The sequence below is a fragment of the Prevotella sp. P4-67 genome, from assembly GCF_002251325.1.
Lineage (GTDB): Bacteria > Bacteroidota > Bacteroidia > Bacteroidales > Bacteroidaceae > Prevotella.
The window spans coordinates 1-57671 of record NZ_NPJL01000025.1; the positions used below are offsets into that span (position 1 = coordinate 1).

A 57671-nucleotide genomic window follows, 5' to 3' on the forward strand; every position below is an offset into this window, starting at 1 on the left:
CGTTAGGGCAATGTGAGGGGGGGATGGACGGGATGAGATGCGTTAAGGGCTGGATTCGTTTGTGCCGAATCCAGCCCTTGATTGTGTTATGGCAACTGACCCGTATTGTTGACTTTACCTTCAGGTTCGGTGCCTTATTCCTCTGTTTGCGTGTCTGTATGGATGGGTGCGCTGTGGTCGCTGATGGCTATGTCGGCGGGCTGATGGGGAGTGACAGGAGTGCCGGGCCGTGAGGCAGAACGGACCTGCGGACTCTTAGACCTCGCGCATAGACAGCGAGATGCGGTGGCGCTGGTGGTCTATGCCTATCACCTTGACCGTGACGTGCTGTTGCAACTTTACCACTGTGTTCGGGTCAGAGACAAACTTGTTGGCCAGTTGGGAGATGTGGACGAGCCCATCCTGATGGATGCCAATGTCGACGAAGGCGCCAAACTGGGTGACGTTGGTCACTATTCCCGGCAGTATCATCCCTTCCTGCAAGTCGTCTATCGACTTAATCGAAGCATCAAACTCAAAGGTCTCCAACGCCATACGTGGGTCTCTTCCCGGCTTCTCGAGCTCTGCCAGAATGTCGTTCAGCGTGGGCAGTCCCACCGTGTCGCTCACATAGCGCTCAGGCTTTATCTGCTTCTGTATCTCCTTGTTCTTAATCAGTTCGGCAATGCTGCATTTGAGGTCTTTCGCCATCTGCTCCACGATGTGATAGCTCTCGGGATGCACCGCGCTATTGTCGAGCGGATTCTTGGCGCCGTTGATGCGTAGGAAACCGGCACATTGCTGATAGGCAACCGGTCCCAGGCGCGGTACCTTCTTCAATTGGCTGCGGCTTGTGAATGCTCCATGCTCGCTGCGATATGCTACGATATTCTGAGCGAGCGACATGCCCAAGCCACTCACATAGCTGAGCAGATAGGCACTTGCAGTATTGACATTGACGCCAACGTGGTTGACGCAACTCATCACTGTGTTGTCGAGAGCATGCTTGAGTTTGGTCTGGTCTACATCGTGCTGGTACTGACCCACGCCGATACTCTTCGGGTCTATCTTGACCAGCTCGGACAACGGGTCCATGAGCCTTCTGCCTATCGACACGGCGCCTCGCACTGTGACATCCTCGTCGGGGAACTCCTCGCGCGCTATCTTTGAAGCTGAATATATTGACGCCCCATCTTCGCTCACCACGTAGTAGGGGATGTCGCTGAGACTGCCGATTGAACGCAGCCATTCGGTAGTCTCCCTGCTTGCCGTGCCGTTGCCAATGGCGATGGCTTCAATCTTGTATTTGTCTGCCATGTGTTGCAATGCCGCGGCAGCCAGCGCACTCTTGCGCTGTGGCGGGTGCGGGTAGATTATCTCGTGGTGCAACAGCGTGCCCAGCTCGTCGAGACATACGGTCTTGCATCCATTGGCAAACCCCGGGTCTATGGCCAGCACGCGCTTCTGCCCCAATGGCGCAGCGAGCAACAGCTGGCGCAGCCCTTCGGCAAACACGGCTATGGCCTCTTCGTCGGCCTTGTCCTTGCTGCTGTGGGCATATTCGGTCTCTATCGACGGCGCCAGAAGTCGCTTGAGGGCGTCGTCCACAGCCTCACCCATCAGTCGCTGACATTCTCCTTGGCCTCTGACGTAGTGACGCTTGAGTCTGTCGGCACACTGGGCGCGGTCTATGTCGATGCTCACACGCAGCACGCCCTTGTCTTCGCCCCTTCGTATGGCGAGAAGCCTGTGGGACGAACACCGACTGAGCGGCTCGCTGAAGTCGAAGTAGTCGCTGAACTTGGCAGCCTCATCTTGGTCTTTCTGCGCCTTGTTGACTTTGGATGTAATGGTGGCAAAGCGTCTGAACTCTCCACGCACCGTATTGCGCGTGCCCTCGTCCTCGCTTATGATTTCGGCTATGATGTCCTTGGCTCCAGCCAGTGCTTCCTCTACGCTGATGCCCTTGGACTTCCAGCGGGCGGCGATGCCCTCTATGTTGCGCTCGCGCTGCATCATGATGATGTTGGCCAGCGGCTCCAGTCCCTTCTCGCGGGCTATCTGTGCCCTTGTGCGCCGCTTGGGACGATAGGGCAGATATATGTCTTCCAGCAGGGTGGCGTCCCAGCAGTCGTCTATGCGCCGCTGCAGTTCAGGCGTCATTGCGCCAGCCTCGGTGATGGTGCGCCCGATGGTCTCCTTGCGCTTGGCGAGTTCCTTCAGTCGGCTATACAGTTCGTCGATTTGTCCAATCTGCACCTCGTTCATTCCGCCCGTCTTCTCCTTGCGATAGCGGCTTATGAATGGAATCGTGGCGCCCTCGTCAATGAGCGCGAGGGTATTAAGCACGTAAGGCTCTCCGATGTGGAGAGCCTTAGCGATGATATTTGAAAAATTGTTCATATTCAATTGTTTGTCTTTAAGGCCTGCCCCAATATGCTGGGTCCCATTCGGCCTCCACCTTGGCTTCGATGTCGTCGGGCAGGTTGCAGAAGAAGTCGATGCCAGTGCGCTTCTCGAGTTCGTCGATGGAGATATATTCGGTCTTGCTTCCTGTAGCGTGGGGGGACCAGATGCCCAATGCGCAGTAGACGCCATTCTTGACACTCAGGATGGCTATATAGAAGTATTTGGGCACAATCAGTCCGCTGGAGGTATGCGTCATGATGTTCTGGTCGTCTATGGTGGCAGCCTTGACTACATAGAGCGTGTCGCGCATTTTGTCTGTGTTCCACTTGTCACGCAGGCGCACCTCCAATGTGTTCCATACTCCACCATTGTGTCCCTGTATCTGTGGCTGCATATTGGAGAGATAGAACGTCTGGCTGTTCTGCTCGCGCGAACATAGTCTGTCTGACGACGGACAGAGGTGGCCGCGGCTGTAACCGCTTCCCTTATAGTCGCCGAGGGTAGATTGGTATCTGGAAGGTATGTTGGGGTCTTCGCGGAAATCCTCACTTCGCTTCACGATCTTCTTGCTGTTGTCCTTGTGCATCTGGTAGCAGGTCCAGCGGTTGGCTCGCTTGTTGCAATCCCATTCCAGAGAGTAGGTGATGCCGTAGGCTGCGGTGCTGTGAGTAATCACGAGGTTCATGTCGTCGCCCTTGATTTTGGGGAACTCCAATCGCCATACCTCCTTGTTGGCAGACTTGGACACATTGTTGCGGTTCTTGTTGTTAGGGTCTTCGGTGCCGGGCTTTTCTTCACCTCCACCACCTCCGCCAGTGCTTCCACCGCCGGTAGAGGTAATCTCCTGGAGCTTCACCTTCATCAGCTCCCATGTCGACGAACTGTTGCCGCATGAGTGGTAGAAGGCGATGGTAACATTGCTCTCGCCGAGGAAGCGCGAGGGAATGTCGCAGTTTACAGTGATGGTCTTGTTGAATGTCATCGGGTTTTCGATGTCATCCTTGAGCGTGGTCCACTCTGTCGTGGCGGCGTCGCCGGTAAAGCAGTCGGTGATGAGCACCTTGACGGTCGAACCGGCGTAGTTCATCTTGTAGCTGAACTCCAGGGAAGCCTCAGTAGTGTTGGTGAAATCAAACTCGGATGAATAGAGATATGTCTCCGAGGGTGTGGTCTTGTTATCCTTGAATCCTGAGGCTAATGCGCACTTGTACTGCGTGCTGTAGTCCCATGATATACCTTTGGGCGTGGAAACCTCGAATACGCCCAAAGAGTTGGAGAAGTCCTCATTGATAAAGAATTTCTGGAAAGCAGGGTAGCCGATGTCCTCATAGTTGGCGGGACGTGTAAAGACAATGCTGTCAATGTTGGCTTTATCATAGATGTGCTCGTCGTCTCCGGTAAATATACGTACCTTGCCGTAGGTGCCGAGATCAACACGGTCAATCTTGCTGCGGTCGTATAGGTGGTAATTGGCAAGATTCTTATTCTGTGAACTGTGTTTGCACACGGCCATTTTCTCCTGTGCGCCTGCGGTGATGGCAAACGCAATCGAGAGGATTAAGAATAATGTTTTCTTCATGTCTGTTTATGCTATAGTAATACTTTGCAAAATTAATGGTTTTATCGCGCGCAACCAAGCAAAAACCTATAATTTTCTATCTCACTGCATAAATGACTTGAAAACAGATGGAGAAAAGCGCAACATCAGCATTTCTACTATGCCGCGCATGGCCAGATAGGCTATCAGCGCCAGCCATAGAGCGTGGTTGTGGAGTGTGGGGGCGAGGGTAAAATAGAGCGTGAAGAACACTATTGCCGCCAGTGCAGTGGACCACAGCATGGGGCGCGTGGCGGTGAGCCCGATGAACAGTCCGTCGAGCAGAAAAGCGGTTACACCGGCGATGGGTATGGCCACAGCCCAGGGCAGATAGGGTAGGGCTGTGCTGATGACAGCGTGCTCGGAGGTAAGTAGGTGGAGCAATGGATTTCCGCCGAAGGCGAAGACGAGGGTGAACACAATGGCGACAATGATGCCCCAGAGAAACAGACGGCGTGTCAAAGTACTGAAAGCCTTGCGGTCGGCGGCTCCGCAGTATTTGCCGCCCAAGGCTTCGGCGGCATAGGCCAGCCCGTCGAGGAAGAAGGAGGTCAGGGTAAACAGGGTGAGCAGCAGGGTGTTGGCAGAGAGCATCAGGGTGCCTTGGCGGGAACCGAAGGAGGTGAAAAACAGGTTGACCATCACCAGAAAGAGCGTGCGCAGGAATATGTCGCGGTTCACTGCAAAGAAGCGGAGCATCCCGTGGTGCCACTTCATGCCTAGCTTGTCGCTGTCGCAGACTTCCACCTTGGCGAGGCTCCTCTTGAGCCACATCAGCGCCATGCCGAAGCCTGTCCATTGGGCTATCATCGTGCCCAAGGCCACTCCCTCGATACGGAGTCCGAATCCGAAGACCAAGATGATGGAAACGAGTAGGTTGGTGATGTTTTGCGCGATGGAGACATACATGGGGATGCGCGTGTTCTGCATGCCGATGAACCATCCGGTAAGGCTGTAGAGTCCCATCACGGCTGGGGCTCCCCATACGCATATAGAAAAGTAGGTGTCGACGGTCGCGCTCACCGTGTCGTCGGGCTGCATGATGAGGGTTGTGGCATGGAAGATTGCCCGCTGGCAGACTATCATTAGCGTGGCTATGATGAGTGCGGCGGTGATGGACTGGCGTAGCAGATGGCGTACCTGCCGGTGGTCGTTTGCGCCCAATGCCTGCGCAGTGAGCCCGCTGGTACCCATGCGTAGAAATCCGAATATCCAGTAGATGACGTTGAACATCATCGAACCTACTGCCACGGCTCCGATATAGACAGCGTTGCCCATGTGTCCCACGATGGCAAGGTCGGCCATGCCCAGCAGGGGTACGGTGATGTTGGTCACCACAGCCGGAATGGCAAGGCCGAATATCTGCTTGTCTATATCTCTCATCGCGGGTTAGAAATTCAACTTGACATCAATGCCCATGTGGAACGGGTTGGCTTGTTGGGCGAAGACAAGTTGTCTGCCGGTTGCACTGCTTTCCACGACGAAGGTGTTGGGGCGGGAATTGGTGATGTTGCGCCCCCACAGACTTACAACGACATTGCCGCACAATGCGTCGCAATGGGCGCCAAGTGTAGCGTAGAATGGCTGGCTCAAGGTGTTGGCCTCGTTCCAATAGATGCTGCCTTGGGCGGCCATATTGGCACCGATAACCAGGGCATGTATACGTGGGTTGCGCGTGTCGATGCGGTAATCTATTGTCGAACCCAATGTGTGGCGAGGGATGAAGGGCACGTGGTGATGGCGGTAGTCTATCTGGGTGGTGGTGTTGCCTGTAGTTGCGGCGTCGCGATAGTCTCTGAATGTCGATTGGGTAAAGGCGTAACTGGCTGTCCATGTGAGGTGATTGTCAAGATGACTTCCTCGCAGAGAAAGTTCTCCACCCAGACTGCGGCTACGGCCTGCGTTGACCATCATTCGGCCGAAACCGTAGTTTCCGGCCATCACCGACAACTGCAGGTTGTTCACGGTGGTGAGATAGACGGCCATATCCATCTGGATCTTATTCCCGGGCAGATTGATGTGGGCTCCCAGTTCGTAGTTCCATGTCGTTTCGGGGGCGTAGGCTATGGTTTTCTCGATATCCTTGTAGTCCTCTTCGGTATGGGGTATCTCGTAGTCGCCACGCTGGCTGGAGTTGTTGCTGAGTTCGGTCTGTAGAATGTCTGAAAACATCTGATAATTGTAGCCACCGGCACGATAACCTTTGCTGATGGCACCATAGAGGTTGGAACCGTTATCGCCAAACTTGTAGCTCAATCCTAATTTGGGTAGAAGTTGGTGGAAATCATTGTGGTAACTGTTGCTGAGTTTGGATAAGAGGTGGCTCGAAGCTGCGCTGCCCATCATCATGACGTTGCAGTTCATCTCCGCCCGCGTGTCATAGTCGAGTCTTACCTTGGAGTAATTATAGCGGAGTCCCAAAGTCAGTGTCAGACGGCGCGTGAGGTCGATGTTTGATTCGTGGAATACCCCTTGGTTGAATGTAGGGAGTCGGAACGTGCCTGGGATGACGCCCAAATCGGTGGTAACTGTTATTCCGCCGCGCTGTTCTATCATCTGCTCAGCCATCTGCTTGGCTCTGTCGGGAGCCATGCCAGTTGCCTCGAAGCGTGCCGCCATTGTCTGTACTATAGCTTTATACATGGCGGTTTGGATGGTGGTTCCCAGCATGTTATCCATATCTCCAAAGAACGCAACTGGCGCTTCGGTCTTGTTCCATTGGTATGAGGTAAACGTACCTGTCGTCCACCGCCACGCACGGTTGGTCTCCGCCTCCTTCAAGCCCATCTGCCCCTTGACAACCATCTCGTGCGTAATCGAGTTTTGGTGTTGGCGTTCTTCCATTTGCATGAAGTCGGCAGCCATATAGTCGATATCCATCAGCATGTAGTCCTTGAGATATTGGAAGCTGGTGGTAGAACTGAAGGTGGTGTTTTCCCAACGCTTGGAGATGACTACGCCGGTGTTGAGCATGTTACGGCGATAGTTGGACTGACGGTTGGCGACAGTGGGTTGAGTTTCGCCGTTCCAGAGTCCGTAGGGGAACGCGTTCTGGCGGACGTATTGATAGTCGAGGATATAGTCGACGCTGAAGCCGTTACCTTGCTGATAGATTAGGCGCAGTTTGCCGCCGGCTTCATTGCTTTTATCAGCTCTCTCACCAGTTGTGTTGTTGGTAAAGAAACCTTTCTGACCCTTATAGAAACCGGCAAGCGACCAGGCAATGTGTTCGTTGGGCTTGGCATAGTGAGCCACCTCAGCATGACGAGTGAAGTGGGAGCCGAGGCCCAGTTTGATTCTCGTGCCTTGATAGTTCATCGGACTGAGGCTATAGGTACGTATCAGTCCGCCCTCAGTGTTGATGCCGTAGAGCGTTCCCTGTGGACCACGCAAGACATCGGCGCGAGCCAACTCATAGTTGTGATAGTTGTATGCGCTCTTGCTCATCAGTGGCAGCCCGTCGGCATAGACGCCCACAGCCGGACTGTTGATGCGTGAACCGATACCGCGGATATAGATAGAGCTGGTATAGCGCGAACCGTAGGAGGGCATCGTAAACGAGGGGACAAAGGCAGAGAGGTCACGTAAGTCGTTCATGGACATACGTTGCAGGTCGTGTGCATCGAACATCGAACTGCTCAATGGCTGCTGACGCAGATAGAATGCCTCTTTAGGTTGTGACACCACTACTACCTCGTCGATATTCACTACTTTTGATGTGTCGTTGGCTACCGGTGTGACGTAGCGCGATTCGCTTGCTGATGCAGCAACGGCCAGCATCAGCGAAATACATGTTGTTACAATTGTCTTGTTATAGTTCATCCTCTTGTATTGTTGTCTTGAACGGCTGCAAAGGTACTCATAATCCTCTGCAATCCCAATCCTCATTTATGAGGAATTGTGCCGCGATGGCGTCATACGTTGAAGGCGCCGCAGTGAGGACATTCGCCTTTTTTGCGTAGCAGTGCGCCACATTTTCCACAGACATAGGTCATGCGGCTATGGGTGCGGTATTGCCTGATGGCGTATATGAAATACAAGACGAGCAGAATATAACCTATAAAATATAAAGAGGTGATGCTGAAGACTATGTAGTCGATGGCGCAAACTGCAGCCAGTCCACTCAGATAGAGTATGGCTTCGCCCGTTGCCAACTGACCGCGCACGTCGTCCAGCACTGCGACACCTACAATCAGCATCGCCCAAACCAGAAGCAGAAATAGCGCCAGTATGGGTGGCACCGACAGCGGGTTGAGTGTCGGGTTGAAGTAGAAGTGCCGCCATACGTCTGGGGCAAATGTCTGGATGCTGGCATAGAGCGTCGCTGCCGACGCCACCAGTAGCGTGAGCATAGTGGGATAGAAGGAATGGATGTCGCGGAAGTGGACGATGGGTACATCCATACGCTTCAGCTTCCTGATGAGATAAGCGGCAGAGATGACGCATATCACGATAAGGAAAATAAGGAGGTGGGTGTCAGAGAAAGTGGATATGAACTCGGATATGGGATCATCGGGCACGACAGAGCGGAGCAGCTTTCCTTCATGTACCCATCCGAAATGGCGCGAGGCAGTTGCCACCTGTATCCATACAGAGTCTGCCGGGTCCTGTGGCAGTGTGCGATAGTCTGCCACAACCAGATGTTCGCCGTGCCGGACTGTAAATGAGTCGGTGGGCATGTTGCTCAGTACCTCTTCCGGTTGCTGCGCAACGAGCGTAAGCGAGTTTGAGCGTACGATGAAATTATAGTTGACCGTATAATGGTGCAGTGTGTAGAACGACATGGTATCTGTCTGTACGCCAGTGATTTCCCCGGTTACATTCGCGTAACGGTGCGGGCGGTGGTAGCACGACGCCAGCATCGTTATCATCAGCAATAGCAGCGCTGTGTATTTACTCGTTTTCATCATCATTATCCTATTCTTTAGCATAGATATTCATCTGACACTCGTCACAGACAAACTTGAGCTCGAAACTTCTTCCGTCGGCAAGGCGCAGACTCAGAGGCTCTTTCCATTCGGGTTGGCGACCGCCGCGACGCACACAGTAGCCCAGCGCATAGCGCAGACAGTGACGGCACTGCATGATGAGCGGATGTGAGGTCGGCGAGAGCTCGTAGGCAGGAGCCAGCTCATGACGGTGATGCTGTTGGTAGAAGGCGCGGGCTTCGCGGTTGGCTATATTATATAAATAGGTGTGCTGGATGTATTCGCGCTGCCATCCGTTGGGCATCATGGCATCGTCGGCCACCATCTGCTGATTGTCCTGGCTTGAGGTCTGCTCCACAGGAGCCTCTTCGAGTTGTGCCACAACCATTCTTCGCAACTCTGCCAGCAGACTCGACGGGATGAAGAGCATCTCTGCACCCTCGGCTATGCTCACGTCGGCCAGCGTATAGGGCGTGTTGCCCAACTTAGATAGCTGTCTTACGATGTTGTCATGCTGGTTGGTCCGCGCCGGTTGATGTTCAAAGGTCACAGTGGCCCTTGCATGAAGCGCTTCGAGTGCAAAGCCGTCGTCCGTTGTCGATAGGGTCATGTGCAGAGGCAACTTGCGCTCAGCCACAGTTGATGCGAGCAGCTTGGAGAACGCCACATCGTTGTTGCGGTATAGCGCTGCTCCAGGGCGGAGCGACTGCGGCATGCGCTGGGGGAAGAGACGGTTACCCTCGGCGCGGTTGACGCGGAAGCCCTCAAGCTCGTGATTGCTGTTGAAGAAGCAGAGCCCGTCGCCATTGGCAAACTCAGCCACGCCCGCCACGTTGAACGAGTTGCCGCGTATCTCCTTGACCTTGCCCACATACTCGCCCATGGCCTTGGGGGTGTCAAAACTGGCGATATCTGCCTGGCGGCCGTTGAGGAAGTAATGGGTATAACCTCTATTGAAAGTCTTGCGCAGATTGGGCTCGAAGTGATAGGTCACCTGACCCTTCGAGGCGCGGCAATAGTCGTTGGGACGCTTGCTTACCAGTCTGTCTATCTGCTGCGAGTATGCCGATACAACATTCTTCACATAGTCGGCGTCCTTGAGTCGGCCCTCTATCTTGAACGAACAGGCACCGGCGTCGGCCAGCTGTTCGATGGCATCTATCTGGCACATGTCTTTGAGCGACAGCAGATGGCGTTGGTGCTCTATCTCCCTGCCAGTGGCGTCGACGAGGTCAAACTTGAGTCGGCAGAACTGGGCACACTCGCCGCGGTTGGCGCTTCGGCCGAAGCAGTATTGCGAGGCGTAGCAGACGCCAGAGTAGCTCACGCACAGGGCACCATGGACAAAGACCTCGAGCTCCAGTTCGGGCGAAGCCTTGTGTATCTCGGCTATCTCGTCGAGCGACAACTCGCGAGCCAGCACTACTCTGGTGAAGCCCAGCGACTCCAGCCACAGAGCCTTCTCTGCCGTTCGCGTGTCGCATTGGGTCGAGGCGTGTATAGGCAGAGCCACCCGTCCCACCAGACCCATGTCTTGCAGCAGCAGGGCGTCCACTCCTGCCTCGCGCAGTTGCTCTGCGAGCGCCAGCGTGTCGTCCATCTCGCTGTCGTAGATGATGGTGTTGAGCGTGACATAGACCTTGGCGTCAAAGCGATGCGCATACTGGCACAGCTGGCCGATGTCGTCGACAGAGTTGCCGGCTGCAGCGCGGGCGCCGAAGCGTGCGGCACCGATATACACGGCATCGGCTCCGCAGTCGATGGCTGCGATGCCACATTCCAGGTTCTTGGCGGGAGCCAACAGTTCGAGTTTTCTCATACGTTTATGTTTTCATCTGCCTCTTGACGACAGACATAATGATTGATCCAGTTGTTGTAAAAGAGCGTAGCCGCTGCGCGCCAGTTGCAGTGGGGCTGGGCGCTGGGGTCGTCGTTGGGGTAGTAGTGCTGTGGCAGATTGACATCATCGCGCTTGCCCAGGTCGCGGCGGTACTCGTCGCCAAGTGTCCACACGGGATATTCGAAGTGGCCCAATACATAGAAGTCTCTATGCTGGCGCGAGGCGCAGATGCACAGACCGGCTTCGGCCGACTCGGCGAGGATGTCCACGCCCTCGGTATGCTCGATGTCCGGGCGCCTTATCTCGGTATGGCGGCTGTTGGGCATGCTGAAAGTGTCGTCGAAACCGCTGAATATGGGATGGTGCAGGTCGGCTGGCATTACCGTAAACACGCCGAACCTCTTGGCTGGCAAGAGATACTTGGGGATGCCGTAGAAATGGTAAAGCGCAGCCATTGCTCCCCAGCACAGATAGAGCGTGCTGCGCACGTGGCTGTGGGCCCAGTCCATGATGGCCGTGAGCTCGCGCCAATAGTCTACCTCTTCATAGGCGATGGTCTCTACCGGTGCGCCGGTGACTATCATGCCGTCGAAATGCTCATCTGCCAGTTCGTCGGCATACCGATAGAAGCGTTCCAGATGTTCTGCCGTTGTATTCTTTGAGGTATGCGAGCGCAGCTTCATGAAACTCAACTCTATCTTGTGTGAAGAGTAGGCCAGCACACGCGCCAGGTCGCACTCTGTTTCCTCCTTCTTGGGCATGAGGTTGAGGACCACGATGTGTAGGCGGTCCTCTCGGCGGGCGCAGTCGCGTCCATATCCTTCGATGCCGTCCACGTGTTCGTGGTTCAGGGTCTGGATGGCGGGAATACCTTCGGGTAAATATATGGGCATAACTGTTGTGGAATTACTACTTGTCAATAATGTGGGGCGTTTTACAGTTGCAAAAATAACAAAAACCGATGAAAAACAAGTAGGGCTGTCAAAGTATTTTCTGACAGCCCCCACTTTTATCTTGTCTTACGATGTGTTACCAGAGGTCCAGACGGTTGGCCTTGGGGATATAGAGCTTGTCGCCCTCCTTCACTCCGAAAGCCTCGTACCACGCATCTACATGGGGCAGAGCGCCGTTGACGCGCCATTTACCCAGTGAGTGCGGATCGCGCTTTACGCGGTTGCGTATTTCCTTCTCGGTGATGTTCTGGCCCCAAACTCCAGCGTAGGCGATGAAGAAGCGCTGGTCGGCGGTGAAGCCGTCCTTCTGCTTGAGTGGCTTCTCGGCAGTGGCGTTCTTGTAGGCAGTGAAAGCCAGTTGCAGACCACCGTGGTCGGCGAGGTTTTCGCCCAGCGTGAACTCACCATTGGCGTTGAGGTCGGGCAGTACCTTGATGTTGTTGAAGAAGTTGGCATACATATCGGCACGCTCCTTGAAACCCTCGGCATCCTTGGCGGTCCACCAGTCCTTGAGCATACCGTCGGCATCGTAGAGACGGCCCTTGTCGTCAAACCCGTGGGTCATCTCATGACCTATCACTACGCCGATGGCACCATAGTTGAATGCTTCGTCGGCCTTGGGGTCGAAGAAGGGGTACTGCAGGATGCCCGCAGGGAAGCATATCTCATTGGTGGTTGGGTTGTAATAGGCGTTGACGGTCTGTGGGTTCATAAACCACTCATCGCGGTCAACGGGTTTGCCGGCCTTCTCGGCGATATGCTTGTCGTGGGCGAAGGCGCGACATGCCATCACGTTGTCATAGTAGCTCTTTGATGGGTCTATTGTCAATGCGCTGAAGTCTGTCCACTTGTTGGGATAGCCTATCTTTACGTAGAACTTGTCCAGTTTGCGGTGTGCGTTGGCTTTGGTTTCGCTTCCCATCCACTTCTGGGCGTCGATGCGCTGACCCAAAGCTATCTGCAGGTTGGCCACCAGCTTCTCCATCATCTTCTTTGACGACTCGGGGAAGTAGCGCTGCGTGTAGATTTTGCCCAAAGCCTCGCCCATCTGTGCCTCGACTTGTGCGGTGGCGCGTTTCCATAATGGGTAGTCTTCCTTGCGGCCGCTCATGGTCTTGCCGAAGAAGTCGAAGTTGGCTTCTCTTATCTCGTCGCTGAGGTAGGATGCCGAGCTCATGATGATGTCCCACTCCATGAGCGCCTTGATTTCGTCGGCGGTCTGCAGAGCCACAATCTTGTCCAGGCCCTTCATAAACTCGGGCTGGCCCACGATGAGTGTCTGGATGTAGTCCTTGTTTACGCCCTCTGCCACGCACATTTGCTCGAGTGGGATGTTGGGATAGTGCTCGGCAAACGCCTTCATGGTCATCTTGTTGTAGTTGGCCTCGGGGTCGCGCAGCTCGGTCTCGCTCTTGGAGATAAGGGCTAGGATGGTCTCTTGGCGGAACACGGCGTCGCTCTTCTTCTGGGCCTGGGCGTCGTCAAAACCGTAGAGCCCGAACATGCGGGCGATGTGCTTGCGGAAAGCCTCGCGTATGGCCACCGTGGCAGCGTCGTTGTTGAGATAGTAGTCTTTCTGCTCCAGAGTGAGTCCGCTCTGAGAGATGTGCATGATGTTCATGCTCACATTCTTGGAGTCGGCGCCGAAGTATGAGGCATACTGTACGCCATAGCCCTGGGCGGCATACTTGAGCTGGAGCTCGCGCAGCTGGGCCACGGTAGAGGCGCTCTCTATCTCGTTGAGCAGAGCGGCAACGGGGGCTGTGCCCTCGGTATTGCGTCGCTCTACGTTGAGAGCCAGCTTGTAGAAGTCAGACAGTTTCTGCTCGATAGTGCCGGTGGCATATTTCTTCTTTTCCAGGTCGGAGAGGATGGTGTTGATGCGCTTGCTGTTGTTCTCCTGCAGCTGGTCGAAACTGCCGTAGCGGCTGTAGGCGGCAGGGAGAGGATTGTTCTTCTGCCATCCACCAGTGGCAAACTGATAAAAGTCATCGGCAGGCTTGACGGTTTTGTCAAGGTTTGACATTACCAGTCCCGACTTGTTCTGTCCCATGCCCATGATGGGCGCCGATATCATGAGGACTATCGGAATAATTGGTTTCAGTTTCATTGTATTGTTGTTTGGTTGTTGATTATTCGTTTTTGAGACTCTCGAGCTGTTCGGAGAGTTCCATCCACTGCTCGTTAGCCTGCTCGAGGGCCTGGTGGGTGGTGGTATACTCGGTCACGAGTTCCATGTCGGCTGCGTTCTCAGGCTGCATGAGCAGGGCGTCGAGTTCCTTGAGCCTCGTCTCCATCGTGGCAATCTTGCGTTCGCACTCTTCTACCGACTTCTGCGCCTTGCGTATGCGCTTCTGCTGTTCCTTGTGCTCGGCATAGGAAATTTTCTGCTGGCTATGGGGCTGTTCTACAGGCTTGGACTGGGTCACTACAGGCTGTGCAGCCAGTGCCTCGTGGATGCTGTCGGCATTGTGGGCACGCAGATAGTCGTAGATGCCACCGAGGTGCTCGCGCACATGGCCTTGGCCGAACTCATAGACCTTGGTGACCAGACCGTCGAGGAATTCGCGGTCGTGGCTCACGATGATGGCTGTGCCGTCGAAGGCGCGGATGGCCTCTTTGAGCACATCCTTGGACTGCATGTCCAGGTGGTTGGTGGGCTCGTCGAGGATGAGCAGATTGACGGGCTCCATGAGCAGACGTATCATGGCCAGACGGCTGCGCTCGCCGCCGCTGAGCACCTTGACCTTCTTCTCAGAGGTCTCTCCGCCAAACATGAATGCACCCAAGAGGTCGTTGATCTTCAGGCGCATGTCGCCAGTGGCTACGCGGTCTATGGTGTCGTAGATGGTGATGTCTTCGTCGAGCAGCTGGGCCTGGTTCTGGGCAAAATAGCCTATCTGCACGTTGTGGCCTATCTTTAGGGTGCCGTCGAAGGGGATTTCGCCCATGATACACTTGACGAGTGTAGACTTGCCCTCGCCGTTCTTGCCCACAAAGGCCACCTTCTCGCCCCGCTTGATGGTGAGCGTCACGCCCGAGAAGACGTTGTGGTCACCGTAGGTCTTGGCTACCTCGTCGCAGATGACGGGATAGTCGCCGCTGCGCAGACATGGGGGAAACTTGAGGTGCATGGCTGAATTGTCGACCTCGTCAATCTCGATGGGAACTATCTTTTCCAACTGCTTGAGGCGGCTCTGCACCTGCACGGCTTTGGTCGCTTTGTAGCGGAAACGCTCTACAAAGTCCTTGATGTCGGCTATCTCTTTCTGCTGGTTCTCGTAGGCGCGCAGCTGCTGCTCACGGCGCTCGGCGCGCAGCACCACATACTGGTCGTATTTGACCTTGTAGTCTTCGATGTGGCCGCAGGTTATCTCGATGGTGCGGTTGGTGACATTGTTGATGAAGGCGCGGTCGTGGCTCACCAGCACCACGGCTTTGGCAGACTGGGCGAGAAACTGCTCAAGCCACTGTATGCTCTCGATGTCGAGGTGGTTGGTGGGCTCGTCGAGCAAGAGCACGTCGGGCTGTTGCAAGAGAATCTTGGCGAGCTCGATGCGCATGCGCCAGCCACCGGAGAACTCGCGCGTGGGGCGGTCGAAGTCGCTGCGTTGGAAGCCCAAACCGGTGAGGGTGCGCTCGAGGGTGGCTTCGTAGTTGTCGCCGCCGAGCATCATGTAGCGGTCGTGCTCGAGAGTGAACTTCTCGACCAACTGGGCATAGCTCTCGCTCTCATAGTCGGTGCGGTCGGCCATCTCCTGCTGCAGCCGCTCGATGCGCTCCTTCATGCGGGTGGTGTGGATGAAGGCTTTGCGGGCCTCTTCGATGACGGTGGTGTCGTCGGCGAGTTTCATCACCTGGGGCAGATAGCCTATGGTGGTGTCGTTGGGGATGGCTACGGTGCCCGAGGTGGGCTTCTGCTGTCCGCAGAGTATCTTGAGCATGGTCGATTTGCCGGCGCCGTTCTTACCCACGAGCGCTATGCGGTCGCGGTCGTTGATGACAAAACTCACGTCATGGAAGAGCGGGCGGGCGCTGAACTCTACAGCGAGATTTTCTATAGAAATCATATTTCTGGTCTTCAATATGCTTGCACGGCTCTGTCTTGCTGGGGCGCAGACGGCAGACAGGGCGTGGCGGTATGTTTATATATTCGGTTTAACTATAGTTCGCGCAGCGGGCATGACGCGCAGACCCGTAGGGGCGACCTCTGTTAGTAAAGTGCAAAATTACGCTTTTTTTTTGTTAAAACCTAACTATCACCGCTTTTTCTCCCGACATCGGGGGAGATAAGGTTGTGGCTGTGGGGGATGGAGCTGGTGGAGGGGCTGTATGCCCGCCTATAGTGGAAATCATCAGCGGTCAGCCTCTGGTATGTGGCATCAATAGCGCCGTCGCGGCAAAGTTTAACGCAATGGCTTTCAAGTAGTTTCCAAACTACGATTTACTTGTTTCAAACTGCGAATTACACTTTTCGCGATGCGAAACAAACAAATCGCACCACGATTTCTCCATTTCCAACCCTGCAAATACTTTGTCGATGGTCAGCGCAGAAATGGAGATGGACTCTCTTCGTGCGAGCGGATGTCTGGTGCAATCGTGCTGGGTCGCGGCAACAAAAAACGGGAAGAGTCGCCCCTTCCCGTTGATAGTTTTTGTAGATAATATTTATCCGATGAGTCCGGCCTTACCGATGAAGTAGAGCACGGTGTAGCCGAGAACGATGCTGATGATACCCATGGTGATACCTGTCTTGAGCATATCGTTCTGCTTGACCAGACCGGTAGAGAAGGCGATAGCGTTAGGAGGAGTAGAGATGGGGAGACACATGGCGCTGGATGCAGCAAGGGCAATACCGATGATGATGGTAGAGGTGCCGCCAATGGCGCCCAGTTTGTCGCCCATACCTGTACAAACGACAGCAAGGATTGGAACCAGAAGAGCTGCGGTGGCAGTGTTGCTGATAAAGTTGCTGAGGAAGTAGCAGATAAGTCCAGAGATGAGCAATATGGCGATGGGAGAGAACTCGCCGAAAGGTATACTCTCGATAGCGCGGTCGGCAAGTCCGGTGCCGTTCATGCCCAGTCCGAGGGCGAAACCACCGGCAACCATCCAGATAACGCTCCAGTCAATCTTCTGCAAGTCTTTGCCATTGATGACTCCTGTAAGTGCGAATACACCCATAGGAATGATGGCTACAGTGTTGGCGTCGACACCAGTGACACGGTCGAGCAGCCACATGAGGATGGTGACGATGAAGGTGATGCATACCACCCACATACGCCAGCCGTGAGAAACATGACCCTCAATCTTGAGTTCGATGGTCTTCTGAGTGAAGGGGAAGAACTTGAGGATAAGGCGCCAGCTGATGAACAGGATGATGATGACCAGCGGGAACATGAATGACATCCACTGTCCGAAGCTGATGTTAAGATGCAGCTGCTCATTGAGGGCCTGCAGGGCGATGGCATTGGGAGGTGTACCGATAGGAGTGGCCATACCACCGATATTGGCGGCGATTGGGATGCTCATCGTCAGCGCGATGCGTCCCTTTCCGTTGGCGGGAAGGGCGGCGAAGACAGGGGTAAGGAAGGTGAGCATCATGGCGGCGGTAGCTGTATTGGACACGAACATCGAGAAGACGCCTGTGATGAGTAGGAAGCCCAACAGCACGTTCTCGCTCTTGTTGCCGAAGGGACGGATAAGGTTCTTGGCAAGCAGCACGTCGAGACCCGACTTGGTGGCTGCGATGGCAAGGATGAAACCGCCGAGGAAGAGCATGATGACGGGGTTGGCGAAGGTGGCCATGATGTCCTTGGACTTGAGAAGCTCGCCAAAGGATTCGCCCTCGCCCTTGAAGCAGGCGATGGAGTTGTCAGACAGAGTAAGACACATTACCGATATGATGGCCAGTGAGGTTGCCCAAGAGGGAATGGCCTCGAACAGCCATGAAAGGGTAGCGAAGACAAAGATGGCTATAACGCGCTGCTGGATAACGGTAAGGCCCTCAATGCCAAAACAGGTGATTGGGAGGTTCCAGATGATGGCGGTAACGGCAATGATGCCGAGCAGCTGCCATACCTTTTTCATCTCAATCTTGTTTGAAAGAACATTTTCTTCAGACATAATCTTTAAGTTTTTAGTTGTTATTATTAGTTATTATGATGTTTACGAATGTCAGGTTCAATTGGGTAGGTGTATTTCTGGTATATATATCCATGTGCGGCATCGGCGCAGGGCCGGTGACGCACATGGATGATATGGAGGTTTACTTGATGTTGGGCTCTTCAAGGTGCAGTCCCTTCTTCTTGTCAACAACCTTGAGGACAAGGCCGATGATGAGCGCGGCAACACCCAAGCCAGCCAGCATCACCAATGGGGCGGTGTAGTTGAGCTCGGTAGCATTGGTAACTCCCTTGTTGGTCATGGTGAGGACCTTGCCGATGAGCAGGGGGAACAGCCACAGGCCGATATTCTGTATCCAGAAGATAAGGGCGTAGGCAGAACCGATGATCTTGGCGTCTACCAGCTTGGGCACGCTTGGCCACAGAGAGGCGGGGACAAGAGAGAACGATGCGCCGAGAACGAGGATGGTCACGTAGGCCACGATGACTCCGCCTACCTGGTTGCCCTTGAACTCGGGAAGAATGAAGGCGAAGGTAAGGTGGCAGGCGATAAGCAGCAGTGAACCCAGAACGAGCATAGAGGCAGCCTTACCCTTATGGTCTACATAGTTGCCCAGGATGGGGGTAATGCCCACGGCAAGCAGTGGGAACACGGCAAAGATAGACTCGGCAGACTGACGCATGTAGCCCATGTAGCAGTAGGTGACAAGGGATACGATGGACAGGCAGAGCACACCGTACTTGAAACTCTTGTTCTTGAGGAAGTTGAACATGAACGCTGTGACAGCCACCACAAGCATGATGACATACTGGATGATGGTAACAGACGAGGATGCCCAGAAGGAGTCGGCGGGAACCTCTGTAAATGAGAGGTTGCACTGCAGCATGTTTACAGCGTACTTCTGGAAGGGGAAGATAGCTGAATAGTAGAGTACGCAGAGCAATGATACGAGCCAGAAACCACTGCTGGTGAGTATCTGTCCCAAGTCGCTGATTTTGAAAGGGTCGTCTTTCTCTTCGGCTTCGCCGGTCTGCGCGTCGAGTTTCTTGTCCATAAAGAAATAGACAACGAGCATAATCATGGCGATGCAAAGCAGCACAACGCCGAAAGCCACAGAGCGTGATACGCTAACGACTCCGCCGAGCTTGGCGAAGAAGGGCGAGAATATCATGCAGGTGGCTACGCCCAGGCGGGCCAATGCCATCTCAGATCCCATGGCCAATGCCATCTCGCGGCCCTTGAACCACTTGACGATACCACGCGATACGGTGATGCCGCCCATCTCGGCTCCGCAGCCGAAGAGCATAAATCCACAGGCTGCCAGCTTGGCAGATGCGGGCATACCCTCATAGAACGGCGATACGTTCAACTGCTCGAAGACGGGAATGTGGTTGAGGTTATTGGTAAACCAAGTCTCAAGGCCGCTGCCGATAAAGCTGTCGCTGATGGCATACCACTTGATGATGGCTCCCAAAAGCATCACGCCTCCAGAGAGGAGGGCTGTAAAGCGAACGCCCATCTTGTCGAGGATGATGCCTGCAAAAATCAGGAAGAAGACAAATACGTTGAGGAAAGTCTCCGAGCCCTGCATGGTACCGAAGGCGTCAGAGTCCCAGCCTCGCTGTGTCTGCATCAGGTCTTTAATGGGCGAAAGGATGTCCATAAAGATGTAGGCACAGAACATGGCCAAAGCCAAGAGCAACAGGGCCATCCAGCGGATGGCGGCCGAGTCGCGCAGTGTTTTTTGTGTTGTTGTCATTGCTTATATCTTTTTGTTGTTTATTTCTTTAACCAGCGGTCAAGCCATGAGAAAAAGGTGCGCTGCCACAGTACACCGTTCTGTGGTTTAAGAACCCAGTGGTTTTCATCAGGGAAAAGAAGCAGTTCTGCAGGAATACCTTTGAGGCGGGCTGCATTGAAGGCGCCGAAGCCCTGATTGGCATTGATACGATAGTCTTTCTCGCCATGGATGCAGAGGATGGGGGTGTCCCAATTGTCGACAGCCTTGTGGGGACTGTTGGCATAAGTGCGGCGTGCACGCTCGGTCTGGTCCTTGTTCCAGTAGGCGTCGTCGTATTCCCAGTTGGAGAACCAGGCTTCCTCCGTATCGGTGTACATGGACTCAAGGTTGAAGGCTCCGTCATGAGCGATGAAGCACTTGAAACGTTTGTCATGATGGCCGGCAAGGTAATAGACAGAGAAGCCACCGAAACTGGCGCCCACGGCACCCAGACGGTCTCTGTCAACATAGGGGAGATTGTTGGCGGCATCGTCGATGGCGCTGAGGTAATCTTTCATGCACTGGCCGGTCCAGTCGCCGCTGATATCTTCGTTCCACTTGCTGCCGAAGCCTGGCAGACCGCGGCGGTTGGGGGCTACGACGACATAGCCGTTGGCTGCCATAATCTGCATATTCCATCGGTAACTCCAGAACTGTGATACGGGACTTTGGGGACCGCCTTCACAGAAGAGGAGGGTAGGATATTTCTTGTTGGGGTCGAAGTGGGGAGGAAGGATTATCCATACCAGCATATCTTTGTTGTCAGTGGTTTTCACCCATCGAGGTTCAACCTTTCCGACTGCAAGTTGGTCAAAAATATGCTTGTTTTCATCTGTAATCTGTGTGATTTCAGTCTTCTTCTTGGGGTTGATGACAAAAATGTCATCGGGGTGGCTCATCGAATGACGGGTAACAAGCAACTTCTTGGTGTTACCTATCATCTGGAGGCTGCCGTAGTCGTATTGGCCTTCGGTAACCTGATGGACTTCTCCGCGAAGATTAGTCTGGTAGATGTTGGCACATCCATGCCATACGGAAATGAAATAGATACTCTTGTTGTCAGAGTTCCAGCAGAATGCATCGACATTGGTATCGAGCTTCTCGCTGACGTATTCTTTCTTGCCAGTAGCCAAATCATACACCAGGAGACGGTTGCGGTCGCTCTCATAGCCATTGTGTGCCATGCTGAGCCAAGCAACATACTTGCCGTCGGGTGAGAAACAAGGTGCAGTGTCATAGCCTACGTTCATATCACCATCCTGATGATTGACGGGCTGGTCCTTCATCGATTTGGTTGGATTAATGGCTGGTTCTTTATAGTCGGCAGGCTTGCAGAGATTGCGGGTGGTGTGGCTGTCGATATCATACAGGTAGATATCGGCGTCGGTAGAAATGGCGTAATGCAAGCCAGTACGCTTACGGGAAGAGTAAGCAATCTGCTTGGAGTCGGGGCTCCATGCAAGTTGCTCAATACCACCGAAAGGAGCAGAGGGACACTCGTAGGGTTCACCCTCCATAATGTCGATACCGTCGGTGATGGCATTGTCGTTGACAGCAGCCATGAAGGGATGGGCGATGGTCTCAACGTAATGGTCCCAATGACGGTAGTTCAGGTCTGTGATGACACGGCCGGTAGCCTTGGGCAAGTCAGAAGGATTCTTCTTGATGATGTCATTATAGGGAATTGACTTGATAAGAATTACCTTGTTTCCGTCGGGCGAGAAACTGAATCCCTCGATATCCAAAGCCGAGTGAGTGAGTTGCTTGCGGTCTGTGCCATCAGGATTCATTTTCCACAGCTGGCCACCAGAAAGGTAGGCAATCTTGCTTCCGCCTTCTATCCAGGCGGCGTCGCTCTCGCTCTTGGCGCCAGTGGTGAGCATACGCTTGGCAGTGCCGTCCACGTTCATTACATGCAAGGTCTGCTGCCCTTTGTTCTTTTCTACGCTGTAGTAACCTACCTGGTATACCACTTGCTTGCCATTGGGCGAAACCTGAGCTCCACCTATGCGTCCCATTGCCCATAAGGCTTCGGCAGTCATGAGGTCTGAACTGAGTTTGATGTCACTTTTACCAATCATGGTCTGTGCGTTTGCAAAATTGCCGCCCATCCACAGGGCGGCAACTAATGCTATAGTTTTGGCTATCATCATAGTTAATACTTTTTTCTTTTACGAGCCAGCTCTTCTCTCTGTTTCTGCAGCTCGGCCTGCTGTTCCTGCATAGCCTGCAGGCGTGCAGCCAGACCTTTCATCTTCTGAGGGTTGTTTTGGTTCTCCTTGTAGCTTGCTTCAAGGATAGCAAGCAGTTTCTCATCATTGGTGGTCTTGCGGAGGGTCCACATGATGGCAGCCGAGAAGAAGAGGCTGACAAAATAGTAGAAGTTAAGACCCGACGAGTAGTCGTTGAAGATGAAGAAGAACATGACAGGCATGAGGAACATCATCCACTGCATCACCTTCATCTGTTCGGCTTGCTGGCCTACCATCTGGTCGCGCTGCTGACGCATAGTCATCCACGAGTAGAGCAGGTTGGCTACGCAGAAAAGTATACAGGTGAGCGAGAGGTGGTCACCTATGATGGGCAGATTGGTGCCCCATTCGAAGATGGGGTCATAGGTTGAAAGGTCACTCATCCACAGGAAACTCTGACCACGCAGCTGAATGGCGTTGGGCACGAAGTTGAACATGGCAATCCAGATTGGCATCTGTATGAGCATAGGCAGACAGCCCGACAATGGACTTACGCCATATTTGGCATACTCTGCCATCATAGCTTGCTGCTTCTGCATCTGGTCTTCGGGCTTGTCAAATTTGGCGGTGGCAGCTTCGAGTTTCGGTTTGAGTACACGCATCTTGGCGCTGCTCATGTAGCTCTTTTTTACCATTGGGAAGGTGATTACCTTCAGTAACAGTGTGATGAGAATGAGTACCACTCCCATGGGGAAGAGCTTGGACAGCCAGTCGAAAACATAAATGGTGAACCAGCGGTTGATGATGCGGAAGAGAGGCCAGCCAAGGTAAACCAGACGCTGGAGCTCGAGGTCCTTGCCGAAGGTGCTTTGCTCCTCTACATTCTGCAAGAGACGGAAGTCATTCGGGCCATAATAGAACTCAAACTCTGATGGCTGCTTGCCTGTTGGGTCAAAGAACGACTTCATCTTGGCCTGATAGCTCTTCAGATAGCCATCGCCAGACTTTTTGTCATAAGGGATGGAGGTCATAAGAGCGTTGGGCTGGAAATCGTTTTTGGCAATCATCACAGCCGAGAAGAACTGGTTCTTGAAGGCAACCCAGTCTATACGTTCTTCAATGGGCTTGTCGATTTTTTCTGATGTCTCGCTCAGATAATCGGTGCCACCTTCGCTTTCGTGGTAGGTCAGGGTAGCGTATCTGTTTTCAAAGTTGAAGCCCTTCTCCTGCTGACGGCATTTCTCCTGCCAGTTGATATCCATTGTGGAGGTGTTGGGAGCGAAGAGTCCGGCCATGCCTTCTACGCTCAGACGCATGTGGAGCATATAGTCCTTGCCGAGCAGATAGCTCAGCACGATGTTCTTGCCGGCGGCAGCTTCGGCGGTGAACACGACGGTAGAGTCGGTGAGTGCCGATACGTTGAAATACAGGTCCTGGGTAGAGATGTTGGTCTCCTTGGCCACCAAGGTATAATTGAGTGACTGTTCGTTCTTGTCAAACAGCACCACGTCGTTCTTCTCCTTGATGTTGTCCTTGTAACCCTTAATCACGGCTTTTTCTACCGTTGCCCCCTTGGTGTTGAAGGTCAGTTCTACATGCTTGTTCTTAAGTACCACGTTTTGCGCAGTACCTTTGAGGGCGTTATGAAACAGTGCAGTACTGTCTTCGAGGGTCTGCTGCAACGCGCGTTCGCGTTGAGCTTTTACGGCATCTTTCTCGGCTTTGGCAGCCTTGTCCTTGGCGGCTTCCTGTTGGGCGAGCTGTTCCTGCTGAGCCTTAATCTCTTCTTCAGAGGGCTGGCTCCACCAGGTAAACCCGATAAACAGCAGCGCTATGAGCACAATGCCGGTAATTGTATTTTTGTCCATGTCTTATTTCTTGTTCTTTATTGCGTGTTTAACGAAATCTACGAAGAGTGGATGTGGCTTCAGCACTGTGCTTTGATACTCTGGGTGATACTGGGTACCAATGTACCACTTCAGTCCAGGTATCTCTACCACCTCTACAAGGTCGCTTTCGGGGTTGCGTCCTACACACATCATGCCAGCGCGTTCATATTCAGTAAGATACTGGTTGTTGAACTCGTAGCGGTGACGGTGGCGCTCGCGGATATTCTCCTTCTTATATATATCAAATGTACGCGAACCTTGTTTAAGTATACACTCATACAGACCCAGACGCATAGTACCTCCCATATTGGTGATGTTCTTCTGCTCTTCCATGATGTCTATCACGTTGTGGGTTGTCTTCTCGTCCATTTCGCGGCTGTTGGCGTCGGCATAGCCCAGCACGTTGCGGGCAAACTCGATAACCATCATCTGCATACCCAGACAGATACCAAAGGTGGGGATGTCATGGGTGCGGGTATAATGAGCGGCAATCAGTTTGCCCTCAATGCCACGCTGGCCGAAACCGGGACAAATCATGATACCGTCCTGGCCTTTCAGCAGGTCGGCCACGTTGTCTTCCGTAATCTTTTCGGAGTTGATGTAGTTGATGTTTACCTTGTAGTCGTTATAGGTGCCAGCCTGTGAGAGACTCTCGCGAATACTCTTGTAGGCGTCCTGCAGGTCATACTTGCCCACCAGACCGATGTTGACAGTCTCGGTAGCTTTGGCGCGACGCTCAAGGAACTGGCGCCAGGGACCCAGTGATGGCTTCTCGCCAATGGGCTCTTCCACCTTGCGCAGGATGGCGGTGTCCAGACCTTGGTCCTGCATATATACAGGAGCCTCGTAGATGCTTGAGAGGTCTTCGCTCTGGATGACACAGTCGAAGTCGACGTTACAGAAAGCGGCAACCTTCTTTCTTAAACCCTCGTCGAGATACTTTTCGGTGCGGAGGACGAGCACATCAGGCTGGATTCCCACGCTTTGCAGTTCCTTCACGCTATGCTGTGTGGGCTTGGTCTTCAGTTCGCCCGCAGCCTTGAGGTAGGGCACGTAGGTGAGATGCACATTGACAGCCTTCTTGCCCAATTCCCATTTCATCTGGCGGATAGCCTCCATGAAGGGCGCGCTTTCGATATCGCCGATTGTACCACCTATCTCAGTGATGACAAAGTCATAGTGGTAGCGCTGGCCAAGCATCTTGATGTTTCGCTTGATTTCGTCGGTGATGTGAGGCACCACCTGGATAGTCTTGCCCAGATAGTCGCCACGACGCTCTTTGTCTATTACACTTTTATATATACGTCCTGTGGTCATTGAGTTGGCTTTCGTGGTCTGGATGCCAGTGAAGCGCTCATAGTGTCCCAAGTCGAGGTCGGTCTCCATACCGTCGGCCGTCACATAGCACTCTCCGTGCTCATAAGGATTCAGTGTACCCGGGTCAATGTTGATGTAGGGGTCAAACTTCTGGATGGTGATGTTGTAGCCTCTGGCCTGCAACAATTTGCCGATAGACGATGAGATGATTCCTTTGCCTAATGAAGAAACCACACCGCCTGTTACAAAAATATACTTTGTGTCTGCCACGATTGTGATAATTTAATATTTGTTCAAGTTGCAAAATTACAATAATTTGGTGAACTCTGCAAAGAAAAGGTGTTATTTTGTTCCACGCTTTTTCCCTTTTGTTCACGACTTTTGCTTTCGCAGACTTCTAAAACAAAAATTCATTGAGATTTATTTTGTATTTTTCACAGCATGCAGTAACTTTGCAAGCACAAATAGCCACTATACAATTATGAGAATTAAGTTTATTGCCATTATCCTTTTAGGTTTGCTGTGTGATGTTACGTCCGTGTCGGCCCAGTCACGACATTCGCAATCGCTGTCGTCATCGCGCCGACATGCCGCACAAGCCCAGCCGGATATGGTGACTCTCTATATGGATTCGCTGTTGCATTTCCGCGTCCACCAGGACTCTGCCCATCTCGAAGAGTTTGTGCCAACCATGACTGTGCCGGCACTGCCCAAACTGGGGATCGAGTACAAGTTGCTCTTTATGCCGACCACGTTTTATAAAGGCGTGTCCCACAACTTCTTTGATATCGACCGCGATGCCAACCTTATCGACGAGAGTCTGCTGGCGCTCTATCTCGGGCGTCCCGACCTCGTGCGCTCTACGCAGAGCCAGTTGGAGCGTGCTGGAGACATACGTAAGGCCGAGGCAATACATGTCGACCATGCTCCTGAAATCGTTGAGAAGGTAGCCCCCAAGCCCCAGGAGACAGTTGTGGCTCCCTTGGATATTGTGGTGCTGAAACCCAACTTCTGGACATACTCCGGCGACTATTATCTCCAGTTCCTGCAGAATTACATTTCTTCCAACTGGTACAAAGGTGGTGAAAGCAACTACTCGATGGTAGGTTCGATAACCCTCAATGCCAATTACAACAACAAGCAGAAGGTGAGATGGGACAACAAACTTGAGATGAAGTTGGGATTCCAGACCTCCAGGCAGGATACGTTGCACACCATGCGAGTAAGCGAAAACTTGCTGCGTCTGACGAGCAAGTTGGGATTGCAGGCATCCAGAAGCTGGTATTATACCATCCAGATGATAGCCGCTACCCAGTTCGTCAGACAGTGGAACAGTAACTCCAATGTCGTTACCACCGACTTCTTGGGCCCGTTGAATGTCAACCTCTCTGTCGGTATGGACTACAACGTCAAGTGCTTGAAGGATAGGCTTACCGGTTCCATCCACTTGGCTCCTCTGGCTTACAATTTCCGTTATGTCAACCGTCTTGAGCTTGCCTCTCGTTATGGTTTGGACGAAGGCAAGCACCAGCTGCACAACTTTGGTTCGCAGTTTACGGTCGATTTGTTGTGGAAGTTTGCCGACAACATACGTTGGAAGACCCGTCTCTATGGTTATACCACCTACGAGCGTGCCGAGCTTGAGTGGGAGAATACGTTTACCTTCCAGTTCAACAAGTATATATCCAGCAACATATTCGTTTATCCCCGTTTTGACGACGGAACCAAGCGTAGTGACCGTCATGGCTATTATCAGTTGAAGGAGTACGCCTCTTTGGGCTTCGCCTATTCCTTCTGATGATGCTTTCTTCGGCGTGCTCAGCCCCTCTGCTACTGTTGCGGTGAGCCCGCGTGCCATATTCGCCTGCCATATCGGCAGGCGGTTACTATATATAATAGGTATTAAGACTAATGATGATGAAATCTATAGGTAGCATAATCAAAGGACATCCCACCATGACCGAGAGTACGGTCTATTCCATGTTGGTGATTTGTGGCATATCCCATTTCCTCAACGATATGATTCAGTCGATTATCCCGTCTATCTATCCCATCATCAAAGACAAGTTTGACTTCTCGTTTGCGCAGATAGGCATTATCACTCTGGTCTTTCAGATGACGTCTTCCATCCTGCAACCATTTACCGGACTCTATGCCGACAGGCATCCACGCCCCTATGCTTTGTCCGTGGGCATGTGCTTTACGTTGATAGGACTTCTGCTGTTGGCTTTTGCCGAGAATTATCTGCTCATTCTTTTGGCTGTGAGTGTGGTCGGCTTTGGTTCTTCAATCTTTCACCCCACGGCATCACGCGTAGCGCAGTTGGCATCGGGAGGAAAGAAAAGCCTGGCACAGTCTATATTCCAGGTTGGAGGCAACGGAGGTTCCGCCCTCGGCCCCTTGCTGGCTGCTGTCATCATCTTGCCTTTCGGCCAGTATGCCATATCCTGGTTCGCCCTTGCAGCACTGCTCGCCGCATTGATTATGATGCGTTTGGGAGCTTGGTATAAGGCGCGCCTGGTCTATGCCCAGCACCATCATCTGCCCACTCCGGCATTGAACGACCACATCTCCCGTGGAGCCAAGTACCGTGCCCTGGCGATACTCATTCTGCTTGTATTCTCCAAGTATTTCTATACGTCGTGTATCACGAGCTATTTCACCTTTTTTCTTATCGACAAGTTTGGTATCAGTGTACAGGCGTCGCAGATATGCTTGTTTGTATTCCTGTTGGCCTTTGCCATCGGCACCTTGGCAGGTGGCGTCTTTGGCGATAGGTATGGCCGCAAGTATGTGATATGGTTCTCCATCCTCGGAGCTGCTCCTTTCGCGATAGCCATGCCTTATGCCAGTCTACCTTGGACCATCGTCTGCACATTTCTCTCTGGCCTCATCATCGCGTCGGCTTTCTCGTCGATTGTGGTCTATGCCACAGACCTTATGCCCGATAAGGTGGGACTTATAGCCGGCATCTTCTTCGGACTTATGTTCGGTTTGGGCGGTCTCGGCTCCGCGTTCTTCGGTTGGCTTGCCGACAGGACCAGCATCGAGTTTATCTTCCAGGTCAGCGCGTTCCTTCCCTTGTTAGGAGTCATTGCCGGCTTCCTGCCGAATACGCAGAAGAAGTAATTCGTCCATATCTTTATCAGACGGCAGCAATCCTTAGTGTAGCCGCCAGACACCATTGCCTTGCCCGTGTTCCCTGGTAGTCAGCTGGACTTTCCCGACAATCTACTGCACTTCCAAATCAGTCAGCTGCTCGTCCCTATCAGTCAGCTGCTCGTCCCCGTCAGTCAACTGCTCGTCCCCGTCAGTCTGTTGCCCTTCCAAACCAGTCATCTCCACTTCCAGGACAGTCTGCTGCTCTTCCCCGATAGTCAAATGTTCTTCCCCGATAATAGGTTGTTCTTCCGCAACATTTTGCAGTTCTTCCCCGACAACCTAAAGGTGTTTAGCCCAAAGTTGATTTCAAACTGCGAATTTGTCAAATCAAACTCAGCAACGTATAACTCAAACTTTTAATTCCGCATTTCCCGCTCCGCCTTCATCCTTAACGCCATCTCCAGCGCTATCAGTAGATATCGTACCCTTTACGGCATCAAGGCTACTGCTTTGTCTATAGCGCAAAATGATGTGTTTACACATATACTTTCTTCATCATTGAGTCCGACTGTTACCAACCCCACTTTGCGTACATCGTCGAGGCGAATATGTGTTCCAATGGGGATTCTTGTGATGACAAGGGTACAAAAAAATCCCTGTGACATAGAAGTCACAGGGATAAACTTATGTTTGAAAAATGTGTCGCTCGTGAATTACTTCTTGTTGAGAGCCAGGTCGATAGCTACAGCGATAGCCACTGTTGCACCTACCATTGGGTTGTTACCAATACCCAAGAAGCCCATCATCTCTACGTGAGCAGGAACTGAAGAAGAACCTGCGAACTGAGCGTCAGAGTGCATACGGCCGAGAGTATCAGTCATACCGTAAGAAGCGGGACCTGCAGCCATGTTGTCTGGGTGCAGTGTACGGCCGGTACCACCACCTGAAGCTACAGAGAAGTAAGGCTTGCCAGCGAGCACGCGCTCCTTCTTGTAAGTTCCGGCTACGGGGTGCTGGAAGCGTGTGGGGTTGGTAGAGTTACCAGTGATTGAAACGTCTACATCCTCGCTCCAGTTGATAGCAACACCCTCGCGTACATCGTCAGCACCATAGCAGTTAACCTTGGCACGAGGACCGTCGCTGTAAGGAATGCGCTTTACAACCTCGAGCTTGCCACTGTAGTAGTCAAACTTGGTCTGTACGTATGTGAAACCGTTGATACGGCTGATAATCTGGGCAGCGTCTTTGCCAAGACCGTTGAGGATGACGCGGAGAGGATTCTTGCGAACCTTGTTGGCCATCTCGGCAATCTTGATCGCACCCTCGGCAGCAGCGAAAGACTCGTGGCCAGCCAAGAAAGCGAAGCACTGTGTCTCCTCACGGAGCAGACGGGCGGCGAGGTTGCCATGGCCGAGACCTACCTTGCGGTCATCAGCTACAGAACCGGGGATGCAGAAGCTCTGCAGACCGATACCGATGGCCTCGGCTGCATCAGCAGCTGTCTTAACACCCTTCTTGATGGCGATAGCGGCACCACAAACGTATGCCCACTTAGCATTCTCGAAGCAGATACGCTGAGTCTCTTCGCACATCAGATAAGGATCAACACCAGCCTCTTCGCAGATCTGATTAGCCTCTTCTACGCTACTGATACCATTTGCATTCAGAGCAGCCAGCACCTGCTTCTCGCGGCGCTCCTGGCTTTCATAACTTACTTTTCTAATCATAGTTGTGTATCTCCTTATTCTTTACGTGGATCAATTGATTTAACAACACCCTGCTCAGCAGTTGTACGACCGTAGCGGCCAGTGAACTTCTTCACAGCCTCGTTGGCGTCCATACCGTCCTTGATGGCTTCCATCATCTTGCCGAGGTGTACATATTCGTAACCGCATACCTGGCTGTCCTTGTCAAGGAACATCTTGGTGATGTAACCCTCGGTGAGCTCAAGATAGCGAGTACCCTTGGCAACGGTACCATAGAGAGTACCAGTCTGTGAGCGCAGACCCTTGCCCAGGTCCTCGAGACCGGCACCGATAACGAGACCACCCTCAGAGAAGGCGCTCTGGCTGCGGCCATAGACAATCTGGAGGAAGAGCTCACGCATAGCTGTGTTGATGGCATCACAAACGAGGTCAGTGTTCAGAGCCTCGAGGATGGTCTTGCCAGGCAGAATCTCAGAAGCCATAGCAGCTGAGTGGGTCATACCAGTACAGCCGATGGTCTCAACGAGACATTCCTGGATAACGCCTTCCTTGATGTTCAGAGACAGCTTGCAAGCACCCTGCTGAGGAGCACACCATCCCACACCGTGAGTGTAACCTGAGATATCCTTAATCTCTTTGGCTTGAATCCATTTTCCCTCTTCGGGGATTGGAGCTGGTCCGTGGTTCGGGCCTTTGGCGACAACGCACATGTTGTCAACTTCCTTTGAATAAATCATGTTGTTCAAAAATAAATATAAAGTACTGTTACTTATTCACGCTTGTCAAGGGCGATACGTTGGTCACGGGCATCCCCTTTTTCAAGCGCAAAGTTATAAAAAACTAAACAAACTACCTAATAATGATGAGGGTTTTTTGTTCTGCCTCATGATTTTTTAGATACCTCAATGGCAAATGCTGCCGTTTTGTCATTCTGAGTTGGCAAACATGACCGCCGCAAGTCAAATCTCAAGGGCAAACACTATTTTCTTGTACCTTACATATTCTTTTTCCGTTTTTTTTGTCTAATTTTGCATCATTATGATAGTAAAAGTCAAAGACGCCGCTCTGGCCAAAGCTGCCGGCGAAGGCATGGATGAGTTTGTGCAGGTAATAGTGGATGCCACCTATGAGGCTATCGGTGGAGAACTTACAGCCGAGACAATGGGGATGCTCAATGCCGACCAGATTACGCTGCTGGCATATATTGCCATGCGCGAAGAAATGATGGATGGTGGCTTTGTCCAGCTTATCCACAACGGTTGGGGACACTTTATCTTCCACAATCCGTTTGACAAGGCTGTGCGTGGTTGGGGGTTGCCTGAACTGTGCAGTCTTATACGCCGTGCGCACAAACTCTATTCCAAGTATCATGAAGAGATAGAGCGTGAGTGTGACGACGACGAGTTTATGGCCATGTTTGAGCGCTTCCCCGAGTTTGACGACCTTGATGACAAGTTTGTTGAGGGCGAAGAGGGATTCACTTCTGCCATAGCCCACTATGTGGATGAGCATCTGGACCGTTTCTGCGAGATAGAGGCTTGACAGATGGCGGTAACGAGTAAGAAAGGAGAATGAAAAAATGAACAAACAAGAACAGGATATACGCAAGAAGAGCCCTGTGCAGATACGCAACAAGAAAGCCTCGTTTGAGTATTTCTTCGTTGATACCTATACGGCAGGCATGGTACTCACCGGTACGGAGATTAAGTCTATACGTGCCGGCAAGGCTTCGCTTGTCGATAGCTACTGTGTGATAGACCGTGGGGAAATATGGGTCAAGGGTATGAACATCAGCCCTTATTTCTATGGCTCTTTTTCCAATCACGAGGCTAAGGGTGACCGCAAACTTCTGCTCAAGAAGCGCGAGATACGTCATCTCGAGGCCGCTGCCAAGGATGTGGGTTTTACCATCGTCCCTATTTTGATTTTCATCGACGAGCACGGTAGAGCCAAGATGGATATCGCCCTTGCCCGAGGTAAGAAAGAGTTTGACAAACGCCAGACTCTCAAGGAAAAGGAAGACCGTCGGGAGATGGACCGTGTAAGAAAACATTTCTAATTGATTTTATTTGAGACAGGAGTAGGCCGAGGCGTATTCCTGTCAGATTGTTTATGGATATAAGACAACTTGTCAAGCAACGCATACTGATACTCGATGGTGCCATCGGCACGATGATACAAGGCTACGGTCTCTCGGAAGGCGACTTCCGCGGAAGGTTGGACTTGCGCGATGATGTACTGTATGTAGGCAACAATGATATGCTGTGTCTTACCCGTCCAGATATCGTGCAGGATATTCACCGGCGCTATCTTGAGGCTGGTGCAGACATGATAGAAACCAATACGTTCTCTTCGCAGCGTATATCCCAGGCCGATTACCACTTGGAGCATCTGTCGGGTGAGATGGCGTTGGCCGGTGCCCGGCTTGCCCGTGAGATGGCCGACCGCTATGCAACGGCAGAGCACCCTCGGTTTGTACTGGGCTCGATAGGTCCCACCAACCGCACGTGCTCGATGTCGCCGGATGTGGCTGACCCTGCTGCACGTGACCTTGACTATGACACACTGCTTGACGCCTATATGGAGCAAGTCGATGCCTTGGCTGAGGGTGGGGTAGACGCGTTTCTGATAGAGACAATATTTGACACCCTCAATGCCAAGGCGGCCATGGATGCTGCGGTGAGCGTGATGGAGCGCCGTGGCATAGAACTGCCCATCATGCTGAGTGTGACGGTGAGCGACCTGGCTGGTCGCACGCTGAGCGGACAGACGCTCGATGCCTTCTTGGCGAGCATCAGTTCGTATCCGGTATTTTCAGTCGGACTGAACTGCTCGTTTGGTCCATCTCAAATGAAACCGTATCTGGAGGAGCTCGCCCGCAAGTCACCTTATTATATATCTGCTTACCCCAATGCTGGTTTGCCCAACTCTATGGGACTATACGACGAGACTGCCGACACTATGGCTCCCAAGATAGGCGCTTTGATAGATGAAGGCATACTCAATATCGTCGGTGGCTGCTGTGGTACTGATGACCATTTTATCGCCCGCTATGTGGAACTTGCTCGTGGCAAGCAGCCCTATGTCCCCTGCGATAGAAGTGAATATCTGCAACTGAGTGGCCTGGAGCCGCTGGAGGTTCGGCAGGGTATGTTTGTCAATGTCGGCGAACGCTGCAATGTGGCTGGCTCTCGCAAGTTTCTCAGACTTGTCAAGGAGAAGAACTACGAAGAGGCGCTCACGATAGCCCGCCACCAGGTAAGTGACGGTGCTATGGTGGTAGACGTCAATATGGATGATGCCCTCCTTGATGCTGAAGCCGAGATGAGCCATTTCCTGCGGCTATTGGCATCGGAACCCGACGTGGCACGCGTTCCGGTGATGATTGACTCGTCGAAATGGAATGTCATCCTTGCTGGCCTCAAGTGTTGTCAGGGAAAGTCGGTGGTCAATTCCATCTCGCTGAAGGAAGGAGAGGATGTGTTTGTCAGCCACGCCAAGGATGTCAAGCGCTTCGGTGCAGCCGTGGTAGTCATGTGCTTCGACGAAGAGGGCCAGGCTACTACCTATGAGCGACGTATCGAGATAGCTCAGCGCGCTTATCACATTCTGACGGAGCAGGTGGGCATGAATGCGTGTGATATCATCTTTGACCCCAACATACTCTCGATAGCTACGGGACTGGAAGAGCACGACCGATATGCTCTGGACTTCATCCGCGCTACCCGATGGATAAAGGAAAATCTGCCCGGAGCCCACGTAAGTGGCGGAGTGAGCAATCTGAGTTTCTCCTTTCGTGGCAACAACTATATCCGTGAAGCTATGCATGCCGTCTTCCTCTATCATGCCATTCAGGCTGGTATGGATTTTGGTATTGTCAATCCCTCTACGCGTGTCACTTATCAGGATATCCCCGAAGACCATCTGCGTATTATAGAAGATGTAGTGCTCTGCCGCCGCAAGGGAGCTGCGGAAGACCTCATTGAACTGGCTGCCCGTCTGAAGCAGGAGCAGGATGCTCTCAAGGCCGGTGGCGCTTTGCCGTCAGCCAATGTGCAGCAAGAGGCTTGGCGAAAGGAACAGCTGGAAGACCGTCTGCAATATGCACTGCGCAAGGGCATAGGCGATTATCTGGCTGAAGATTTGGCAGAAGCCCTTGAGAAATATCCACGGGCTGTGCAGATAATAGAGGGGCCGCTGATGGATGGAATGTCGGAGGTAGGCAGGTTGTTCGGTGAAGGCAAGATGTTTCTGCCACAGGTCGTGAAGACGGCACGTACAATGAAACAGGCTGTGTCTATACTCCAACCGCATATCGAGGCGGAACGTGACGAGAACCAGACATCGGCAGGGCGGGTAATCTTGGCTACTGTCAAGGGAGATGTACACGATATCGGCAAGAATATTGTTGGCGTGGTGATGGCGTGCAACAATTACGAAGTAATCGACCTCGGTGTGATGGTGCCTGCCGACCAGATAGTGAGCAAGGCTATCGAACTCAAGGCAGATATCATTGGCCTGTCGGGACTTATCACGCCGTCATTGGAAGAGATGGTCTGTGTGGCCCACGAGATGGAACGGGCGCACTTGGATATACCTATAATGATAGGCGGTGCTACCACCTCAGAGATGCATGTTGCCCTCAAGGTGGCTCCGGTCTATGACGGTCCGGTGGTGTGGATGAAGGATGCATCGCAAAACTCGCTCGCAGCTGCGCGTCTGCTTAATCGTGAAGAGCGTGAGGCGTATAAGGCGGAGCTGGACCATCGCTATGATGAACTTCGGAAGAGTTATCACGATGAGCAGCAGAAACTCTTGTCTATAGGCGATGCACGGCGGCAGAAGTTGTCATTGTTCGACAGTCACAGTGATAAAAAATAGCCTTATCTTTGGCAGTTTCTTGATTTTGAAGTAATTTTGCAGTGATTTAATAACATAGGATATGTTTCATAAGAAAAGACGTTGGCACTGTCTGTCTGGACAGGAGCCTACTGAACTTGATAAAAAGGTAATGTATTGGGAGCAGAAAGGAAAGCTGGTGCCAACCCGCGATTTGATTAAGACTCCCGAACAGATAGAGGGCATACGCCGTAGCGGTGTGGTCAATACGGGCTGTCTTGACGAAGTGGCCCGCCAGATACATGCAGGTATGAATACGCAGGAAATTGACGATATCTGTATGCAGTATTGCAAGGACCACAATGCCATCCCAGCCTGTCTGGGCTATGAGGGTTATCCCAAGAGCGTATGTACTTCAATCAATGAGGTTGTGTGTCATGGTATCCCTAAGGAAGAAGATGTCCTGGAAGAGGGTGATATTGTCAATGTCGATATGACAACTATTGTGGATGGCTATTATGCCGATGCTTCACGTATGTTTGTTATCGGTAAGACTACGCCTGAAAAGGAACGTCTCGTGCGTGTTGCCCGTGAGTGTCTCGAGGTAGGTATGGAGGCTGCCAAGCCTTATTGCTTTGTCGGGGATATAGGCCATGCAGTGCAGCGTCATGCCGAGAAAAATGGCTATAGCGTGGTGCGCGACTTGTGTGGACACGGTGTGGGCCTGAAGTTCCATGAGGAGCCCGAGGTAGTGCATTATGGCCATCGCGGTCAGGGTATGTTGATTGTGCCTGGCATGGTGTTTACCATCGAGCCCATGATAAATATGGGAACCTATGAGGTGTTTATAGATGCGGATGATCCTTATGAGTGGGAAGTTATTACTGGTGACGAACTGCCCTCTGCACAATGGGAGCATACATTCGTAATGACAGAGAATGGCGTCGAGATACTTACTTATTAAATCTGCATGATATGAGCGATATATATATATTAGGTATAGAGTCTTCGTGTGATGATACCTCGGCAGCTGTGTTGCGCAACGGAGTGTTGCTGAGCAATGTCACCGCTTCGCAAGAGGTGCATCGAGCTTATGGAGGCGTGGTTCCTGAGTTGGCTTCGCGTGCCCATCAACAGAATATAGTCCCGGTTGTGGACCAAGCTCTTCACCGTGCTGGTATTACCAAGGAACAACTGTCAGCCATCGCGTTTACCCGTGGCCCAGGATTGATGGGGTCATTGTTGGTAGGTGTCAACTTCGCAAAGGGATTGTCACGTGCTTTGGATATACCTCTGATAGATGTCAACCATCTCCAGGGACATGTTATGGCTCATTTTATCAAGGAGAGCGATGATGATACCTCCTGTCCGCCGCTGCCATTCCTTTGTCTGTTGGTGTCAGGTGGTAACTCTCAGATTGTACTTGTCCGTGCCTACAATGATATGGAGGTATTGGGGCAAACTATCGATGATGCTGCTGGAGAGGCCATAGACAAATGCTCAAAGGTTATGGGTCTGGGTTATCCTGGAGGGCCTATAATCGACCGTCTCGCACGCCAAGGCAATCCCAAGGCATATCAGTTCTCCGAACCTCATATCCCTGGGCTGGACTATAGTTTCTCAGGTCTGAAAACATCGTTCTTATATAATCTGCGTAAATGGATAGAAGATGAGCCCGACTTTGTGGAAAATCATAAAGAGGATATTGCCGCCAGTCTCGAAGCTACAATCGTAGATATACTGATGATCAAACTGCGCAAGGCTGTACGGCAGACAGGCATAACCCATGTGGCTGTTGCTGGCGGCGTTTCTGCCAATACCGGTCTTCGCAATGCTTTTGAGGAACATGCCCGTCGTTTTGGTTGGACCATCTATATTCCTCGGTTCAGTTATACCACCGACAATGCTGCTATGATTGCCTGTGTCGGCACCTTCAAATATCGTGACCATGATTTTGCCGATATATCTCTGCCGGCTTTCAGTAAAGTGACGTTTGAGTAAGTATTGATTATCAACCCATAAATATAATATATAGTGGAATTAGAAAGCAAAATACTCAGCAAGGAAATACTGCAGTATCTCTATGCTGGAGGAAAGACACTGGGAACCGCCGAGAGTTGTACAGGTGGTCGTATTGCCCAAGTGATTATAGCGGTACCTGGTGCCAGTAATTATTTCAAAGGTGGTATCGTTTCATACAGCAATGACGTCAAGGAACGTCTGCTTCATGTCGATTCCAAATTGATAGAAGAACAGACAGCTGTGTGTCAAGGAGTGGCAGAAGCTATGGTCAAAGGGGCTTGCGATGCCTTGGAGTGTGATTATGCTATCGCTGCTACTGGTATCGCTGGTCCTGGTGGCGGCACTTCACAGATACCTGTAGGTACAATTTGGATTGGATATGGTTCTAAAGACGATGTGCGTACGCTCAAGATAGAAGAGGATAATGGTCGTGACATTAATATAGCCAAGGCAACCAATATTGCTTTGCGTCTTTTCCTCGACTATTATAAGGAGAAGAACCCCATCGTTGATGATGCGGATGCCGAAGAGGTAAAGTAAGCCCATGTCTATGAGTATCACCATCGTGGATGCAAAAACAATAAAAAACCTTAATTTTGAAAAAGTTTAGGGATTTATTTTGTTTATTCCGAAAAAAATTGTAATTTTGCACCCTGTTTGGAATAAGTATCTAATTAAGAATCAAAAATTAAGGATAGAAATGTCTAAGATTTGTCAAATCACAGGTAAGAAGGCACAGTTAGGTTGCAATGTGTCTCACTCAAAGCATCGCACAAAGCGCAGCTTTGACGTTAACCTTTTCAGCAAGAAGTTCTTCTATGTAGAGGAGAATTGCTGGATTAGCCTGAAGATTAGTGCCGCTGGTCTGCGCCTTATCAATAAGGTTGGACTTGACGCCGCTCTTAAGATGGCTGTACAGAATGGTTACTGCGACTGGAAAGATATCAAGGTAATCGCCGAGGGTAACAATGTAGATTAATTTTAAGGTTAGGAGATATAACAAATGGCAAAGAAAGCTAAAGGTAACAGAGTTCAAGTCATTCTCGAATGCACCGAGATGAAGAACAGTGGTCTGCCAGGAACAAGCCGTTACGTGACTACCAAGAACCGTAAGAATACTCCTGAGCGCCTTGAGTTGAAGAAGTATAATCCCATCCTGAAGAAGATGACTCTTCATAAGGAGATTAAGTAATAGGAGATTTAAGCAATGGCAAAAAAAGCGGTAGCTACCTTGCACGAAGGTTCAACTGACGGACGTGCATATACCAAGGTAATCAAGATGGTTAAGAGCCCCAAGACTGGTGCTTACGTTTTTGATGAGCGCATGGTTCCTAATGAGGATGTTAAAGCTTACTTCAAGGACTAATATCGGATAATTACGATAACAATATGGATAGAGCTGTAAGACAAGTTGCTTACAGCTCTTTTTTTGTCCCTAAGTTTCAGACGGATTGTTAGCGTATTCTTGTTATGCGTGGTGAATATAGTTGGTCGGTTTGGGGTTGCTAATCCGTTTTTTCGTTGATTGTTGGGTTATAGAGTGAAGGCTTTATGAATATGCTAATGATTGAAGATGTTGTAGACCATTCATGAGCAAACATGCTATCCGGAGGTAGATTGTGTATGTTTCCTCTTATACCGACTGTTGTTGTCGTTATTATAGGTACTTTTGGAGGCGCGCTGGTTGTTAGTTGCCTTCTTGTCTTTTGTGACATGCTCACGTAGTGTTTGATACGTGTCTACGTGATGTTTGATGCTTGCCTACGTGTCATTTGATACGGGCTTGCAATGTGGCTCAAGACAGCTCTGTGGCATAGTTGTGTTTATTGGTATGTGTCGTTGTGAGTCGTAGCAAGAGTGTGGTTAATCAATTTATTGGCTATTTAGCTGTCGCTTAGTGGCAATAAAAAAGGAGAATAATGTGACTTAATCTCCTTGATTGGGTTATATTTCAAATCGTCTTTTATCTTATTCTGTCTGCCGAACGCACAAGCCTTTCGTCATCCAAAATTCCTTTTCTTGCCAAAAGGTAGCAACCTATAGCGAGAGCGGGAAGCAGCGCAGTGATGTTGATATGGAATGTGCCCATTTTGCTGAATGTGGTTAGGATGGACATAGCATAATAGGCATACCATATTATATTAATGATCACAGCAACCATACACATCTTAGCCTGCTTCTTGCGTGTCTTGTACATGGCGATAGCCATAATTGCCACGGGATATGTGCATAGCATAATGGCGAACAAGGGCCATGAACAGTAGCTGATATTATCTCCTTTTACGAATAATGAATATATACTCATTTCTGTTCCCATACCTTGGGGCTCGATAGTGCCAAGGGGAAAGGTAGAGCAGATGACGGAGACAATAATGGCGAGAAGCAGAAATAATGTTTGTTTGCGTTGTAGCATTATTCGTCTTCCTTTTCTTGTGATGGATCACGCCAGTAGATATTGCCGTCAACAAACTCTTGTGTGGCGAGAAGTGTCGGCTTGGGTAATTTTTCATAGTAGCGTGATATTTCTATCTGCTCTCTGTTTTCAAACACCTCTTCCAGTGTGTCTGTATATGAAGCAAATTCTTGAAGCTTTTTATTCAAATCTTGTTTGATTTCTGCAGCAATCTGATTTGAACGCTTTGAGATGATAGCAACGCTCTCGTAGATGTTGCCAGTCTCTTCGCAAAGATCCATAATGTTGCGAGTTACGGTGTTAACCGGGGCTTTTGATTTCTTGTAATCCATTTCTAATTATTAAAAATATTAATAAGTCATTGTTTTTTATCTGTCGAACGTTGGGATGTTTTCGTCGTTGATATGTGCCTTGATGTATTCCTTGCACTTTGCAATGTATTTCTCCGCAGTGGCACGCTCTTTTGAATCTGGGTATTCATTGATGAAACCATAGCATTCGTCTTCTGCATCTTGATAACGCTCAAGTTGCTTTGATGCCACGCTCTGCTGAGCCAACTCATATTTGCTTTTCATGAGCAAAGTGGCAAATTCTTCTCTGAGCTTGCTATAGGGATAATCTTTTAGTGCGTTTTGCGCCGTAATAATGCAAGCCTCGTAGTTGTTCTCACCAGGACCGCAATTTCCGAAATATGGACCGAGGTCATAATAAAGCTGGGCGTTATACAATTCTTTGCGAACCAGTTTGTCCTGCAATTCAAAGAGGCGCTGCTGGGCGCTGGCTTTGTGCTTGGCGTCTGGATACAGGTCGAGGTATTCCTGGAAAGAAGATATAGCTGAAACTGTTGCCGACTGGTCGAGTCGTGGTTCAGGTGTGCTTTCGTATAGGCTTTGACCTATATAAAACTCGGCATTCTCTGCAAAATCACCTTTGGGGTATGACGAGTAATAACGCTTGAAAGTGGCAGCCGCTCCTTCATAGTCTTTACTGTTGTATTGGGCCATCGCAAGCATATAAAGGCTTTCTTGCGCATTCTCAGTTCCTTTGAGTACTACTATCAAGTCGGTCAGCAAAGTTGTAGTGCGTGTCCACTTGCCTTTAGCAAAGCATTCTTTGGCATATTCGTACTTATATGGAACATTGTTGGTCGTGTAGACCTTGTTGAATTCGTTGGCGCATCCTGTAAAAAGGAGTGCTGCGATTATAGCAGCAAAATGTATTTTGTTCATAATCAAAAAATTGTCATGCAAAATTACAATTATTTCCTCTATGGGCAAAGTAAAAAATACAATTTTTAGGAAAAAAACTCTATTATTAGAGATAGTGGTGACATTTTTTATTTAATTTTGCAATTATGAATTATGATTTGGTATCAGATTATGCTCCTACGGGCGATCAGCCCCATGCGATAGAGCAACTTACTGAAGGTATAGTCCGCGGTGACAAAGCCCAGGTTTTATTGGGGGTGACGGGATCGGGAAAGACCTTCACGATAGCCAATGTTATCAATAATGTGAACAAGCCGACCCTGATATTAAGCCATAACAAGACACTTGCTGCTCAATTGTATCAAGAGATGAAGGGTTTCTTTCCTCATAATGCCGTTGAATATTATGTCTCTTATTATGATTATTATCAGCCCGAAGCCTATCTTCCCTCCATTGATACTTATATCGAGAAAGACTTGGCTATCAACGAAGATATTGACAAACTTCGGCTGAGTGCAGTTAGTGCATTGCTCTCAGGAAGGCGCGACGTGGTGGTGGTGTCTTCCGTGTCGTGTATCTATGGTATGGGCGGACCTGCTTCCATGACCAACAGCATTGTTTCGGTGAAGCGCGGCGAGGTTAAGGACCGCAATGTCTTTTTGCGGCAGTTGGTGGATGCACTATATATTAGAAATGATGTTGATTTGGCGCGAGGTTCCTTTAGGGTAAAGGGTGATACGGTTGATGTGGCTATTGCCTATAGTGACAATATACTTCGCATCAGTTGGTGGGGAGATGAAATTGACAGCATCGAAGAACTCGACAGTGTAGACCTTCATCGGCTGGCTGACTTTGATGATTATCAGATATATCCAGCCAATATATTCGTTACATCCAAAGAGCAGGTGGATGGCGCTGTAAGGGCTATTCAGGACGATTTGGTCAAACAGATTGATTTCTTCACCCAAATTGGAGATGATATCAAAGCGCAGCGTATCAAAGAACGTGTCGAGTATGATATGGAAATGATCAAGGAACTGGGTCATTGCAGTGGAATTGAGAACTATTCCCGCTATTTTGATGGTCGTCAACCTGGCGACAAACCTTATTGCTTGCTTGACTTCTTTCCTTCAGACTATCTGATGGTTATCGATGAAAGTCATGTGACAGTTCCTCAAATCAATGCAATGTATGGAGGCGACAGAGCGCGCAAACAAAATCTGGTTGAATATGGCTTCCGCCTTCCTGCAGCTTTCGACAATCGTCCGTTGCGTTTTGAGGAGTTCCAAGAGATGACCAACCAGGTCATTTATGTCTCTGCTACCCCTGCTGATTATGAACTCATGGAGTCGGAGGGTGTTGTGGTCGAGCAGATAATACGTCCCACGGGGCTGTTGGACCCTGAAATTGAGGTCCGGCCGAGTGAGAACCAGATAGACGACCTGTTGGATGAAATCCTTACGCGCACCAATCGTCATGAGCGTGTACTCATCACTACCCTTACCAAGCGTATGGCAGAAGAACTTACCGAATATCTTCTGAATCATGATGTGCGTGCCAACTACATTCATAGCGACGTAGCTACTCTCGATCGTGTGCAGATCATGAACGACTTGCGTGCCGGTGTCTATGACGTGCTTGTTGGCGTCAATCTGCTGCGTGAAGGTCTGGATTTGCCAGAAGTCTCACTTGTTGCCATACTTGATGCCGACAAGGAGGGATTTCTGCGTAGCCACCGCTCCCTTACCCAGACGGCAGGGCGTGCCGCTCGTAATGTCAATGGCAAAGTGATAATGTATGCTGACCATATCACCGAGAGTATGCAGCGCACGATAGATGAAACTTCAAGACGGCGCTCTATACAGATGAAATATAATGAGGACCATAATATTAAACCACAACAGATAAAGAAAGAAATCAAGCAGACATTGTCCAAGGAAAAGGCTCAGACAACGCGGCCGACAATCACCTACAAACCATACGTGGAATCGGAAGAGCCAGCATTTGCGGCGGACCCAATTATCATAAAGATGACCAAGGAGCAGTTGGAAAAATGTATAGAACGCACAACTTCACTCATGAAAGAGGCTGCAGAACAGCTTGATTTCATTCAAGCCGCCCAGTATCGTGACGAGGTCATCCGCTTGCAGAAGGAATTGGAAGAAAAATGATATAGCAGTAGGTATAGAACTGTCAAAAAGCGTCATGTGGGCTTTTACTGTCGATGTTCCCCATACTGTCCTTTTTATGTTGAAGATGTAAAAAATATAGTTAAATACATACATTTGTTTCACGGAAACATATCTTTTTTGTACTTTTGTCTTACAAAAATATGTAAATCTTAAGATTATGAAGAAAATACTGATTGCGATTATCGCTCTTTTCCCCTTGCTGTGCCCTGCGCAGAATGTTAAGCCCTTGACGCCTGAACAGCAGTTGGAGCGGGCTCAAAAGCAACTTGAAGAAGCTCAAAAGGCAGTAGAGGCAGCTAAAGCCAATGCTCAAAAAGCCAAGCAGGCAGCTGAGCAAGCCAAGGCCAAGGCTGATGCAGAAAAGGCCAAGGCCGATGCAGAGAAAAAACGCAAAGAAAAGGAGATAGCTGAGAAGCAAGCAGCGATTCAAGCTCAGATAAAAAAGGCTCAGGAAGAGGCGGCTCGGCTCAATGAAGAAGCTGAGAAACTGAATGCCGAAGCCAAGAAGATGAATGCAGAGTCATCTTCTTCAGCTCCACAGCAGAAAGTGGTGGTAACATCTGACCAGACTAAAACTGTAAAGAAGGAAAGTGTGACTCCCGCACCCAAGCAGGAAAAGCCTGCTCAGTATGGCAGTGTCAATGGATGGTCGGCGATCTCTGCTCCTACTCCAACGGTTCGTCAGGAAGTCAAGCCCGAAGTCGATGTAAATACTGAGGTGAAATATCTTGCGGGCGCGGTGCCATTGGTGGATGGCAAGGTCGTTTTTGAATTAAACCTCGATGTTCCTGGTCAGACCGCGAGTGAAATCTATGATAAGGCTTTCGAATATGTCAACAATCTTACCGTAGACGAGAATCAGAAAGATGATTCCCAGTTGCGCAGCAAGATAGCTATTGTCAATACAAACACTCACTCCATTGCCGCAAAGATGTATGAGTGGTTGGTGTTTGCCAATACCATATTGATGAGTGACAAGGCGGAGTTTTCTTATACATTGATTGTAAATTGTGCCGACACCCATCTTAATGTGAGATTGGAGCGAATCTCTTACACCTATGAGCCCAACCGCTCGACAGGATTTACCGAATCGGCCCATAACATCATAGCCGATAAATACGCACTTAACAAGAAGCAGACAAAGGTCGTGCGTCCTTACGGCAAATTCAGAATCAAAACGATTGATCGCAAGGATGAAATCTTCAACGGATTTGTCAACCTGTTTAATTAATCCGATACATTTATGATCATTAATGATAATATCGATCACAATAACCATTTGAAGACTAAACGCCAGTTGCGACTTTTCAAGATACGTAACGTGCTGAATATCCTTTTTATGGTTATTGCGATTGTTGGTGTAGCAATCTACTTTTTGTCAAGTCACAATGTCGGCATTTATGTAATACTGGCAGCTTGTGTATTTAAGTTCGTTGAATGTAGTCTCAGACTTATTCGCTAAGAGATGAAGAAAAAGCTCGTTTTAGCTCTTTTTTGCGCAGTCAGCATATCACTGTCTGCGCAAATAGATAATAATCAATTTGATCAGATTAATCGTGATGTAATGTTGGATAATTCCAACCCGCGTAAGGTCAATCCCGATAGCCTTGGCTCTGATAAGGAAATTCCTAAGGGTATAAAAGTATGGACGGTTGACAAGCGTTTTGGTGATATTGTCCATACTACGCCCGATACGCTGTCTCATATGTTTATGAACAGTATTTTTACTACAGGATTGAGAGGCGAGTTCAATACTACCGGCACTCTTGGAGCACCGCGTATCAACCGCATATTCATTGACCGCAGTCTGGATGGTAACTTCATCTTTACCAATCCATACGATTTCTTCGTCACGGATGTGAGCAATTTTCATTTCACCAATACCTTATCGCCGTTTACCAACCTGACCTTCAATACCTGTGGTGACCGACTTACAGGCGAGGACCATTTTACGGCTAAGTTTGGTGTCAATGCTGGTAAGCGCCTTGGTTTCGGCTTCAATTTTGATTATATTTATGGCCGTGGTTATTATTCCAGCCAAAGTACGTCACATTTCAACTATACGATGTATGGTTCTTATCTTGGCGACCAATATCAGGCGCATCTTCTGATGTCGACCAATCACCAGAAAGTGACCGAAAATGGTGGTATCACCAATGACGACTACATCGTTCACCCTGAGTTGTTCCCCGAGAGCTTCGCCACACCAGATATTCCTACTGTGCTCAATCGAAATTGGAACCGTAATGACAATCAGCATCTGTTCTTTACCCATCGTTACAGCCTTGGCTTCCATCGTACCGTCAAAATGACGGAAGATGAGATTGCGGCCAAGAAGTTTGCCATGGCAGCCAAGAAAGACCAGGAGGCACGTGAAGCCCGTGAGAAGGCTGAGCGCGACGACGAAGACTTTGATGAAGAGGAGTTTGATAAAAACCGTAAGCAAGGGCAGAAGTTTGCCGGTCGTCCTGACAATGCCCGCATTGCAGGCAACGAGCCGACAGATACGCTGAAGACCCAAACCCAAGAGCGGCTTCAGATTACAAGTAAAGCTCAGGCAGACAGCCTGCTCGCAGCGCAGCAACAGTTGGCTGAAGATACTTTGTGGACCAAGAAAGAGTATGTTCCAGTGACCAGTTTCATCCATACAGTTGAGCTTAACAATTACAGCCGTATTTATCAAGCCTATGAGACCCCCGAGTCTTATTATGCCAATGATTATGAGATGGATGAAAAGTATACAGGAGATTCCATCTATGACAAGACTCGCCATCTTGCATTGCGTAATACCTTCGCCCTGTCGCTACTTGAGGGTTTCAACAAGTGGGCCAAGGCAGGCGTGAAGTTGTTTGCCGCCCACGAAATGCGCCGTTATGTCCTGCCTGAAAAAGTTGGAACCTCTTCTTGGAGTGAGAACAATATATATATAGGTGGACAGTTGAGTAAATTCCAGGGTAGGACATTGCATTATTGTGCATTGGCTGAATTTGGTATGACAGGAGAGGATGCCGGAAATCTGAAGGTGGATGCTTCGGCTGATTTGAACTTCAACCTCTTTGGAGATACTGTGACTCTTCAGGCTAATGGCTTCTTCCATCGCAACACACCTTCATTCTATTATCGCCATTACCATAGCCGTCATTATTTATGGGATAATGATGGCTTGTCCAAGGTCATCCATTCTCGCATTCAGGGTATGCTCAGTTGGGAAAAGACCAAAACCAAACTGCGTGTTGCCTTCGACGAGATTTCCAATTACACATACTTCGGATTGAGTTATCAGATAGGGGAAAATTATAACCGTTTGAACAATGATGTTCATGTGCGTCAGAGCGGTGATGCCATAAGTTTGCTTACCCTTCAGTTGTATCAGGACTTCAAGTTCGGTCCCTTCAACTGGGAGAATGTCCTTACTTATCAGAAGTCGAGTGCCGAAGATGTATTGCCCGTTCCTCAGCTTAATGTGTACTCCAATCTCTATCTTCGCTTCAAAATCGCCAAAGTCTTGAAGTGCGACTTCGGCGCTGATGTAAGATATTTTACCAAGTACTACGCACCTGACTATGCTCCTGGTCTGGGCCAGTATGCTGTTCAGGAAGGGCCCAATCGTGTTGAGGTCGGCAATTATCCCATCCTCAATGTCTATGCCAACTTCCATCTTAAGCAGACGCGCTTCTTTGTGATGATGAGTCATGTCAATGCCGGTAGTGGCAATAAGATGTATTTTCTCACCCCTCATTATCCTCTCAATGACAGCATCCTGAGATTTGGACTTAGTTGGAATTTCTATAATTAACCATACAAGTCCAGTAGTTAGCATAGGTATTGTCACACCAGATACGATATCAAACTTGCACCTCGATAGTGGGTTTGATATCGTATCTATCAACCAATAAACAATCTATTTTGTAACCATCATGCAGCAGTTGAACCTCGACATCATGGAATATGTAGAGAATCATATTCTCCCGCGTTATGCTGATTTCGGCAAAAGCCATGGCTTGAGCCACGTTATGCGTGTTATCAAAAACAGTATGGAACTGGCTCGGTTCACCGGTGCTGATATAGATATGGCTTATGTGGTTGCCGCTTACCATGATTTAGGCATGAATGGGCCTCGTGCCATACATCATTTAACTGGCGGTAAAATACTCGCCAGTGATGCGCGGCTCAAAAAGTGGTTCAGTCCAGAACGTATTGTTATCATGAAGGAGGCTGTGGAGGACCACCGCGCGTCAGCCAGTCGCCAGCCTCGCTCCATTTATGGTAAGATTGTTGCCGAAGCCGACCGCGACCTTGATACCGAGGTGGTCTTCAGGCGGGCAATACAGTTTGGACTTGAGAAATATCCCGATATCACCCCAGAGCAACAATGGGAGCGTTTTGTCATGCATATGACCGAAAAGTATTCCGTCAACGGATATATTAAGCTGTGGATACCCAATTCTCCCAATCGAAACAAGTTGAAGCAGATACAGACCATCATTGAAAGCAAGTCCATGCTCCGTGAGTGGTTTGACATGATTTATCAGCAGGAAGTGTCCAAAACCTAAACCGTTCTTGGGAGTAGATACGCCCGGCACAACGGACATCCACATTCTTCTACATGCTGCTACATCTACTTAAAAAGCGAATAGCGAAAGCAAAAAAACAGACAATTATTTTGTATTATCTATGGTTTACATTACCTTTGTATTAAACTAAAAATTTAAGATCGATGAAAGTGCGTTTATCTTTGATGAACTTCTTGGAGTTCGCGGTGTGGGGTTCATACCTCACCTGTATGGGAATCTACCTCGGTAATATTGGCATGGCCGGACATATTGGCGCCTTTTATGCCATGCAGGGTATCGTTTCTATTTTCATGCCCGCTTTGATGGGAATTATTGCTGACCGTTGGATTCCGGCACAACGCCTTTTGGGTATTTGTCATCTTCTGGCAGCCCTCTTTATGTTTGCGGCAGGATGGTATGGTATGGTTAATGGTGAAGGGGCAAGTTTTGCCATTCTCTTTACATTCTATTCATTGAGCGTTGGCTTCTATATGCCCACCTTGGCGCTCACCAATTCCGTTGCCTATTATTGTCTTGAACTCAAGGGCATGGACACCGTCAAGGAGTTCCCGCCTATTCGTGTCTTCGGAACCGTAGGCTTTATCGTTGCCATGTGGTTTGTCGACATCATGGGCTTCAAGAGTACATACGAACAGTTCTTCGTGTCTGGTGCTTTCAGTCTGATTCTCTTCCTTTATACCTTCAGCATGCCTACCTGTCCGCTGAGTGATGATGATAACAAGCAAAGTCTGGTAGACGCTTTCGGATTGCGTGCCTTTGCTCTTTTCAAGCAGAAGCGCATGGCTATCTTCTTTGTTTTCTCCATGCTCTTGGGCGTCAGTCTGCAGATTACCAACGGCTTTGCCACCCCATTTATCGAGAGCTTCAAGTCGCTGCCCGAATATGCCGGTACCTTTGGCGTGAAGTATCCCGTCATTCTCTACTCTTTGTCCCAGATTAGCGAGACCCTCTGCATCTTGATGATTCCATTCTTCATGAAGCGTTATGGCATCAAGAACGTTATGCTTATTGCCATGTTTGCTTGGGTAGCCCGTTTCGCTCTTCTTGGCGCCGGCAATCCAGGTGCGGGTGTCTGGATGTTCATCCTTTCGATGATTGTTTATGGTGTGGCTTTCGACTTTTTCAATATCTCTGGTTCGTTGTTTGTCAACGACAATACCGATTCGAAGATTCGTTCAAGTGCGCAGGGCGTGTTTATGCTTATGACCAATGGTATCGGTGCAACCCTCGGCTCTTTTGCTGCCCAGGCTGTAGTCACTGCCTATACAGACGCCAATGGCGCAACCCAGTGGGCCACCTGCTGGTACATCTTTGCAGCCTACGCTTTGGTAGTTGGTGTGGCATTCGCCTTTATGTTCAGACCACGTAAAACAGGAGTTAAGGCATAATGGACAAAACCCGCCTATACATAAAGGGAGTGACGCAGTTGAGACAATTCGGCAATATAGGGTTGATTGTCCTCACCGACGCCGACCAGACAAAGCATCTTAGCATGCCTTGCAATATGGATAGACTTTATGATTTGGAGGGTTTCTTCAAGAAGCGACATACGTCTGTAGATGCGTTGATATCCGTCTTATGGACCATTATCAGAGACCACACAGGCGCCCCTTACGAGGTGCATGTTACCGATGTGAGTAGTGGCAAATACAGAATGGAATTACAAGATGTCGAAAAATCAATTGCATACAAGTTGGAACCTACGGCTGCCATCACATTGGCAGCCGTAGCCGATTTGCCTATATACATAAGCCCGCAGCTGTTTGACATACAGGGCGTGGATTACAATCCCGACAACGAGAAAATGTCTTTGCCACTCAATGTGCTTAGTTACGAGTTGTTGGAGAATGCACTTCGTCGGGCAGTCAAGGACGAAGATTACAGGATGGCGATGGCCATCAAACAAGAGATGGATAACAGAAAAAAATAAGAAATTATGAAAGAAGCACGGTATTTTTATGTACCCCAGGCGTCTGCTCAGAACGAACTGCCTGCCGAAGAGGCAGTACATGCCTTGCGTGTGTTAAGATTGGCTTCAGGTGACGAGATGTTTCTCATGGATGGAGATGGTGGCATTTACAGAGCCAAGGTCACTATGACTTCGTCCAAGCATTGCTTTTATGAGATTGTCGAGACGCTGCATCCCGGCAAGGCTTGGCTCGGAAACATCCATTTGGCCATTGCCCCAACCAAGATGATGGAACGTATCGAGTGGATGGCCGAGAAGGCCACCGAGATTGGTTTTGACGAACTTTCCCTACTCAAGTGCGCTTTTTCCGAACGCAAAGTTGTCAACACCGCGCGTTTGGACAAGATAGTCGTTTCGGCCATGAAGCAGAGCCGAAAGCCATTCAAGCCAGTCGTACACGAAATGGTTGACTTCAACACCTTTATCCAGCAACCACGAACCGGCCGCAAGTTTATAGCGCATTGCTATAATGAGGTGCCACGACTCGATTTGTTTACCCTGCTTACAGCCGACGGGGCGGCTGAAGACTGTACGGTTCTTGTTGGCCCCGAAGGCGATTTCTCTATCGATGAGGTTCGCGCCGCCATCGCCAACGGTTATCAGTCTATATCTCTTGGCGATTTCCGCTTGCGCACAGAAACGGCTGGTCTCATGGCCGTAACCATGGCTCAGTTGTCTCTTAGGAAATAGACACCTTATTAATATATAACAATGAAGAAGCTCGCATTTTTATTCATTTTGCTGAGCACGTTGATTGTTTCGTGTTCAGACAGCGATGATTATATGGATGCCGTTCCCAAGAAAAGTCCCTTGGTGGTATCCGTTGATTTGATGAAATACAAGGGTATGGATAGCAATGTCTTTATGCGTTCTCTTTTCCATATCCACAATATGACTACCCGCGGCATAGACCTTGCCCAAAAGGTTTATGCCTTTGAGTCTCCCGAAGGTTTTTATGGCCTTTGTTGCTGTGTGTCCGATGAGGACAACCTCAAGGAGCTTATGGGCAAAAACGGTTTCAAACTCACCGATTTCCGCGAATGTACATTCTCTGTTTTGGGCAATTCCTGGGTAGTGGGTTTCAATGCCAAGTCTCTGCTTGTGATGGGGCCCGTCACTGCGGGCGAGCAGCGCAATCTTATGGTTAAAATGGCCAGCTATCTCAAGCAGGATGCCGACAAAGGTTTGCGTGCCTCCGACTTGGTTCATCAACTCGACTCCATTCACGAGCCTATGGCTATGGTTGCTGCCATGACTTCCCTTCCCGAACTGATGCGCTCGTCACTTATGCTTTGTGCGCCCAAGGATATGGATGCCAACCAACTGTATTATCGTGCAGGCATTTCTGTCAGCAGCGATTATGTTCAGGTCGATGGAGCCATATTTGCAAAGAACCACAAGGATGATGAGACCATCAGAGATTACCAGCTCCGCCAGATGGATATTCTTCGTGGCAAATATGCGTCATATATAGACGAGCATAACTTTGTGTCAATCCTCTTGAACAGCAAGACAACGATGACGGAGCTTACCCAGGGGAAAAACGATTTTGACAAACTCTTCTCCGCCTTGAACGTCGGTTCTGATATCAATTACAGGAAGATTTTTGACACCTCATCGGGAGAGATGCTGGTCAGTGTTCCTACTCATTCCAGCCAACTTCATCTGCTTGTTTCACGGCTGACAGCCGACTGGCATCAGTTTGTACCTGCCGATATGAGCGAGATGCCTATCGGTGTAACCGAAGATGGAACCTTCTTCATGGGCATTCCATATAAGAAAGTTGCGCAAAATGGGAAATGGGATGCTGTGGTACAGGGGAAAAGGGCAGCCATGCTCGTGAACCTTGCCGAATTGCAGCGCGTAGCACCGCTGCCATTGCTTCAGAGTGTCCACACGGCATTGGGCAACAGACAGTTGATGGTCTTAACAGTAAAATGATGAAACAGATTCGGTTAAAAAGCGTCGTTCCTCATGTCTTTTCCAGTTGCGCTGACCTGAAATCCGATGTGTGGAACCAGGATGTGACCTTGGAAAAGGGCAAGACTTATTTGGTGGAAGCCCATAGTGGCAGAGGCAAGAGCACCTTCTGCAGTTATCTTATCGGTTATCGCCAGGATTATACCGGCGAATTGCTGTTCGACGATACACCCACGACCACCTTCAGTATGCAGCAGTGGGTTGATGTGCGCCGTTCCGGCATCAGCCATTTGTTTCAGGAACTCCGGTTGTTCCCCGAATTGTCTGCCCATGACAATGTGATGATTAAAAACTCTCTTACCCATCATGTTACGGCCTCTCAGGTAAACCAGTGGTTCGAGATGTTAGGCATATCAGACAAGGTGGATACCCCTATCGCCAATATGTCCTTTGGGCAACAGCAGCGTGTGGCTCTTATGCGAGCCTTGGCCCAACCGTTTGATTTCCTTGTCGCCGACGAACCCATCAGCCATCTTGACGACGAAAATGCTGCGGTTATGGCATCGCTCATGATGGAGGAAGCACACCGCCAGGGGGCTGGCGTCATCGTTACCAGTATTGGCAAGCACATGGATTTGGATTATGACAAGGTATTCTGTTTGTAGATTTCTAAAGATTGCTGAAAATGAATTTGATTTGGAAGTTACTGAGCAAACATATAAGTAAAGGCCAACTGTTGGGATTCTTCTTTGCCAATCTCGTTGGCTTGACCATCATTCTTTTGGGATTCCAGTTCTATATTGATGTGCTTCCCTGTTTCACAGGCGAAGACAGTTTCATGAACGATGACCAGGTGGTATTGACCAAGGCCGTCCGCTCGTCAAGTGTCGTTTCTGGCCAGACCAATCTATTTTCTCCAGATGACGTCGAAGACCTGCGAAGCCAGCCGTTTGTAGAATCTTTGGGCGTGTTTTCATCCAACGAGTATCATGCCAATGCGACCATGTCGATTGATGGCAACACAATTTTCAATTCCGAAGTATATTTCGAAAGCGTACCCGATGAATTTGTTGATATCGACAAGAGTCAGTGGAATTATGCTGAGGGCGATAGGGTAGTGCCCGTACTTCTGCCGAGGTCATATATAACAATGTATAATTTCGGCTTTGCCAAGTCCCATTCGCTGCCTACGCTCTCCGATGGCGTTCTTGGTATGGTCGACATCTCTCTCTTTGTTCAGGGAGATGGCAAGAAAGAGGTGTTCACGGGCAAACTGATTGGTTTCTCTAATAAGATCAGTTCCATACTTGTGCCTCAGTCGTTTATGGATTGGACTAACCGCAACTTCAGTTCTCAATCCCACTCCCAGCCATCACGTATTCTTGTCCATTTTGACAATCCTGCCAGCAAGGAGGTTACCTCATATCTCGAAGACCACGGCTATGAGGTCGACAGCGACCAGATGAACAATGAGAAGACTGCATATTTTCTCAAGTTGGTTGTAGCTCTCGTTATGGTTGTCGGCGCTCTCATCTCTGCATTGAGCTTCTACATCCTCTTGTTGAGCATCTTCTTGCTCGTCCAGAAGAATGAGGACAAGCTGGAGAACCTGCTGTTGATAGGATATACCACGCGCTCCGTAGCATGGCCCTATCAGATGCTTACCCTGGTGCTCAATGTCGGCATCCTTCTCGTTTCCATCTGCGCAGTGCTCATATTGAGGGGGTATTATTATGATTATTTGTTGGCATTGTCTCCCTCGTTGGACAAGTCGTCACCGATGCTTATGATTGCATTAGGTGCAGGTGTCGTTTTGGTGCTTTCAATGCTCAATTTTATCGTCATTCATAACCGTATCCAACAGATCTGGTATAGTAAAAGGCGAAATAACGGCGTTGTATCATAATTTTAACGCGCTCTTTATGATTAATTAAAAAAAAATACCTATATTTGCACCAAATATTAACAATAGTTACTACGCTGAGTAGTATTTTAACTTAACTTTTATAATATGTTGAGACGTTTAACCATTATTGCTTTAATGATGTTGGCCTTTACAACATCGATTATGGCACAAATTACGACTTCAGGTATTAATGGTAAGGTTACCTCTCAGGGTGATGAGGTTATCGGTGCTTCAGTGACCGCAACCCACCAGCCATCTGGTACCGTGTATCGTGCCGTTACTAATGTTCACGGAAGATTTAACATTCCGGGTATGCGTCCTGGCGGACCCTATAAGGTAGAGATATCTTATATTGGCCATCAGACCAAGACTTTCAACAAGGTTAGCTTGTTGTTGGGTGAATCACAGAACCTTTCTTGTTCGTTGGAAGAAGATGCCAAGATGCTTGACGAGGTTGTCGTTGCTGGCAAGGCAGGTCTTAATGCCACCAAGACAGGTGCGGCACAGAGCATCAATGCTACACAGATAGCCAATATGCCTACTATTACCCACAGCATCGCCGACATTGCGCGCCTTAATCCCCAAATCAATTCAAATGAGCAGGTGGGTTCTATGTCTTTTGCCGGTACAAATACCCGTTACAACGCTTTCCAGATTGACGGTGTAATGAATAATGACGCTTTCGGTCTTACCTACAATGGTAGTAACGGTGGTCAGGCTAATACACAGCCTGTTTCGATGGAAAGCATTGAGCAGATTCAGATCAACATCGCTCCCTTTGACGTTCGTCAGAGCGGTTTCACCGGTGGTGCCATCAATGCCATTACCAAGAGTGGTACCAATACCTTCCATGGTAGTGCTTATATCTATGGCAACAACGAAAAACTCGTAGGTCGTCACTTCCTGAACCATGATGGAACTTACGCTGCACCTTATTCTAAAGAGAGCGAGTCATTGTTCGGTTTCACTTTGGGCGGTCCCATTATCAAGGACAAGCTGTTCTTCTTCGCTAACTTCGAGAGCTCAGACAAGTCATATCCTAATGACTATGGACTGGGTACCGGTGGCTCTAAGGTAGATGCCGACCTGGCTGTGAAGATTCTTGACGCTGTCAAGGATATGGCACAACGACAGGGTTATGACTACAATGGTATTTATGCCAACCCCGATATGCGCACTTGGAGCAACAAGGCAAGTGTCAAGTTGGACTGGAACATCAACGACTTCAATAAGTTGTCTGTTCGCTGGAGCTATGTCAACGCCCGTTCTATGAAGGGTGGTGGCGGTATCGCTACTCTGAACACTGGCGACCACATCTATGAGTACAAGTCCAATACCAATACCATCATGGCCGAGCTCCAGTCTCGTCTCAGCCCTGTGTTGAGCAATGAGCTTCGTGCTTCTTATGTAATGGTTCGTGATGCCCGTACTTCTGGTACTCCATTCCCAGCCATCCAGATTTCAAAGGTAGGTAATAACAATGGTTCTGTAAACATCGGTAATGAGTACAACTCAATGGCCAATGGTCTTGACCAGGACGTATTTACCTTCGAGGACAACCTGACATGGTATAAGGGCAACCATACCATCACTATGGGTACACACAATGAGGTGTATAGCTTCTCAAACCTCTTTATCCCAAATCTCTTTGGCTCATATTATTTCCAGAATCCCGATGATTTCTTCAGCTATTATGAAGGTTTCAAGGCTGGTACTCCCGGTATCGGTAAATATATCAACCAGTATTACTTCCAGCAGGCCAATGTAGACGTTACAGGCAATGCCCGTTGGAGAGCCAAGTTCGGTTCTGCCCAGTTAGGTTTCTACATCCAGGACAAGTGGGATATCTCTAACTCTCTGCAGCTCACCTATGGTCTGCGTATGGACCTCCCCTTGTTCTTTGATACTCCTTCAGAGAATGCTCCATTCAACGCGTGGGCTGCCCAGAACGGCTATGGATACAGAACCAATAACAAGCTCAACTCTACACCTATGTGGAGCCCCCGCGTAGGCTTCCGTTGGGATAAGGACAACAAGCACAAGCTCATCGTACGTGGTGGTGTGGGTATCTTCACCGGTCGTGTACCTTTCGTATGGCTGAGCAACAGCTTCTCCAATACCGGTATCCAGATGTCTTCTTACAATGTAAAGCGCAACGATAAGATTACGTTGATTCTGGACCCCAACAAGCAGGCTGAGAACGGTCAGCTGCTCAACGCCAGCAGCGGTAACCAGACCATCAACGTCTTTGATAAGGACTTCAAGTTTGCCCAGAACCTTCGTGCCAACCTCGGTGTAGATTTCAAGGCTCTTGGCATCGACTGGACTGCGGAGGCAATCTACAGCAAGACACTGAACGATGTATATTATCAGAACATTGCTTATGCTGAGACCGGCAAGACATTTGGCGACGTGACAGGTATGTATTGGGACAATCGTCCTATGTACGAGCGCGTGACCAAGGGTCTTCCTTTCTCTAACATCTATGCTCTTAAGAACAGCAACAAGGGTTATTCTTACAGCCTCTCACTGAAGGCAGAGAAGAGTTTCGACTTCGGTCTTGACCTTGCTGCTTCTTACACCTTCACACAGTCTAAGAGCCTTTGTCCTGCCACTTCTTCTCAGGCTGCCAGCAACTGGAACAACACCTCTACATATCGTTTCTCCAATGCTCCTGAGTTGGGTTACAGTGCCTACAATCTGCCCCACATGATCAAGGCATCTGCTTTCTACCGTTTCCACATTGCCAACAATAAGAACTTCACCACTACTATCGGTGTTATCTACCAGGGCAGAAGCGGTTCACCTTATTCTATGTTGTATAGCGGAGACCTCAATGGCGACAACGGTCGTGGCAATGACCTGATGTTCATTCCTACTGACGAGCAGATCGACCTGATGCCCTTCAAGGCTCAGGGCAACTATACCGAGGAACTGCAGCGTCAGAACCTGAAGGCATGGTTGGCCAAGACTCCTTATCTCAAGGATCATCGTGGCGAATACTTCAAGCGCAACGCAGACAACCTGCCTTTCGAGAACCACTTCGACTTCCACGTAGCTGAGAAGATGAGCGTGAAGGTGGGCAAGCAGGTACACTCTCTCGAGTTGTCTCTTGACATCCTCAATGTGGGCAACCTCCTCAACAAGGATTGGGGCCGTACCTACGGAACAACTTATTCTAACGAGTTGATTTCTCCTCTGACCTACGATGGTGGCAAGTTCCAGTTCCTCAGCACTCCAGACTATGTCATCAAGTATCCTCAGTCTTACTACAGCCGTTGGCGTGGTCAGCTTGGTCTGAAGTACACATTCTAACGCATAAGACTAACTTCATTATAAATAAGCCTTTCGGGAGCCAGTTTCCTGAAAGGCTTATTTTATTCTTTCATTGTCGAATAAGCGTCGCGCTTTGCCCCTATCTTCTTCGCTTCTCGTGACAATAATGCCTCGATGGCAATAATCTTGTTTTCAGGGTTTGAAATTGTTGTTGCCAATCGCGCAACATGTGATGCTAACCTTGATTTCCTGATTTCATGCTTTGCGTTTACTTTATAACTGTCCACGGCATACTTTGATGTCTTTACGGTCATTGGCTTGCAGGTTTGCATGGTGTCGGCTATAGCCATATCCAGTCCGGTGGCAGCGGAAAAGCAAGCGAAGTCGGTCTTGCGCCGTCCACTATTTAGCATTTTAGTTGATACGTTTGAATATTAATTAGTTTTTTGTTTTGTTGTTATCTTCAAATATAGTAATTTTGCATGAAGAATTAATATATATCTTTATGTATAGAACAAAAACATGTGGCGAACTTCGTCTTGCCGATAATGGCGTCGAAGTTACCTTGGCTGGTTGGGTGCAGAAAGTACGCAAGATGGGTGGTATGACCTTTGTCGATTTGCGTGACCGTTATGGTATAACCCAGCTTGTCTTCAACGAATCTGTTAATGCTGCTTTGTGTGAGCAGGCCAATCGCTTGGGTCGTGAATACTGCATCCAGGCTAAGGGTGTTGTCGGTGAACGACAGAGCAAAAATGATAAGATTGCTACGGGTGATATCGAAATCCTCGTGTCTGAGCTCACTGTGCTTAGCCCCAGTGCTGTGCCTCCCTTCACCATCGAGGACAATACCGACGGTGGCGACGACCTGCGTATGAAGTACCGCTATCTCGACCTTCGACGCAATGTGGTGCGTAGCAATCTGGAGCTGCGTCACCGTATGACGATACTTATCCGCAACTTCCTCGATGCACAGCAGTTCATAGAGGTTGAAACTCCAATACTTATCGGTTCTACTCCTGAAGGCGCCCGCGACTTCGTGGTTCCCTCTCGTATGAATCCCGGTCAGTTCTATGCTCTCCCTCAGAGCCCTCAGACCCTGAAGCAGCTCCTTATGGTTGCAGGCTTCGACCGCTATTTCCAGATAGCCAAGTGCTTCCGCGACGAGGACCTGCGTGCCGACCGTCAGCCCGAGTTTACTCAGGTCGATTGTGAGATGAGTTTCGTAGACCAGGAAGATGTTATCTCTCTGTTCGAGGATATGTGCCGCATGCTGTTCAAGGAGGTTAGAGGTGTAGACCTTCCCGCCAAGTTGCAGCAGATGACATGGCATGAGGCCATGCGCCGCTTCGGTTCCGACAAGCCCGACCTGCGTTTCGGCATGGAATTTGTCGAGCTCAAGGATGTATTTGATGGCAAGGCAGACTTTGCCGTGTTCAACGAGGCTGCCTATATCGGTGCGATTTGTGTGCCCGGTTGTGCCAACTACACCCGCAAGCAGCTTGACGAACTCACCAACTTCGTAAAGCGTCCT

Annotated in this window: 43 protein-coding genes (1 of these 43 running past the window's edge); 23 read left to right on the forward strand and 20 right to left on the reverse strand. The window is 49.9% G+C overall.

What is annotated here, in order from left to right; all coding sequences use genetic code 11:
• Window positions 1–255: 255 nt before the first annotated feature.
• The 14 genes from CIK92_RS03875 to CIK92_RS03940 form a co-directional block, all read right to left on the reverse strand.
• Window positions 256–2382 (reverse strand): Tex family protein, encoded by a 2127-nt coding sequence (locus CIK92_RS03875; RefSeq protein WP_094388243.1) that lies wholly within the window; start codon window positions 2380–2382, stop codon window positions 256–258.
• A gap of 16 nt (window positions 2383–2398) precedes the next feature.
• Entirely contained in the window at window positions 2399–3967 is a 1569-nt protein-coding gene (locus CIK92_RS14005) for a DNA/RNA non-specific endonuclease (protein WP_254045994.1), read from the reverse strand.
• An 81-nt stretch (window positions 3968–4048) separates the two neighbouring features.
• Complete coding sequence (locus CIK92_RS03885; RefSeq protein ID WP_094388244.1) at window positions 4049–5368, reverse strand: MATE family efflux transporter; 1320 nt, start codon at window positions 5366–5368, stop codon at window positions 4049–4051.
• A gap of 6 nt (window positions 5369–5374) precedes the next feature.
• Window positions 5375–7807, reverse strand: coding sequence for a TonB-dependent receptor (locus CIK92_RS03890; RefSeq protein WP_254045995.1), 2433 nt, complete (start codon window positions 7805–7807; stop codon window positions 5375–5377).
• Between the two features lie 92 nt (window positions 7808–7899).
• On the reverse strand, window positions 7900–8895 hold the full coding sequence (locus tag CIK92_RS03895) for a beta-carotene 15,15'-monooxygenase (protein ID WP_094388286.1): 996 nt from the start codon (window positions 8893–8895) through the stop codon (window positions 7900–7902).
• Window positions 8896–8902: 7 nt separating this feature from the next.
• Complete coding sequence (locus tag CIK92_RS03900) at window positions 8903–10732, reverse strand: U32 family peptidase (RefSeq protein ID WP_094388245.1); 1830 nt, start codon at window positions 10730–10732, stop codon at window positions 8903–8905.
• Window positions 10729–11646: a homoserine O-succinyltransferase gene (locus CIK92_RS03905; protein WP_094388246.1), complete on the reverse strand. Its 918-nt coding sequence runs from the start codon at window positions 11644–11646 to the stop codon at window positions 10729–10731. Before CIK92_RS03905 ends, CIK92_RS03900 begins: the two co-directional genes overlap by 4 nt.
• Before the next feature lie 136 nt (window positions 11647–11782).
• Window positions 11783–13816 (reverse strand): M13 family metallopeptidase, encoded by a 2034-nt coding sequence (locus tag CIK92_RS03910; RefSeq protein ID WP_094388247.1) that lies wholly within the window; start codon window positions 13814–13816, stop codon window positions 11783–11785.
• A gap of 22 nt (window positions 13817–13838) precedes the next feature.
• Window positions 13839–15776, reverse strand: a complete 1938-nt coding sequence (locus CIK92_RS03915) for an ABC-F family ATP-binding cassette domain-containing protein (protein ID WP_094388248.1) — start codon at window positions 15774–15776, stop codon at window positions 13839–13841.
• Between the two features lie 598 nt (window positions 15777–16374).
• Complete coding sequence (locus CIK92_RS03920) at window positions 16375–17832, reverse strand: DASS family sodium-coupled anion symporter (protein WP_094388249.1); 1458 nt, start codon at window positions 17830–17832, stop codon at window positions 16375–16377.
• A gap of 142 nt (window positions 17833–17974) precedes the next feature.
• Complete coding sequence (locus CIK92_RS03925) at window positions 17975–19591, reverse strand: MFS transporter (protein WP_094388250.1); 1617 nt, start codon at window positions 19589–19591, stop codon at window positions 17975–17977.
• A 20-nt stretch (window positions 19592–19611) separates the two neighbouring features.
• On the reverse strand, window positions 19612–21762 hold the full coding sequence (locus CIK92_RS03930) for a S9 family peptidase (RefSeq protein WP_094388287.1): 2151 nt from the start codon (window positions 21760–21762) through the stop codon (window positions 19612–19614).
• Window positions 21763–21767: 5 nt separating this feature from the next.
• Window positions 21768–23672, reverse strand: a complete 1905-nt coding sequence (gene yidC, locus CIK92_RS03935) for a membrane protein insertase YidC (protein ID WP_094388251.1) — start codon at window positions 23670–23672, stop codon at window positions 21768–21770.
• A 3-nt stretch (window positions 23673–23675) separates the two neighbouring features.
• Entirely contained in the window at window positions 23676–25280 is a 1605-nt protein-coding gene (locus CIK92_RS03940; RefSeq protein ID WP_022311129.1) for a CTP synthase, read from the reverse strand.
• 211 nt (window positions 25281–25491) lie between these two features.
• On the opposite strand from CIK92_RS03940, the gene CIK92_RS03945 reads away from it, so the two are divergent.
• Window positions 25492–26808: a DUF3078 domain-containing protein gene (locus tag CIK92_RS03945; protein WP_094388252.1), complete on the forward strand. Its 1317-nt coding sequence runs from the start codon at window positions 25492–25494 to the stop codon at window positions 26806–26808.
• Between the two features lie 119 nt (window positions 26809–26927).
• Window positions 26928–28139, forward strand: coding sequence for an MFS transporter (locus tag CIK92_RS03950; RefSeq protein ID WP_094388288.1), 1212 nt, complete (start codon window positions 26928–26930; stop codon window positions 28137–28139).
• Window positions 28140–28825: 686 nt separating this feature from the next.
• Here the strand turns inward: CIK92_RS03950 and CIK92_RS03955 are convergent.
• Entirely contained in the window at window positions 28826–29839 is a 1014-nt protein-coding gene (locus CIK92_RS03955; RefSeq protein WP_022311125.1) for a GGGtGRT protein, read from the reverse strand.
• 14 nt (window positions 29840–29853) lie between these two features.
• A complete protein-coding gene (locus CIK92_RS03960; protein WP_094386141.1) occupies window positions 29854–30555 on the reverse strand; it encodes an iron-sulfur cluster assembly scaffold protein in 702 nt (233 codons plus the stop codon).
• Window positions 30556–30853: 298 nt separating this feature from the next.
• Between CIK92_RS03960 and CIK92_RS03965 the strand changes: the two genes are divergently transcribed.
• The 9 genes from CIK92_RS03965 (at window position 30854) to CIK92_RS04005 (ending at window position 38045) form a co-directional block, all read left to right on the forward strand.
• Window positions 30854–31360 carry a DMP19 family protein gene (locus CIK92_RS03965; protein WP_094386139.1) on the forward strand — a complete coding sequence of 169 codons (507 nt, stop codon included), beginning with the start codon at window positions 30854–30856 and terminating at the stop codon, window positions 31358–31360.
• A 37-nt stretch (window positions 31361–31397) separates the two neighbouring features.
• On the forward strand, window positions 31398–31877 hold the full coding sequence (smpB, locus tag CIK92_RS03970; protein WP_022311122.1) for an SsrA-binding protein SmpB: 480 nt from the start codon (window positions 31398–31400) through the stop codon (window positions 31875–31877).
• 53 nt (window positions 31878–31930) lie between these two features.
• Complete coding sequence (gene metH, locus CIK92_RS03975; protein ID WP_094388253.1) at window positions 31931–34699, forward strand: methionine synthase; 2769 nt, start codon at window positions 31931–31933, stop codon at window positions 34697–34699.
• 61 nt (window positions 34700–34760) lie between these two features.
• Window positions 34761–35621 carry a type I methionyl aminopeptidase gene (map, locus tag CIK92_RS03980; protein WP_094388254.1) on the forward strand — a complete coding sequence of 287 codons (861 nt, stop codon included), beginning with the start codon at window positions 34761–34763 and terminating at the stop codon, window positions 35619–35621.
• 11 nt (window positions 35622–35632) lie between these two features.
• Window positions 35633–36658, forward strand: a complete 1026-nt coding sequence (gene tsaD, locus CIK92_RS03985) for a tRNA (adenosine(37)-N6)-threonylcarbamoyltransferase complex transferase subunit TsaD (RefSeq protein ID WP_094386134.1) — start codon at window positions 35633–35635, stop codon at window positions 36656–36658.
• 33 nt (window positions 36659–36691) lie between these two features.
• On the forward strand, window positions 36692–37219 hold the full coding sequence (locus CIK92_RS03990) for a CinA family protein (RefSeq protein ID WP_022311118.1): 528 nt from the start codon (window positions 36692–36694) through the stop codon (window positions 37217–37219).
• 160 nt (window positions 37220–37379) lie between these two features.
• Entirely contained in the window at window positions 37380–37658 is a 279-nt protein-coding gene (gene rpmB, locus CIK92_RS03995) for a 50S ribosomal protein L28 (protein ID WP_094386223.1), read from the forward strand.
• A 24-nt stretch (window positions 37659–37682) separates the two neighbouring features.
• Window positions 37683–37871 (forward strand): 50S ribosomal protein L33, encoded by a 189-nt coding sequence (gene rpmG / locus CIK92_RS04000; protein WP_004370497.1) that lies wholly within the window; start codon window positions 37683–37685, stop codon window positions 37869–37871.
• Window positions 37872–37886: 15 nt separating this feature from the next.
• Window positions 37887–38045, forward strand: coding sequence for a DUF4295 domain-containing protein (locus CIK92_RS04005; protein ID WP_022311116.1), 159 nt, complete (start codon window positions 37887–37889; stop codon window positions 38043–38045).
• A 597-nt stretch (window positions 38046–38642) separates the two neighbouring features.
• Here the strand turns inward: CIK92_RS04005 and CIK92_RS04010 are convergent.
• The 3 genes from CIK92_RS04010 to CIK92_RS04020 are packed head-to-tail and all read right to left on the reverse strand — an operon-like array spanning window position 38643 to window position 40321.
• The gene (locus CIK92_RS04010) at window positions 38643–39092 is read right to left on the reverse strand and encodes a DUF4293 domain-containing protein (protein WP_022311115.1); all 450 of its coding nucleotides are present in this window, start codon (window positions 39090–39092) and stop codon (window positions 38643–38645) included.
• Window positions 39092–39424 (reverse strand): DNA-directed RNA polymerase subunit omega, encoded by a 333-nt coding sequence (locus CIK92_RS04015; RefSeq protein ID WP_022311114.1) that lies wholly within the window; start codon window positions 39422–39424, stop codon window positions 39092–39094. The genes CIK92_RS04010 and CIK92_RS04015 overlap by 1 nt, the downstream gene beginning before the upstream one ends.
• 36 nt (window positions 39425–39460) lie before the next feature.
• Window positions 39461–40321 (reverse strand): outer membrane protein assembly factor BamD, encoded by an 861-nt coding sequence (locus tag CIK92_RS04020; protein WP_094386220.1) that lies wholly within the window; start codon window positions 40319–40321, stop codon window positions 39461–39463.
• 125 nt (window positions 40322–40446) lie between these two features.
• Between CIK92_RS04020 and uvrB the strand changes: the two genes are divergently transcribed.
• The 11 genes from uvrB (at window position 40447) to CIK92_RS04080 (ending at window position 56176) form a co-directional block, all read left to right on the forward strand.
• Window positions 40447–42471 (forward strand): excinuclease ABC subunit UvrB, encoded by a 2025-nt coding sequence (gene uvrB, locus CIK92_RS04025; RefSeq protein ID WP_094388255.1) that lies wholly within the window; start codon window positions 40447–40449, stop codon window positions 42469–42471.
• Window positions 42472–42649: 178 nt separating this feature from the next.
• Entirely contained in the window at window positions 42650–43723 is a 1074-nt protein-coding gene (locus CIK92_RS04030; RefSeq protein WP_094388256.1) for a DUF4468 domain-containing protein, read from the forward strand.
• A 234-nt stretch (window positions 43724–43957) separates the two neighbouring features.
• Window positions 43958–46288, forward strand: coding sequence for a putative porin (locus CIK92_RS04040; RefSeq protein ID WP_094388257.1), 2331 nt, complete (start codon window positions 43958–43960; stop codon window positions 46286–46288).
• A gap of 121 nt (window positions 46289–46409) precedes the next feature.
• Window positions 46410–47045: an HD domain-containing protein gene (locus CIK92_RS04045; RefSeq protein WP_022311107.1), complete on the forward strand. Its 636-nt coding sequence runs from the start codon at window positions 46410–46412 to the stop codon at window positions 47043–47045.
• Between the two features lie 164 nt (window positions 47046–47209).
• Entirely contained in the window at window positions 47210–48454 is a 1245-nt protein-coding gene (locus CIK92_RS04050) for an MFS transporter (RefSeq protein ID WP_094386128.1), read from the forward strand.
• On the forward strand, window positions 48454–48996 hold the full coding sequence (locus CIK92_RS04055) for a hypothetical protein (RefSeq protein WP_094386126.1): 543 nt from the start codon (window positions 48454–48456) through the stop codon (window positions 48994–48996). The genes CIK92_RS04050 and CIK92_RS04055 overlap by 1 nt, the downstream gene beginning before the upstream one ends.
• Before the next feature lie 6 nt (window positions 48997–49002).
• Window positions 49003–49725, forward strand: a complete 723-nt coding sequence (locus CIK92_RS04060) for a 16S rRNA (uracil(1498)-N(3))-methyltransferase (protein WP_094386124.1) — start codon at window positions 49003–49005, stop codon at window positions 49723–49725.
• Between the two features lie 21 nt (window positions 49726–49746).
• Entirely contained in the window at window positions 49747–50976 is a 1230-nt protein-coding gene (locus CIK92_RS04065; protein ID WP_094388258.1) for a DUF4836 family protein, read from the forward strand.
• On the forward strand, window positions 50976–51620 hold the full coding sequence (locus CIK92_RS04070; RefSeq protein ID WP_094388289.1) for an ATP-binding cassette domain-containing protein: 645 nt from the start codon (window positions 50976–50978) through the stop codon (window positions 51618–51620). The genes CIK92_RS04065 and CIK92_RS04070 overlap by 1 nt, the downstream gene beginning before the upstream one ends.
• A 20-nt stretch (window positions 51621–51640) precedes the next feature.
• Entirely contained in the window at window positions 51641–52861 is a 1221-nt protein-coding gene (locus CIK92_RS04075; protein ID WP_094388259.1) for a hypothetical protein, read from the forward strand.
• Between the two features lie 105 nt (window positions 52862–52966).
• On the forward strand, window positions 52967–56176 hold the full coding sequence (locus tag CIK92_RS04080; RefSeq protein WP_094388260.1) for a carboxypeptidase regulatory-like domain-containing protein: 3210 nt from the start codon (window positions 52967–52969) through the stop codon (window positions 56174–56176).
• Between the two features lie 62 nt (window positions 56177–56238).
• On the opposite strand, the gene CIK92_RS04085 is transcribed toward CIK92_RS04080, so the two are convergent.
• On the reverse strand, window positions 56239–56487 hold the full coding sequence (locus CIK92_RS04085; protein ID WP_094388261.1) for a hypothetical protein: 249 nt from the start codon (window positions 56485–56487) through the stop codon (window positions 56239–56241).
• A 155-nt stretch (window positions 56488–56642) separates the two neighbouring features.
• Here CIK92_RS04085 and aspS point away from each other — a divergent pair, with 155 nt between their 5' ends.
• Window positions 56643–57671: the 5' portion of an aspartate--tRNA ligase gene (gene aspS / locus CIK92_RS04090; RefSeq protein WP_022311098.1), read on the forward strand. 735 nt of this gene lie beyond the right edge of the window; only the first 1029 of its 1764 coding nucleotides appear in the window; it begins with the start codon at window positions 56643–56645; its stop codon lies beyond the right edge, outside the window.

Coding starts and splice junctions, on each gene's coding strand:
- CIK92_RS03960 (WP_094386141.1), bottom strand. CDS start 30,555: ATGATTTATTCAAAGGAAGTTGACAACATGTGCGTTGTCGCCAAAGGC.
- CIK92_RS03945 (WP_094388252.1), top strand. CDS start 25,492: ATGAGAATTAAGTTTATTGCCATTATCCTTTTAGGTTTGCTGTGTGAT.
- CIK92_RS03920 (WP_094388249.1), bottom strand. CDS start 17,832: ATGTCTGAAGAAAATGTTCTTTCAAACAAGATTGAGATGAAAAAGGTA.
- CIK92_RS04005 (WP_022311116.1), top strand. CDS start 37,887: ATGGCAAAAAAAGCGGTAGCTACCTTGCACGAAGGTTCAACTGACGGA.
- CIK92_RS03930 (WP_094388287.1), bottom strand. CDS start 21,762: ATGATAGCCAAAACTATAGCATTAGTTGCCGCCCTGTGGATGGGCGGC.
- uvrB (WP_094388255.1), top strand. CDS start 40,447: ATGAATTATGATTTGGTATCAGATTATGCTCCTACGGGCGATCAGCCC.
- metH (WP_094388253.1), top strand. CDS start 31,931: ATGGATATAAGACAACTTGTCAAGCAACGCATACTGATACTCGATGGT.
- CIK92_RS03885 (WP_094388244.1), bottom strand. CDS start 5,368: ATGAGAGATATAGACAAGCAGATATTCGGCCTTGCCATTCCGGCTGTG.
- smpB (WP_022311122.1), top strand. CDS start 31,398: ATGAACAAACAAGAACAGGATATACGCAAGAAGAGCCCTGTGCAGATA.
- CIK92_RS04030 (WP_094388256.1), top strand. CDS start 42,650: ATGAAGAAAATACTGATTGCGATTATCGCTCTTTTCCCCTTGCTGTGC.
- CIK92_RS04055 (WP_094386126.1), top strand. CDS start 48,454: ATGGACAAAACCCGCCTATACATAAAGGGAGTGACGCAGTTGAGACAA.
- CIK92_RS14005 (WP_254045994.1), bottom strand. CDS start 3,967: ATGAAGAAAACATTATTCTTAATCCTCTCGATTGCGTTTGCCATCACC.
- CIK92_RS04040 (WP_094388257.1), top strand. CDS start 43,958: ATGAAGAAAAAGCTCGTTTTAGCTCTTTTTTGCGCAGTCAGCATATCA.
- CIK92_RS04085 (WP_094388261.1), bottom strand. CDS start 56,487: ATGGCTATAGCCGACACCATGCAAACCTGCAAGCCAATGACCGTAAAG.
- rpmB (WP_094386223.1), top strand. CDS start 37,380: ATGTCTAAGATTTGTCAAATCACAGGTAAGAAGGCACAGTTAGGTTGC.
- CIK92_RS03900 (WP_094388245.1), bottom strand. CDS start 10,732: ATGAGAAAACTCGAACTGTTGGCTCCCGCCAAGAACCTGGAATGTGGC.
- CIK92_RS03890 (WP_254045995.1), bottom strand. CDS start 7,807: ATGAACTATAACAAGACAATTGTAACAACATGTATTTCGCTGATGCTG.
- rpmG (WP_004370497.1), top strand. CDS start 37,683: ATGGCAAAGAAAGCTAAAGGTAACAGAGTTCAAGTCATTCTCGAATGC.
- yidC (WP_094388251.1), bottom strand. CDS start 23,672: ATGGACAAAAATACAATTACCGGCATTGTGCTCATAGCGCTGCTGTTT.
- CIK92_RS04075 (WP_094388259.1), top strand. CDS start 51,641: ATGAATTTGATTTGGAAGTTACTGAGCAAACATATAAGTAAAGGCCAA.
- CIK92_RS04065 (WP_094388258.1), top strand. CDS start 49,747: ATGAAGAAGCTCGCATTTTTATTCATTTTGCTGAGCACGTTGATTGTT.
- CIK92_RS03905 (WP_094388246.1), bottom strand. CDS start 11,646: ATGCCCATATATTTACCCGAAGGTATTCCCGCCATCCAGACCCTGAAC.
- CIK92_RS03925 (WP_094388250.1), bottom strand. CDS start 19,591: ATGACAACAACACAAAAAACACTGCGCGACTCGGCCGCCATCCGCTGG.
- CIK92_RS03950 (WP_094388288.1), top strand. CDS start 26,928: ATGAAATCTATAGGTAGCATAATCAAAGGACATCCCACCATGACCGAG.
- CIK92_RS04050 (WP_094386128.1), top strand. CDS start 47,210: ATGAAAGTGCGTTTATCTTTGATGAACTTCTTGGAGTTCGCGGTGTGG.
- CIK92_RS03915 (WP_094388248.1), bottom strand. CDS start 15,776: ATGATTTCTATAGAAAATCTCGCTGTAGAGTTCAGCGCCCGCCCGCTC.
- CIK92_RS04020 (WP_094386220.1), bottom strand. CDS start 40,321: ATGAACAAAATACATTTTGCTGCTATAATCGCAGCACTCCTTTTTACA.
- map (WP_094388254.1), top strand. CDS start 34,761: ATGTTTCATAAGAAAAGACGTTGGCACTGTCTGTCTGGACAGGAGCCT.
- CIK92_RS04015 (WP_022311114.1), bottom strand. CDS start 39,424: ATGGATTACAAGAAATCAAAAGCCCCGGTTAACACCGTAACTCGCAAC.
- CIK92_RS04045 (WP_022311107.1), top strand. CDS start 46,410: ATGCAGCAGTTGAACCTCGACATCATGGAATATGTAGAGAATCATATT.
- CIK92_RS03875 (WP_094388243.1), bottom strand. CDS start 2,382: ATGAACAATTTTTCAAATATCATCGCTAAGGCTCTCCACATCGGAGAG.
- CIK92_RS03955 (WP_022311125.1), bottom strand. CDS start 29,839: ATGATTAGAAAAGTAAGTTATGAAAGCCAGGAGCGCCGCGAGAAGCAG.
- CIK92_RS04070 (WP_094388289.1), top strand. CDS start 50,976: ATGAAACAGATTCGGTTAAAAAGCGTCGTTCCTCATGTCTTTTCCAGT.
- CIK92_RS04060 (WP_094386124.1), top strand. CDS start 49,003: ATGAAAGAAGCACGGTATTTTTATGTACCCCAGGCGTCTGCTCAGAAC.
- CIK92_RS04010 (WP_022311115.1), bottom strand. CDS start 39,092: ATGCTACAACGCAAACAAACATTATTTCTGCTTCTCGCCATTATTGTC.
- CIK92_RS04080 (WP_094388260.1), top strand. CDS start 52,967: ATGTTGAGACGTTTAACCATTATTGCTTTAATGATGTTGGCCTTTACA.
- tsaD (WP_094386134.1), top strand. CDS start 35,633: ATGAGCGATATATATATATTAGGTATAGAGTCTTCGTGTGATGATACC.
- CIK92_RS03895 (WP_094388286.1), bottom strand. CDS start 8,895: ATGATGAAAACGAGTAAATACACAGCGCTGCTATTGCTGATGATAACG.
- CIK92_RS03910 (WP_094388247.1), bottom strand. CDS start 13,816: ATGAAACTGAAACCAATTATTCCGATAGTCCTCATGATATCGGCGCCC.